Origin of the sequence: Micromonospora citrea (assembly GCF_049629545.1) — a bacterium.
Taxonomy (GTDB): domain Bacteria; phylum Actinomycetota; class Actinomycetes; order Mycobacteriales; family Micromonosporaceae; genus Micromonospora; species Micromonospora citrea_A.
Window position 1 is genome coordinate 110,070 of the sequence record NZ_JBNADX010000008.1, and the last position, 57,138, is coordinate 167,207.

The 57,138-nt window shown below is 73.7% G+C and carries 50 protein-coding genes and 2 pseudogenes (2 of these 52 running past the window's edge); 25 read left to right on the top strand and 27 right to left on the bottom strand.

All coding sequences use genetic code 11. The features are described 5' to 3' along the window. The 3 genes and pseudogenes from ACPFP2_RS11660 to ACPFP2_RS11670 all read right to left on the bottom strand — a co-directional run. A protein-coding gene (locus ACPFP2_RS11660) for a GNAT family N-acetyltransferase (RefSeq protein WP_424088834.1) crosses the window boundary here: on the bottom strand, positions 1-471 show its 5' portion. It extends 39 nt beyond the left edge of the window; 471 of the gene's 510 nt are visible here — the first part of the coding sequence; its start codon is at positions 469-471; its stop codon lies beyond the left edge, outside the window. 154 nt (positions 472-625) lie between these two features. Beyond that, complete coding sequence (locus ACPFP2_RS11665) at positions 626-1,318, bottom strand: S1 family peptidase (RefSeq protein WP_424088983.1); 693 nt, start codon at positions 1,316-1,318, stop codon at positions 626-628. A 69-nt stretch (positions 1,319-1,387) separates the two neighbouring features. Next, a pseudogene (locus tag ACPFP2_RS11670) lies at positions 1,388-1,855 on the bottom strand (snapalysin family zinc-dependent metalloprotease); the annotation flags it as partial. Positions 1,856-1,964: 109 nt separating this feature from the next. Between ACPFP2_RS11670 and ACPFP2_RS11675 the strand changes: the two are divergent. After that, the gene (locus ACPFP2_RS11675; protein ID WP_424088835.1) at positions 1,965-2,540 is read left to right on the top strand and encodes an MFS transporter; all 576 of its coding nucleotides are present in this window, start codon (positions 1,965-1,967) and stop codon (positions 2,538-2,540) included. Positions 2,541-2,553: 13 nt separating this feature from the next. Continuing rightward, entirely contained in the window at positions 2,554-3,087 is a 534-nt protein-coding gene (locus ACPFP2_RS11680; RefSeq protein ID WP_424088836.1) for a GNAT family N-acetyltransferase, read from the top strand. A 13-nt stretch (positions 3,088-3,100) separates the two neighbouring features. On the opposite strand, the gene ACPFP2_RS11685 is transcribed toward ACPFP2_RS11680, so the two are convergent. From ACPFP2_RS11685 to ACPFP2_RS11695, 3 genes are read right to left on the bottom strand one after another with little or no spacing between them, the layout of a single operon-like run. Beyond that, entirely contained in the window at positions 3,101-4,066 is a 966-nt protein-coding gene (locus ACPFP2_RS11685; protein WP_424088837.1) for a TIGR03885 family FMN-dependent LLM class oxidoreductase, read from the bottom strand. Between the two features lie 38 nt (positions 4,067-4,104). Then, complete coding sequence (locus tag ACPFP2_RS11690; protein WP_424088838.1) at positions 4,105-5,517, bottom strand: NADP-dependent succinic semialdehyde dehydrogenase; 1,413 nt, start codon at positions 5,515-5,517, stop codon at positions 4,105-4,107. A gap of 12 nt (positions 5,518-5,529) precedes the next feature. Beyond that, a complete protein-coding gene (locus ACPFP2_RS11695; RefSeq protein ID WP_424088839.1) occupies positions 5,530-5,793 on the bottom strand; it encodes a DUF6343 family protein in 264 nt (87 codons plus the stop codon). 179 nt (positions 5,794-5,972) lie between these two features. On the opposite strand from ACPFP2_RS11695, the gene ACPFP2_RS11700 reads away from it, so the two are divergent. Both ACPFP2_RS11700 and ACPFP2_RS11705 read left to right on the top strand, forming a co-directional pair. Continuing rightward, on the top strand, positions 5,973-6,593 hold the full coding sequence (locus tag ACPFP2_RS11700) for an antibiotic biosynthesis monooxygenase (RefSeq protein ID WP_424088840.1): 621 nt from the start codon (positions 5,973-5,975) through the stop codon (positions 6,591-6,593). A 119-nt stretch (positions 6,594-6,712) separates the two neighbouring features. Beyond that, entirely contained in the window at positions 6,713-7,564 is an 852-nt protein-coding gene (locus tag ACPFP2_RS11705; protein WP_424088841.1) for a GDSL-type esterase/lipase family protein, read from the top strand. A 194-nt stretch (positions 7,565-7,758) separates the two neighbouring features. On the opposite strand, the gene ACPFP2_RS11710 is transcribed toward ACPFP2_RS11705, so the two are convergent. The 3 genes from ACPFP2_RS11710 to ACPFP2_RS11720 all read right to left on the bottom strand — a co-directional run bounded on the left by ACPFP2_RS11710 (position 7,759) and on the right by ACPFP2_RS11720 (position 9,675). Continuing rightward, a complete protein-coding gene (locus tag ACPFP2_RS11710; RefSeq protein ID WP_424088842.1) occupies positions 7,759-8,538 on the bottom strand; it encodes an EcsC family protein in 780 nt (259 codons plus the stop codon). Positions 8,539-8,573: 35 nt separating this feature from the next. Further along, positions 8,574-8,723, bottom strand: coding sequence for a hypothetical protein (locus ACPFP2_RS11715; RefSeq protein WP_172892505.1), 150 nt, complete (start codon positions 8,721-8,723; stop codon positions 8,574-8,576). Between the two features lie 73 nt (positions 8,724-8,796). After that, positions 8,797-9,675 carry a peptidase M23 gene (locus ACPFP2_RS11720; protein ID WP_424088843.1) on the bottom strand — a complete coding sequence of 293 codons (879 nt, stop codon included), beginning with the start codon at positions 9,673-9,675 and terminating at the stop codon, positions 8,797-8,799. A gap of 422 nt (positions 9,676-10,097) precedes the next feature. Here ACPFP2_RS11720 and ACPFP2_RS11725 point away from each other — a divergent pair, with 422 nt between their 5' ends. From ACPFP2_RS11725 to ACPFP2_RS11740, 4 genes are all read left to right on the top strand, one after another. Beyond that, positions 10,098-11,018, top strand: a complete 921-nt coding sequence (locus tag ACPFP2_RS11725) for a proteasome assembly chaperone family protein (protein WP_424088844.1) — start codon at positions 10,098-10,100, stop codon at positions 11,016-11,018. Between the two features lie 185 nt (positions 11,019-11,203). Continuing rightward, positions 11,204-12,103, top strand: coding sequence for a hypothetical protein (locus ACPFP2_RS11730; RefSeq protein WP_424088845.1), 900 nt, complete (start codon positions 11,204-11,206; stop codon positions 12,101-12,103). A 37-nt stretch (positions 12,104-12,140) separates the two neighbouring features. Next, positions 12,141-12,938, top strand: coding sequence for an exodeoxyribonuclease III (locus ACPFP2_RS11735; protein WP_424088846.1), 798 nt, complete (start codon positions 12,141-12,143; stop codon positions 12,936-12,938). 38 nt (positions 12,939-12,976) lie between these two features. After that, the gene (locus tag ACPFP2_RS11740) at positions 12,977-13,297 is read left to right on the top strand and encodes an antibiotic biosynthesis monooxygenase family protein (RefSeq protein ID WP_424088847.1); all 321 of its coding nucleotides are present in this window, start codon (positions 12,977-12,979) and stop codon (positions 13,295-13,297) included. Positions 13,298-13,321: 24 nt separating this feature from the next. On the opposite strand, the gene ACPFP2_RS11745 is transcribed toward ACPFP2_RS11740, so the two are convergent. Both ACPFP2_RS11745 and ACPFP2_RS11750 read right to left on the bottom strand, forming a co-directional pair. Then, a complete protein-coding gene (locus ACPFP2_RS11745) occupies positions 13,322-14,008 on the bottom strand; it encodes a class F sortase (RefSeq protein WP_424088848.1) in 687 nt (228 codons plus the stop codon). 5 nt (positions 14,009-14,013) lie between these two features. Next, positions 14,014-14,619, bottom strand: coding sequence for a hypothetical protein (locus tag ACPFP2_RS11750; protein ID WP_424088849.1), 606 nt, complete (start codon positions 14,617-14,619; stop codon positions 14,014-14,016). 134 nt (positions 14,620-14,753) lie between these two features. On the opposite strand from ACPFP2_RS11750, the gene trmB reads away from it, so the two are divergent. The 3 genes from trmB to ACPFP2_RS11765 all read left to right on the top strand — a co-directional run bounded on the left by trmB (position 14,754) and on the right by ACPFP2_RS11765 (position 18,832). Further along, positions 14,754-15,464, top strand: a complete 711-nt coding sequence (gene trmB / locus ACPFP2_RS11755) for a tRNA (guanosine(46)-N7)-methyltransferase TrmB (RefSeq protein WP_424088851.1) — start codon at positions 14,754-14,756, stop codon at positions 15,462-15,464. Positions 15,465-15,560: 96 nt separating this feature from the next. Then, the gene (locus ACPFP2_RS11760) at positions 15,561-18,065 is read left to right on the top strand and encodes a DEAD/DEAH box helicase (RefSeq protein WP_424088853.1); all 2,505 of its coding nucleotides are present in this window, start codon (positions 15,561-15,563) and stop codon (positions 18,063-18,065) included. A gap of 119 nt (positions 18,066-18,184) precedes the next feature. After that, positions 18,185-18,832, top strand: coding sequence for a hypothetical protein (locus ACPFP2_RS11765; protein WP_424088855.1), 648 nt, complete (start codon positions 18,185-18,187; stop codon positions 18,830-18,832). Positions 18,833-18,999: 167 nt separating this feature from the next. Here the strand turns inward: ACPFP2_RS11765 and ACPFP2_RS11770 are convergent, their stop codons facing one another. The 7 genes from ACPFP2_RS11770 to ACPFP2_RS11800 form a co-directional block, all read right to left on the bottom strand. Beyond that, complete coding sequence (locus ACPFP2_RS11770; RefSeq protein ID WP_424088856.1) at positions 19,000-20,511, bottom strand: MFS transporter; 1,512 nt, start codon at positions 20,509-20,511, stop codon at positions 19,000-19,002. Beyond that, on the bottom strand, positions 20,508-22,292 hold the full coding sequence (locus ACPFP2_RS11775; protein ID WP_424088857.1) for an IucA/IucC family protein: 1,785 nt from the start codon (positions 22,290-22,292) through the stop codon (positions 20,508-20,510). Before ACPFP2_RS11775 ends, ACPFP2_RS11770 begins: the two co-directional genes overlap by 4 nt. Then, a complete protein-coding gene (locus ACPFP2_RS11780; RefSeq protein WP_424088858.1) occupies positions 22,289-22,864 on the bottom strand; it encodes a GNAT family N-acetyltransferase in 576 nt (191 codons plus the stop codon). The genes ACPFP2_RS11775 and ACPFP2_RS11780 overlap by 4 nt, the downstream gene beginning before the upstream one ends. Continuing rightward, positions 22,861-24,153: a lysine N(6)-hydroxylase/L-ornithine N(5)-oxygenase family protein gene (locus ACPFP2_RS11785; RefSeq protein WP_424088859.1), complete on the bottom strand. Its 1,293-nt coding sequence runs from the start codon at positions 24,151-24,153 to the stop codon at positions 22,861-22,863. The genes ACPFP2_RS11780 and ACPFP2_RS11785 overlap by 4 nt, the downstream gene beginning before the upstream one ends. An 18-nt stretch (positions 24,154-24,171) precedes the next feature. Beyond that, positions 24,172-25,731: a pyridoxal phosphate-dependent decarboxylase family protein gene (locus ACPFP2_RS11790; protein WP_424088860.1), complete on the bottom strand. Its 1,560-nt coding sequence runs from the start codon at positions 25,729-25,731 to the stop codon at positions 24,172-24,174. A 136-nt stretch (positions 25,732-25,867) separates the two neighbouring features. After that, positions 25,868-27,112 carry an MFS transporter gene (locus tag ACPFP2_RS11795; protein ID WP_424088861.1) on the bottom strand — a complete coding sequence of 415 codons (1,245 nt, stop codon included), beginning with the start codon at positions 27,110-27,112 and terminating at the stop codon, positions 25,868-25,870. Next, complete coding sequence (locus ACPFP2_RS11800; RefSeq protein ID WP_424088862.1) at positions 27,109-27,819, bottom strand: siderophore-interacting protein; 711 nt, start codon at positions 27,817-27,819, stop codon at positions 27,109-27,111. The genes ACPFP2_RS11795 and ACPFP2_RS11800 overlap by 4 nt, the downstream gene beginning before the upstream one ends. 78 nt (positions 27,820-27,897) lie before the next feature. On the opposite strand from ACPFP2_RS11800, the gene ACPFP2_RS11805 reads away from it, so the two are divergent. The 3 genes from ACPFP2_RS11805 (at position 27,898) to ACPFP2_RS11815 (ending at position 31,639) form a co-directional block, all read left to right on the top strand. Then, positions 27,898-29,985: a penicillin acylase family protein gene (locus tag ACPFP2_RS11805; RefSeq protein WP_424088863.1), complete on the top strand. Its 2,088-nt coding sequence runs from the start codon at positions 27,898-27,900 to the stop codon at positions 29,983-29,985. After that, a complete protein-coding gene (locus tag ACPFP2_RS11810) occupies positions 29,982-30,539 on the top strand; it encodes a GNAT family N-acetyltransferase (protein ID WP_424088864.1) in 558 nt (185 codons plus the stop codon). The genes ACPFP2_RS11805 and ACPFP2_RS11810 overlap by 4 nt, the downstream gene beginning before the upstream one ends. 197 nt (positions 30,540-30,736) lie before the next feature. Beyond that, positions 30,737-31,639, top strand: a complete 903-nt coding sequence (locus tag ACPFP2_RS11815; protein WP_424088865.1) for an endonuclease domain-containing protein — start codon at positions 30,737-30,739, stop codon at positions 31,637-31,639. A gap of 107 nt (positions 31,640-31,746) precedes the next feature. On the opposite strand, the gene ACPFP2_RS11820 is transcribed toward ACPFP2_RS11815, so the two are convergent. The 4 genes and pseudogenes from ACPFP2_RS11820 to ACPFP2_RS11835 form a co-directional block, all read right to left on the bottom strand. Further along, positions 31,747-32,691, bottom strand: coding sequence for an ABC transporter substrate-binding protein (locus ACPFP2_RS11820; RefSeq protein ID WP_424088866.1), 945 nt, complete (start codon positions 32,689-32,691; stop codon positions 31,747-31,749). A gap of 419 nt (positions 32,692-33,110) precedes the next feature. Then, positions 33,111-33,875 (bottom strand): annotated as a pseudogene (locus tag ACPFP2_RS11825) (ABC transporter ATP-binding protein); the annotation flags it as partial. Between the two features lie 26 nt (positions 33,876-33,901). After that, complete coding sequence (locus ACPFP2_RS11830) at positions 33,902-35,014, bottom strand: FecCD family ABC transporter permease (RefSeq protein WP_424088868.1); 1,113 nt, start codon at positions 35,012-35,014, stop codon at positions 33,902-33,904. Next, a complete protein-coding gene (locus ACPFP2_RS11835; protein ID WP_424088870.1) occupies positions 35,011-36,051 on the bottom strand; it encodes a FecCD family ABC transporter permease in 1,041 nt (346 codons plus the stop codon). The genes ACPFP2_RS11830 and ACPFP2_RS11835 overlap by 4 nt, the downstream gene beginning before the upstream one ends. Positions 36,052-36,254: 203 nt before the next feature. On the opposite strand from ACPFP2_RS11835, the gene ACPFP2_RS11840 reads away from it, so the two are divergent. Next, positions 36,255-36,614, top strand: coding sequence for a YciI family protein (locus ACPFP2_RS11840; RefSeq protein WP_424088872.1), 360 nt, complete (start codon positions 36,255-36,257; stop codon positions 36,612-36,614). Between the two features lie 5 nt (positions 36,615-36,619). On the opposite strand, the gene ACPFP2_RS11845 is transcribed toward ACPFP2_RS11840, so the two are convergent. Continuing rightward, positions 36,620-37,093 (bottom strand): cytidine deaminase family protein, encoded by a 474-nt coding sequence (locus tag ACPFP2_RS11845; RefSeq protein ID WP_424088874.1) that lies wholly within the window; start codon positions 37,091-37,093, stop codon positions 36,620-36,622. A gap of 151 nt (positions 37,094-37,244) precedes the next feature. Here ACPFP2_RS11845 and hrpA point away from each other — a divergent pair, with 151 nt between their 5' ends. Beyond that, complete coding sequence (gene hrpA / locus ACPFP2_RS11850) at positions 37,245-41,291, top strand: ATP-dependent RNA helicase HrpA (protein WP_424088876.1); 4,047 nt, start codon at positions 37,245-37,247, stop codon at positions 41,289-41,291. Positions 41,292-41,354: 63 nt separating this feature from the next. On the opposite strand, the gene ACPFP2_RS11855 is transcribed toward hrpA, so the two are convergent. Further along, complete coding sequence (locus tag ACPFP2_RS11855; protein WP_424088878.1) at positions 41,355-42,716, bottom strand: FAD-dependent oxidoreductase; 1,362 nt, start codon at positions 42,714-42,716, stop codon at positions 41,355-41,357. A gap of 61 nt (positions 42,717-42,777) precedes the next feature. Beyond that, the gene (locus tag ACPFP2_RS11860; protein WP_424088880.1) at positions 42,778-43,707 is read right to left on the bottom strand and encodes a LysR family transcriptional regulator; all 930 of its coding nucleotides are present in this window, start codon (positions 43,705-43,707) and stop codon (positions 42,778-42,780) included. 35 nt (positions 43,708-43,742) lie between these two features. On the opposite strand from ACPFP2_RS11860, the gene ACPFP2_RS11865 reads away from it, so the two are divergent. The 7 genes from ACPFP2_RS11865 (at position 43,743) to ACPFP2_RS11895 (ending at position 51,681) form a co-directional block, all read left to right on the top strand. Further along, positions 43,743-44,474, top strand: a complete 732-nt coding sequence (locus ACPFP2_RS11865; RefSeq protein ID WP_424088882.1) for a succinate dehydrogenase cytochrome b subunit — start codon at positions 43,743-43,745, stop codon at positions 44,472-44,474. Positions 44,475-44,476: 2 nt separating this feature from the next. Beyond that, on the top strand, positions 44,477-46,414 hold the full coding sequence (locus ACPFP2_RS11870; RefSeq protein WP_424088884.1) for a fumarate reductase/succinate dehydrogenase flavoprotein subunit: 1,938 nt from the start codon (positions 44,477-44,479) through the stop codon (positions 46,412-46,414). Next, positions 46,411-47,172 carry a succinate dehydrogenase/fumarate reductase iron-sulfur subunit gene (locus ACPFP2_RS11875; protein WP_424088886.1) on the top strand — a complete coding sequence of 254 codons (762 nt, stop codon included), beginning with the start codon at positions 46,411-46,413 and terminating at the stop codon, positions 47,170-47,172. The genes ACPFP2_RS11870 and ACPFP2_RS11875 overlap by 4 nt, the downstream gene beginning before the upstream one ends. 183 nt (positions 47,173-47,355) lie before the next feature. Next, on the top strand, positions 47,356-48,540 hold the full coding sequence (locus tag ACPFP2_RS11880) for a zinc-dependent alcohol dehydrogenase (protein ID WP_424088888.1): 1,185 nt from the start codon (positions 47,356-47,358) through the stop codon (positions 48,538-48,540). Next, complete coding sequence (locus tag ACPFP2_RS11885) at positions 48,537-49,481, top strand: SDR family NAD(P)-dependent oxidoreductase (protein ID WP_424088890.1); 945 nt, start codon at positions 48,537-48,539, stop codon at positions 49,479-49,481. Before ACPFP2_RS11880 ends, ACPFP2_RS11885 begins: the two co-directional genes overlap by 4 nt. Before the next feature lie 94 nt (positions 49,482-49,575). Then, positions 49,576-50,721 carry an MBL fold metallo-hydrolase gene (locus ACPFP2_RS11890; protein WP_424088891.1) on the top strand — a complete coding sequence of 382 codons (1,146 nt, stop codon included), beginning with the start codon at positions 49,576-49,578 and terminating at the stop codon, positions 50,719-50,721. Between the two features lie 150 nt (positions 50,722-50,871). Then, positions 50,872-51,681, top strand: a complete 810-nt coding sequence (locus ACPFP2_RS11895) for a hypothetical protein (RefSeq protein ID WP_424088893.1) — start codon at positions 50,872-50,874, stop codon at positions 51,679-51,681. 154 nt (positions 51,682-51,835) lie between these two features. On the opposite strand, the gene ACPFP2_RS11900 is transcribed toward ACPFP2_RS11895, so the two are convergent. Beyond that, positions 51,836-53,347 carry a deoxyguanosinetriphosphate triphosphohydrolase family protein gene (locus ACPFP2_RS11900; protein WP_424088895.1) on the bottom strand — a complete coding sequence of 504 codons (1,512 nt, stop codon included), beginning with the start codon at positions 53,345-53,347 and terminating at the stop codon, positions 51,836-51,838. A gap of 241 nt (positions 53,348-53,588) precedes the next feature. On the opposite strand from ACPFP2_RS11900, the gene ACPFP2_RS11905 reads away from it, so the two are divergent. Then, positions 53,589-56,090, top strand: a complete 2,502-nt coding sequence (locus ACPFP2_RS11905; RefSeq protein WP_424088897.1) for a Tex family protein — start codon at positions 53,589-53,591, stop codon at positions 56,088-56,090. A gap of 393 nt (positions 56,091-56,483) precedes the next feature. Continuing rightward, entirely contained in the window at positions 56,484-56,915 is a 432-nt protein-coding gene (locus tag ACPFP2_RS11910) for a hypothetical protein (protein ID WP_424088899.1), read from the top strand. A 29-nt stretch (positions 56,916-56,944) separates the two neighbouring features. Here ACPFP2_RS11910 and ACPFP2_RS11915 read toward each other — a convergent pair whose 3' ends face one another. Continuing rightward, positions 56,945-57,138, bottom strand: the 3' end of a protein-coding gene (locus tag ACPFP2_RS11915; RefSeq protein WP_424088985.1) for a sugar transferase. 562 nt of this gene lie beyond the right edge of the window; 194 of the gene's 756 nt are visible here — the last part of the coding sequence; its start codon lies beyond the right edge, outside the window; the stop codon is at positions 56,945-56,947.

The window sequence follows — 57,138 nt, forward strand, 5'->3', positions numbered from 1 at the left end:
CAGGCCCAGCGCCGCCTCGGCCGCCAGCACCTCCACCATGCCCGGCCCGATCCCTGCCGGCGACAACGCCTGGAAGCCGCAGCGCGCGTAGTAGGGCGCGTTCCACGGCACGCTGCGGAACGTGGTCAGCGTCAGCGCCGGCAGCCCCTCCCCTGCGGCCCAGCCGGCGACGTGGTCGAGCAGCCGCCGGCCGACTCCCCGGCGGGCGTGGTCGGGGTGGACGCTGAGCTGCCGTACGTGGGCGCAGCCGTCGACGAGGCATACCACGGCGAAGGCGATCGGCCGGTCGTCGGCGTCCACCGCCACCCAGGCCCGGCCGTCGCGCTGGCATCCGTCGAGCGTGTCGAGGTCGAGCGGCGGCGCGTCGGCGATGTCGGTCATGCCGATCTCGCGGAACGGCGCGCCGGAGGCCACCTCGATCCGTTGCAGCTCGCCGAGTTCGTCCGTCCGCGCCGTCCTGATCCGCTGCACGGTCCCGACCTCACCACGACGACGGTCGGACGCCCAGCGGATTTCGTCGCCGCGACACGCGGGCGGGGCGCCCGTGCCACGTTGCGGCTGGTACGGACGCCCCGGTGGTGCGTGCGTTCGCCTGGTCCCGGCCGAGGCCGGCACCGGCTGGTGCTCAGGCGACGGGCAGACCGCCGACCTGGGTGTTGATCCAGGTACGGATCGACGGCAGGTCCCCGTAGATGGACGGGCCGGTGGCGCAGGTGGAGTTGTTGTTGCCGGCCCGGCTGGTGGCGCCGATCAGGTTCCAGACTCCGTTGATCCTGCGCACCTGCGGGCCGCCCGAGTCGCCGTAGCAGGCGCCGGAGTTGCCGTTGGTGTTGTTGGTGCAGATCTCGTACGGACCGTTGATGCCGAGGCACCGGCTGTCCGAGACGATCGAGGTGTCCAGCTCGTGGGCCACCGTCGGCGCGGAGCCGCAACCCCGCTGCGGGCAGGTCTGACCCCAGCCGATGATCCGGGTCGCCGTGCCGACGGCGCCGGAGGTGGTCGGGATCGGGGCCGGGGCGTAGCTGACCGAGCTGGCCAGCTGGAGCAGCTTCACGTCGATGGTCGGGTGGTTGACCCCGCGGGTCACCCGGACCACCGTGCCACCGCTGGTGCGGTTGATGCTGCCCACCCGCACCGACGTGGGCGTCGGGCAGTGCCTCGCGGTGACCGCCCAGTTCGCCTTGATCAGGGTGCCGGTGCAGCCCGAGGTGTAGACCATCCACGGGTAGTTCTCGGTGGCCGGGCGGCCGCCGACCACCATCGGGCTGACGTCGCCGTCGTCGGACCAGCTGTAGCTGGCCGTGGCCGGCGCGGCCAGGGTGCCGCCGAAGAGCTGGTTGACCCGGGACGCCTCGGCCGCGCTCGGGTTCGCGTTCTTGCAGGAGACCGGGGCGCTGCTGCCCGACATCAGGTCGGAGCAGAGCCCGGTGCGCCGGTCGGGCAGGCCGAGGATGTGGCCGATCTCGTGGGTGGCGATCCGGGTGCGGTCGTACCCCATGTTGACGGCCTGCCAGCCCATCCACACCCGGCCGTTGCCCAGGCTCGTCGTCTGGGCGCGGGGCCAGCCGGTGTCGACGTAGATGGTGACGTTGCCCGGCGTGCGGGGGGCGAGCCGGACGGAGCTGACGGAGCTGTTCCAGATCGCGGCGGCCTGGTCGAAGTTGGTGCGGAACTCGCCGGCCCGGCTGGCGTCGTAGTAGACGGTGCGCACGGCGGCCGAGGCCGCCGTGGCCTCGACCGCCATGAGTCCGGTGGCGCCCAGCACCGCCGCGAGCAGGGCTCCGGCGGTACGCGCGAGGTGTCCTCGTCGGATCATCCGACCTCCCATCGATAGATGTTCGCTGATGTTAAACATATCGATGTTCGTCGGTCTAATAACGGATCCGTCATACGATCGGGCGCTGTGACTCAGATCGCCCACCTCCGGGCCACGCGGGCCCCGACGCCGGCCCTACCGTCGCTGAATGAGACCACCCACCGGCTGGTCCCCGCTGCCCCCACCCGGCCGGCTGCGCACCCTGGCACTGGCCACGCTGGTCAACACGGTCGGCTCAGGACTCTGGCTGACCGGCGCGGCGCTCTACCTGACCCGCGACGTCGGGCTCGACGCCACCTCGGTCGGGCTGGCGCTGACCGTGGCCGGGCTGGTCGGCCTGGTCGCCGCCGTACCGCTCGGCGCGCTGGCCGACCGGCGCGACCCGCGTACGCTGCGCGCGCTGCTGCAACTGCTCCAGACCGGCGTCGCCGCGGGGTACCTGCTGGTCGACTCCTTCGCCACGCTGCTCGCGGTGGCGGTGGCGGACGCGCTGCTGACCTCCGGCAACCTGGCCGTCCGTGCCGCCCTGGTGGCCGCCGTCGGCGGACCCGAGGGCCGGGTGCACGCCTTCGCCACCCTGCGCGCGGTGGCGAACCTGGGCATCGCCGTCGGCGCCGGGCTGGCCGGTGCCGCCCTCGCGGCGGACACCCACCTGGCGTACCAACTCCTGGTGGCCGGCAACGCGACCACCTATCTGGACGAGCGACCGCTTGCCGGGCCGTAGCAGAATGGCCGGCGTGACAGACGAGCGGACGATCGCGATCCGGCCCGGGGCCCTCGACGACGCGGCGACCGTGCTACGGCTGCTCGACGCCGCCACCGCGTGGCTGGTCGCTCAGGGCAGGACCGGCCAGTGGGGCACCGAGGCGGCCACGACCGACCCGCGCCGGATCGCCCAGGCGCACGAGTGGGCCGCCGGCGACGGCCTGTACCTGGCGATGCGCGGCGACACCGCCGTGGGCGCGCTCGTGGTGGGTGCGGCAACCGCTTACGTTCCCCCGGCGACCGAGCCCGAGCTGTACGTGAACCTGCTGGTCACCGACCGGGCGCACGCGGGCCACGGGATCGGGGCGCGGCTGCTGACGTACGCGGCGCAGCTGGCCCGTGAGCGCGGCCTGGGGCTGCTGCGGGTGGACTGCTACGGCGGTGACGACCGCGCCCTGGTCCGCTTCTACGAGGGCTGTGGTTTCACCGCCACCGACCCGTTCACCGTCGAGCGGCCCGGCCGCGCCCCGTGGCCCGGCCAGGTCCTCCAGCGCCGGCTGACCTGACGGCCGACAGGGATCAGCCGGCGGCGCGCAGTTTCGGCAGCACCTCGGCGCCGAAGGTGTCGATGAAGGCCCGCTGCTCCTGCCCCACGTGGTGCAGGGCGATCTGGTCGAAGCCCAGCTCGACGTACTCGGTCAGCCAACCGACGTGCCGGCCGGGGTCGGCCGAGACGTTGACCACCTCGGTGACCTTCTCCATCGGCACCTGCTCGCTGACCACGTCGAAGTGCTCGGCGGTGTCCAGGTCCCAGCAGACCGGCGGGGCGAAGACGTTGCTGCGCCACTGGTCGTACGCGATCGCCTCGGCCTCGGCCTGCTCGGGCGCCCAGCTCACGTGCACCTGCAGGTGCAGCGGCCCCCGCCCGCCCGCGTCCCGGTACGCGTCGATCATCTGGCGCAGGTGGTCGGTCGGGGCGTTGACGGTGATCAGGCCGTCGGCCCACTCGGCGCACCAGCGCGCGGTCTCGACGCTGACCGCCGCGCCGATCAGCGCGGGCGGCTGCTCCGGCCGGGTCCACAGCTTCGCCCGGTCCACCCGGACGAGCCCGTCGTGGCTGACCTCCTCACCGGCGAGCAGCGCCCGGATGACGTCGACGCACTCGCGCAGCCGCGCGTTGCGGACGTCCTTGCGCGGCCAGGCGTCGCCGGTGATGTGCTCGTTGCTCGCCTCGCCGGAGCCGAGGGCGGCCCAGAACCGGCCCGGGTACATGGCCCCGAGGGTGCCGATCGCCTGCGCGATGATCGCCGGGTGGTACCGCTGGCCGGGGGCGTTGACCACGCCGAACGGCAGGGTGGTGGCCTGGAGGGCGGCGCCGAGCCAGGACCAGGCGAAGGCGGACTGCCCCTGCCGGGCGCTCCACGGCGAGAAGTGGTCCGAGGACATGGCCGCCGCGAAGCCGGCCCGCTCGGCGTGGATCACCGATTCCAGCAGCTTGCTCGGGTGGATCTGCTCGTGGGAGGCGTGGAAGCCGAACACCGTCATGGGCAGCGTTCCTACCCATGACGGTGTCCGGTCAATCGCTACTCGGCGTGGGCGCCGACGCCGGCCGAGGCGGCGCCCTCCCCCACCCAGACGGTCTTGGTGTTGCAGAACTCCCGCATGCCGATCGCCGACAACTCGCGGCCGTACCCGGAGTTCTTCACCCCGCCGAAGGGCAGTTCCGGGTACGACGTGGTCATCCCGTTGATGAAGACGTTGCCGGCGTCCAGGTCGGTGGCGAAGCGCTCCTGCTCGGCCGGGTCGGTGGTCCACGCGTTGGCGCCGAGGCCGAAGGAGGTGCCGTTGGCGACCTCGATCGCCTCGTCGTACGACGACACCCGGTAGAGGCCGGCGACCGGCCCGAACACCTCCTCGGACCACATCCGCATCTGCGGGGTCAGGTCGGTGACCACGGTCGGCGGGTAGAACCAGCCCTCGCCGGCGGGCAGCTCGCCGCCGCAGAGCACGGTCGCGCCGTGGTCCACCGCGTCCTGCACCTGGGCGTGGATCTCGTCCCGGCCGCCGGCGCTGGCCAGCGGGCCGACGTCGGTGCGCTCGTCCATCGGGTCACCGACCCGCAGCGCGGCCATGTTCGCGGCGAACCGCTCGGCGAAGGCGTCGAAGACGTCGGTGTGCACGATGAACCGCTTCGCGGCGATGCAGGACTGGCCGTTGTTCTGGCACCGGGCGGTGGTCGCCACCTCGGCGGCCCGGTCCAGGTCGGCCGAGGGCATCACCACGAACGGGTCGCTGCCGCCGAGTTCCAGCACCGTCTTCTTCAGCTCCCGCCCGGCGATCTGCGCGATCGAGCGGCCCGCCCCCTCGCTGCCGGTGAGGGTGGCGGCGCGGACCCGGGGATCACTGAGGATCCGGTCCACCGCGTCCGAGCCGACCAGCAGGGTGCTGAACGCGCCCTCCGGGAAGCCGGCCCGACGGAACAGGTCCTCCAGGTAGAGGGCGGTCTGCGGCACGTTGGAGGCGTGCTTGAGCAGGCCGGTGTTGCCGGCCATCAGTGCCGGCGCGGCGAACCGCATCACCTGCCAGAGCGGGAAGTTCCACGGCATCACCGCGAGCACCGGCCCGATCGGCTGGTAGCGCACGAAGGCCCGCTTCGCCGAGACCGCGCCGGCGTCAGCGGGCTCGTCGGCGAGCATCTCCGGCGCGTGCGCCGCGTAGAACCGGCAGGCCGTGGCGCACTTGGTCACCTCGGCCTTCGCCGCGGCGTACGTCTTGCCCATCTCCGTGGTCATCAGCCGGGCGGTCTCGTCCCGCTCCGCCTCCAGCCGGTCGGCGGCAGCCACGAGCCACCGTCCCCGCTGCGCGATCGTCGTGCCCCGCAACTGGTGGAAGGCCAGGTCGGCCCGCTCGATCGCGGCGTCGACCTGCTCGTCCGACATTGCGTCGTACGACTTGAGCACCTGGCCGGTGGCGGGGTTGGTGGTGGCGATGGGCATCTCGTACTCCTGTCACTCGAAGAGTGAGTGCCGCGTGCCCGGCTCCTCGCGGCGGCGGGCGGCGCGGCGGCGCTGGATGACGACCAGGTCGACCGCGGCGACCACGGCGAGGACCGCGCACGCCACGCCCAGCCAGGCCACCTCGGCCCGGAAGGCGAGTACCGCGAAGACGGTCATGCTGACCAGGCCGAACAGGGCCAGCACCAGGCGGAGGTTCAGCGCGCTGTAGGCGTGTCCGACCGTGCCACGGGCACGCCGGGGCTGCGATCTCGTCATCCCTTCGGGCTACCCCGGCAGGCATCGCCCTAACCGGCGGGCCGCCGCCGCCGGTTCGACGCGGGCCGGTGATGCCGGCCACGGAACGGGTATCCGGCGGATGCGACGGCCCGGTGGGTTGCGTTACAACCGTGCGCCGCGACCGGACCGACACCGGGGGCGGCGGGAAGGATGAGGGCATGACCATGACCCACGCGGTGCCGGTGACCGTCGCGATCGCCCGGCGCGCCGACCCCGCGCGTGCCCACGAGATGGTCGCCTGGATGCGTGCCGGCACCGCGCTGGCCGAGAGCTTCCCGGGTTTCCTCGGCGCCGGCTGGGTACAGAGCGCCCCCGGCTCGGCCGAGTGGCACATGCTCTACCGCTTCGCCGACGGTGACACGCTGCGCCGCTGGGAGGAGTCCCCGCAGCGGCACTGGTGGCTCACCTCGGCGCAGGGCATCGTCGAGCACACCCGCACGGAGCGGCGCACCGGCATCGAGGGCTGGTTCGACCCACCGGTGGACCACGTGGTGGAGCTGGCGGCGCCGGCCGCCGGGGAGCCGGTCCCGCCGGCCACCCCGCCGCGCTGGAAGCAGGCCGTGACGATCTGGCTGGCGTTCTTCCCGTTGAGCCTGACCGCGACCCTGCTCACCGCCCGGTTCATCGGTGACACCCCGCTGGCCCTGCGTACGCTGATCATGACGCTCTGCCTGACCCCGTTGATGACGTACCTGGTGCTGCCCCGGATCACCCGGGCGCTGCACTGGTGGCTGCACGGGCAGCCCGCGCCGTGGCGGACGCCGCGCCACCCGTCCTAGCAGATCAATGTTTCTGAGTATCGCTCCTGCCTGAAAGTCGACAGGAGCGGACCGCGCCGGGCGGGCTCCCCCATACAGTCACCGTGCCGTCACCGCGTGCCGCCGGACCGAGGGAAGACATGCCACGCCGCTGGGTCGCCGCCGCCGCCTGCCTCCTGGCCCTGGTCGCCCTCGCCTGCGAGGAGGGCGGGTCCGGCTCGCCCCGCCCGACGCCGAAACCGGGGCAGCCCGGCCTTCCCGCCACGATGGCCGCGCTGGGCGACTCGATCAGCACCGGCTTCGGCTCCTGCCTGGTGCTCACCTCCTGCCAGCGCAACTCGTGGTCCACCGGCGACGGCATCCGGGTCCAGAGCCACTACCGCCGGCTGCTCGACGCCGACCCGGGCCTGCGCGGCCGGGCCCGCAACCACGCCGCGCCCGGAGCCCGCGCCGGCGCGCTCGCCGGTCAGGCCGAGGCCGCCGTCCGTGACAAGGCGGACTACGTGACCGTGCTGATCGGCGCCAACGACGCCTGCCGCAAGGACGTCGACCAGATGACGCCGGTGGCGACGTTCCGCAGCCAGGTCGACCGGGGCCTGCGGGTGCTGCGGGAGGGCCGACCCAAGGCCCGGGTGCTGGTGGTGAGCATCCCCGACCTGCACCGGCTCTGGGAGATCGGGCACACCGAGCCGCGCGCCACCCGGGCCTGGCGGGCCGGTGTCTGCCCGGCGCTGCTGGCGAACCCGACCTCCACCGCGCCGGCCGACCGGGCCCGCCGGGCCACCTTCCGGCAGCGGATCGACGCCTACAACGCCCAACTGAAGGCGGCCTGCCGGGCGTACGGGTCACGCTGCCGGCACGACGGCGGCGCGGCGCACCGGGCCCGGTTCACCCTCGACGACGTCAACGCGCTGGACTGGTTCCACCCCAACGTCTCCGGGCAGAACCGGCTCGCCGACGTCACCTTCCCGGCCGCCGGGTGGCGGCTCTGACCGCGCCACCGACCCACCGGCGGGTGCACCGGTCCGGGCCGTCGTCGAGAATCGGACCGACCAGTCGCCGGCGCCCCGATCGGGAGGCCGGGAAGCCGGTGGCGGGCAGACGACGGCGCGGGACGGCCGCCGGCGCGGGGAGACGACGACGCCGCCGTGCCCCGGTTCGGGGACGGCGGCGTCGGGACGTCGGGTCAGGGTCGGCGAGGCTGGGGCACGCCGGGCCGGCCGGCCCGGTAGAGCGCCCGGGCACGCTCGGCGAGATCCTTGGTGGCCGAGGAGTTGGCCCAGGTGCCGAGGATGATCGCGGCACCGGGGACGACCTTGGCGAACATCCGCTTGGCCGCCCGGACACCGGCCATCCGGGCCAGCCGGACGCCGAGTTGCAGCATCACCTTGCCCAGCGGGCTCTGCGCGGCGTGACCGAAGAGCGCGCCGGCCCGCTCCCGCCCCGCAGCCACCCCGAGGGCCAGCCGCGCGGCCTCGGCGGCCTTGTGCACCTTCTGCAGCACCAGCAGGTCGGTGGCCCGGTCCGGGTGCAGCGGGTCCGCCCCGTACGCGGCGGCGACGTGCAGCACCAGCCGGGCCTGGGTCCAGGCCAGCACGCCGACGTCGATGACCGCTCCGGGCAGGCCGGCCGCCCCGGAGACCGCCCCGGAGAGGCGAGCCCGGTTGACGAACCGGCGCACCGCCTGCTCGGCCAGCTCGTCGGCGGAGGCGTCGGGCCGCTCGGCACGGGCCCGGGCCGCCCACGCGGCGGCCTCCGGACCGAGCCGGCGGACCGCCTCCAGGGCGAGGTGCTCCGGGGCGTACTGCGGGTCCTCCCGCATCCGGTCCCAGAGCGTCGCCGGCGGCGCCTCGGGGGCGTCCGGCTCCCCGCTCGGCGTGGTGACCGGGGTGGTCGCGGCGGCGGGGGTGGCCGGCGGTGGCGTGGGGACGGTCGGTTCGTCGTCGACGGGCACGGCGTCGGTCACGGGGGCTCCCGGTGTCGAGGGCGTGGGAGGGGCGGTCAGCGACGGCGACCGGCGGAGAACCGGCTCGCCACCTGCTTGAGCTTGGCCTGGTTCTCCGGCTTGGCCAGCTCGCGCCGACCCCGGTCGACCAGCTGCTGCCCCTTCGGGGACCGCAGGAACGCGGTGATTCGCTGCACCAGTGACATGTCGTCCTCCGATCGGTGGTCCTGCATCATGTGTACCCCGAACCGGCAAACGGTGAACGACCACCGCGACGCCTCACCCCAGGACGGCCTCGACCACCTCGGCGGCCAGCCACTCGTGCTGGGCGTACGCGTCGGGGAACGCGGAGACCTGCACGGCCTGGGCGGCGACGGTCAGCGGGAGGTTCTGCCAGCCCGGGATCTCCAGCAGCACGGCGAGGAACGCCCGGGTGGCGTACGCGGGGTCCATCAGGTCGGCGACCGTGCCCCAGCCGCTGCTGGGCCGCTGCTGGAACAGCCCGACCGAGTCGTGGTCCCATCCGACGGCCTGGTGCGGGTAGTTCTGCGACTCGGGCAGCACGCCGCTGGCGTAGTTGTAGAGCTTGCTCTCCTGCATGGCGGTGGCGACGGCGACGACCAGCGCCTGCCGGGGCGCGCCCATCTCGCGGCCGGCCTTGACGATCTTCACCGCGTTGTCCATCTGCATGCGGTCCAGACCGGCCACCGGGGCGATCCGCTTCGGCTTGGGCTTGGGCTTGGGCTTCGGCTTGGCCTTCTTGGTGGCGGTGGGGGACGCGGAGGCGGTCGGGGAGGCGGTCGGGGAGGCGGGGGCGGGGGACGTGGGGGCCGGGGTGCGGTCGTGTCCGCGCGAGGCGGGGTCCGGCTGGGCCCGCTCGGCGAGGGCGGCCTCGGCGCCGACCGGCGTCACCGGGTCGGCGGGGAAGGCCTGGAAGCCGGCGAACGTGGCCAGGCCCAGGCAGGAGACCACGCCGGTGGCGAGGACCACCCGGGCCGGGCGGCGGGGGTTAACGAGGGCGCCGAGGCGGGTACGGAGGAGACGGGTCGCCGCGGTGCCACGGAGAACGCCGACCTGAACGGACGAGGGGGTATCGTCCGAACGGCCAGTCGTGCCCTCGGGGGCGTACTGGTCGTCGATGGTGTCGTCGTCACGCATTCGACGAGGCTAGGCAGGCCCACCGCCGGTCACCCACCGTCACGCAGTGGCGCTGGCCACACTCCGGCCGGTGGCAACCGGACACCCCCGCCCGCCCCGTGCGGGCAGGAGACGAAACCGCCAGACCCGGCAACCCGGGAAGGCGGCACGGCTCGCGCCGTCCCGGGACGGCGGGGCGGACACCTCCTGCCCCGAGCGCATGATCGGCATCCTCCACCGTTCGGACGAACCTGGCCCGGCCGCACGGGCAGGACGGGTACGGATGATCGCCGAAATGCGGGGCTTCGCCCAGCTTTGATCACCGAATCGGCGGCGACCCGCCCGCTGCTGGAATGGATACCTACGGCGGGTACGTTCCCCGAACCGGGTGCCGTGCGCGCACGGCCCCCGCGTACGCGCGCTTCCTCAGGAGGTCCGAACCGGTGCTCGACCCACACGAGCTGTACCAGCTCACCGACGACCTGCCCGACCTCGGCCAGCCGGTGCTGATCCAGGCGCTCACCGGCTTCGTCGACGCCGGCAGCGCCGGCCGCCTGGCCCGCGAGCAGTTGCTGACCTCGCTGGAGTCGCGTCGGATCGCCACCTTCGACGTCGACCAGCTCTTCGACTACCGCTCCCGGCGTCCGGTGATGACCTTCGTCGAGGACCACTGGGAGCACTACGACGCGCCGGAGCTGGCGCTGCACCTGCTGCACGACGACGACGAGACCCCGTTCCTGCTGCTCACCGGCCCCGAACCGGACCTGCAGTGGGAGCGGTTCGTGGCGGCGGTCGCCGCCCTGGCCGCCCGGCTCGACGTCCGGCTCACCGTCGGGCTCAACTCGATCCCGATGGCCGTGCCGCACACCCGCCCGACCGGGGTGACCGCCCACGCCACCCGGCGTGAGCTGATCGCCGGCTACGAGCCCTGGTTGCAGCGCGTGCAGGTCCCCGGCAGCGTCGGGCACCTGCTGGAGTACCGCCTCGGCGAGCAGGGCCGGGACGCGGCCGGCTTCGCCGCGCACGTGCCCCACTACGTGGCCCAGACCGAGTACCCGGCCGCCGCCGAGGTGCTGCTCTCCTCCGTCTCGCGCACCACCGGGCTGCTGCTGCCCAGCGACAGCCTGCGCAGCGCCGCCGAGGTGGTCCGGGTGGAGATCGACCGCCAGGTCGCGCAGACCGACGAGGCCGCCGCCCTGGTCCAGGCCCTGGAGGAGCAGTACGACGCCTTCGCCCGCGGACGCGGCGAAAAGAACCTGCTCGCCACCGAGGCCGGGCCGCTGCCGACCGCCGACGAGCTCGGCGCGGAGCTGGAGCGCTTCCTGGCCGAACAGAGCCGCCCCGGCGACACCCCGAACACCTGACCCCACCTCGCCGACCGTCGGGACGCCGCGGACCACCCCGGTCCGCGGCGCCGCCCGGCCCGAGCGCGACGGCCGGTTGAACCTCCGGGCCCGAACGGCGACAATGGGCGGCACCGGTGTCGCGACCCCGGCGGCGCAGGGCCGTACGGGATGAAACGTCGACTCTTCATCGAAGGGACGACGGCATGCATCCCATGCTCCGACGTCTGGACGAACTCGCCGCCCACCTCGCCACCCGGCCCGACACGGTGGCCCTGCTCGGCCTCGGCTCGGCCGGAGCCGCGCACGACCGGCTCGACGCCCACTCCGACCTGGACTTCTTCCTCGTCGTCGCGGACGGCGCGGTGGCCCGGTACGTCGACTCGGTGGACTGGCTCGCCGCCCCCTGCCCGGTGGCGTACAGCTTCGCCAACGAGCGCCGCGGCCGCAAGGCGCTCTACGCCGACGGGATCTTCGTCGAGTACGCGGTCTTCACCGTCGGCGAGCTGGCCGGCCTGTCGTTCACCGGCGCGCGGGTGGTGTGGCAACGGCCCGACGCGCCCACCGGGCTGGCGGCACAGGGCGCGTCCCCGCCACCGGCCACGCCGTACGACACGGTGGAGTTCCACCTGAACGAGGCGCTGACCAACCTGTACGTGGGCCTGCACCGCGAGGCGCGCGGCGAACGGCTCAACGCGTCACGGTTCATCCAGTCGTACGCGGTGGACCGGGTGCTGGCGCTGGCTCGGCTCACCTCCCCCGGTACGGCGCACCGGCGCGACCCGTTCGACCCCACCCGTCGCGTCGAGCAGGCGTACCCGCCGGAGGAGCTGCCGCTGGCGGAGATGGTCCCCGGCTACCGGGCCAACCGGGACGCCGCCCGGGCGACGTTCAGCTGGCTGTCGGCGCGGTTCCCGGTGCACCCGGTGCTCGGCGAGGCGATCCGGCGCCTGCTGGCGACCGCGCCGGACACCGCCGGGGCGCCGCCACCCCGCCCGGACTCCCGGCCGGTCACGTCGACCCGACCGACATCGCCGGACAGGACCGCCCCGGCGGACGGCCCCGCGCCGCCGACCGGACCGGGCGGCGCGTCGCGGGACGGCTGAGGCGGCGGGCCGGGGCCGGATGCGGCAGGCTGGAGACATGCGCCTGGCGACCTGGAACGTGAACTCGGTGAAGGCCCGACTCCCCCGGCTGCTGGACTGGCTGGCCGGCACCGGCCCCGACGTGGTCTGCCTGCAGGAGACCAAGTGCCCCGACGGCGCCTTCCCGGTCGCCGAGGTGGGCGAGCTGGGCTACGAGGTGGCCAGCCACAGCGACGGCCGGTGGAACGGGGTGGCGATCCTGTCCCGGGTCGGGCTGGCCGACGTGACGGTCGGGTTCCCCGGCGAGCCGGGGTTCCCCGAGCCGGAGGCGCGGGCCATCTCGGCCACCTGTGACGGGGTACGGGTCTGGTCGGTGTACGTGCCGAACGGCCGGGCCCCCGACGACCCGCACTACGCGTACAAGCTGTCCTGGTTCGCCGCCCTGCGCGACGCGCTGGAACCGGAGCTGGACTCCGGCGGCCCGGTGGCGGTCTGTGGGGACTTCAACGTCGCGCCGACCGACGACGACGTCTGGGACCCGGCGCTCTTCGTCACCTCCACCCACGTCACGCCGGCCGAGCGGGCCGCCCTCGCGGCGCTGCGCGACCTCGGGCTCAGCGACGTGGTGCCGACCCCGATGAAGGGCCCGCGCCCCTACACCTACTGGGACTACCGGGCCGGCATGTTCCACCAGAACAAAGGCATGCGCATCGACCTGGTGTACGCCTCCGCGGCGTTCGCCCGCGCGGTCCGCTCGGCGTACGTCGACCGGGAGGCGCGCAAGGGCAAGGGCCCCTCCGACCACGCCCCGATCGTGGTGGACGCCGACCTGGTGCCGGCCGTCGAGTCGTTCTGACCGGGCCACCGGCGCCGACGGGTGACTAGGGTGGAGCCATGGCAGTCGTGAAGATCAACGCGATCGACGTCCCGCCCGGCGCCGGCGAGGAGCTGGAGAAGCGGTTCGCCGCCCGGGCCGGCGCGGTGGAGAACTCCCCCGGCTTCCTCGGCTTCGAGCTGCTGCGGCCGGTGGCCGGGGAGCAGCGCTACTTCGTGTACACCCGTTGGGAGAGCGAGGAGGCGTACCAGGCGTGGGCGGCCGGGCCGTCGCGGGCCGCGCACGCCGGCGGCGAGGGCGGCGAGCAGCGTCGGCCGGTGGCCTCCGGCGCGACCCTGCTGGAGTTCGAGGTCGTCCAGCACGTCCCCGGCAAGGGCTGACCGCCCGGGCCGCAGCGGGCCGGCTCAGGGCTCCCGGGTGTCGGCCAGCGACGCGAAGGCGATGACGTTGTCCTCGTAGCCGGTGTTCCCGCCGACCCAGGCGCCGCCGCAGGTGATCAGCCGCAGCGCGGGCGGGCCGTCGTGGCCGTACACCCGGTCGGCCGGCAGGTTCGACTTGTCGAAGTGCTCCACCGAGTCGACGGTGAAGACGGCGACCCGCCGGTCGTCGCGGGTCACCTCGATCCGGTCGCCGGGCTTGAGCTTGCGCAGGTCGTAGAAGACGGCCGGGCCGCTCTTGGAGTCGACGTGCCCGACGATGATCGCCCGACCCTGCTCGCCCGGGGTGGGGCCGCGGTCGTACCAGCCGGTCTCGTGGTGCCGGTTCAGCGGCGGCACGTCGATCGACCCGTCCCGGGCCTGACCGACCGGCGCCACCGGGGCGTCCACCCGGATCGCCGGGACGGCGAGGCTGACCGGCCGGCTCGCCGGCAACCCGCCGGCACCGCCCCGGGCGGCCCGCGGCTCGGCGCTCGCCGTCGTACCGGGGCCGGCGGCCCAGTCGAACGGCCCGGCCGTCCGGCCCAGCCCGGCGCCGGTGGCGAAGACGCCGATCAGCACCAGCAGCACGGCCAGCGGCGTCGACCACGGACTGCGGGACTGCCGCCGGTCACGCCGAGCGGCCGGCGCGGCGGAGGGCTGCGGGGCCGGCACGTTGCTCAGCCCCTGGCCGCGCCGCGCGGCCGGCGGGCCGCGACGATGCCGACGATCGCCCCGGCGATGGTCAGCGCCAGGCCACCGGGGACCAGCAGCCCACCGAGGCCGAGACCGCCGGCCGCCCCGCCGAAGCCGGTGTGCGGGCCGGGGCTGGGCTTCACGTGCTTGACCACCTGGAGCATCGTCGACGCGGTGGCCCCGTCGCGGCACTCCAGCTTGACCCGGTAGTTGCCGGGCCGAGTGCGCTCCTTGACCATCGCCGAGGCGGTCAGCAGCCCGTACTGCGGATGCACCTGGACCCGGCCGAAGGCGTCCGAGACGACGGTCGCCGGGATCGAGTTGTCCTTGCAACTGGCCCGCAGGCCGACCAGATAGCCGGGGCTCACGACGCTCGGGCGCACCTCGACGAAGACGACGTTGCCGGGCGGTGGCTGCGGGTTGCCGCCCTGGTCCGGCCAGCCCCCCGACGGGTCACCCGGGGCCGGCGCGAGCACGGGCGGCGGGGCGGCGACGGGACGGGCGGCCTCGGCCGGCGCGGCGGCGAGCAGCGCCGGGGCGAGCGCACCGAAGGCGACCGCCACGGCGGTGCGCTGGAGCGTGACCGACACCCTGCCCCCTCTCGGCGCCCTCGGGCAGCGCCGGGGCGAGCGGAGCACCGGCCTGCCGTACGGGATGAATCGTCTCACCCCCGGGCGTACATCACATCCGATACGCCGGAACCGTCGCGTACGCTCGGGTCGCTGTGACCTCCACCGACCAGACCCCCGCCGTCCCGGCGGCGACGCACCCCGCCGGGATCCGTACCTTCCATCCCCGCCGTGGCCGGATGAGCGGCCGGCAGACCGACGCGCTGGAGCGGCTCTGGCCCGCGTACGGCCTCGACGTGGCCGGGCTGGACGGGCCGTTCGACCCGGGCGCGTTCTTCGGTCGCGGCGCTCCGGTGGTGCTGGAGATCGGCTCCGGCATGGGCGACGCCACGGCCTCGATGGCCGCCGCCGACCCGGACCGAGATTATCTGGCGGTCGAGGTGCACACGCCCGGAATCGGCAACCTGCTGGAGCTGGTGCAGCGGCACGGGCTGGGCAACGTCCGGGTGGCCCGGGGGGACGCGCTCGACCTGGTCCGGGCGATGCCGGAGGGCTGCCTGGACGCGGTGCACGTCTACTTCCCCGACCCGTGGCCGAAGGCCCGGCACCACAAGCGGCGGATCATCCAGCCCCGGCACGTGGCGCTGCTGCGCTCCCGGCTGCGCCCGGGCGGGACGCTGCACTGCGCCACCGACTGGGCCGAGTACGCCGAGTCGATGCGCGACACGCTCACCGCCGATCCGGAGCTGGTCGACGTGCACGGCGGGTACGCGCCCCGCCCGGCGCACCGCCCGGTGACGAAGTTCGAGCGCCGCGCCCTCACCGCGGGCCGCCCGATCTTCGACCTCCTGCACACCCGCCGCTGACCCCGCCCCTCGCCGGCGCCTTCCGGGGCGCGCGACCGGGGTGGACGACGACCCGGTTGGCGCGCGGGGCCGTGCGGCGGGCACGATGGGGGCGCCATGACTCTCACTGCCGCGCTGCCTCGAAGCGCCGACCCCGACACCCTCTTCGACGCGTTCGCCGGCTGGGCGAAGGAGCGCGGCCTCGATCTCTACCCGCACCAGGAGGAGGCGGTCATCGAGATCGTCTCCGGCGCGAACGTGATCATGAACACCCCGACCGGATCGGGCAAGAGCCTGGTCGCCATCGCGGCGCACTTCGCCGCCCTGGCCGACGACCGGACGACCTTCTACACCGCCCCGATCAAGGCCCTGGTGTCGGAGAAGTTCTTCGCCCTCTGCGAGGTCTTCGGCGCGGAGAACGTCGGCATGCTGACCGGCGACGCCAGCGTCAACGCCGACGCCCCGATCATCTGCTGCACGGCGGAGATCCTGGCCAACCTCGCCCTGCGCGAGGGCGCCCGGGCCGACGTCGGCCAGGTGGTCATGGACGAGTTCCACTTCTACGCCGAGCCGGACCGGGGCTGGGCCTGGCAGGTGCCGCTGATCGAGCTGCCGCAGGCGCAGTTCGTCCTGATGTCCGCCACGCTCGGCGACACCACCCGGTTCGTCGACGACCTGTCCCGGCGCACCGGGCGGCCGACCGCCGTCGTCCGCTCGGCCGAACGGCCGGTCCCGCTGCTCTTCTCGTACGCGATGACGCCGCTGCACGAGACCCTGGAGGAGCTGCTCCAGACCAAGCAGGCCCCGGTGTACGTCGTGCACTTCACCCAGGCGGCCGCGCTGGAACGCGCCCAGGCCCTGATGAGCGTCAACGTCTGCACCCGCGCCGAGAAGGACATGATCGCCGAGGCGATCGGGAACTTCCGGTTCACCTCCGGCTTCGGCAAGACCCTGTCCCGGCTGGTCCGGCACGGCATCGGCGTGCACCACGCCGGCATGCTGCCGAAGTACCGCCGGCTGGTGGAGACCCTGGCCCAGGCCGGGCTGCTCAAGGTCATCTGCGGCACCGACACCCTCGGTGTCGGCATCAACGTGCCGATCCGCACCGTGCTCTTCACCGGCCTGAGCAAGTACGACGGCGTCCGGACCCGGCTGCTCAAGGCCCGGGAGTTCCATCAGATCGCCGGGCGCGCCGGCCGGGCCGGCTTCGACACCCTCGGCCGGGTCGTCGTGCAGGCCCCCGAGCACGTCATCGAGAACGAGAAGGCCCTCGCCAAGGCCGGCGACGACCCGAAGAAGCGCCGCAAGGTGGTCAAGAAGAAGCCGCCGGAGGGCTCGATCGGCTGGGGCGAGCCGACCTTCCAGCGGCTGGTCGAGGCCGAGCCGGAGCCGCTGACCTCCAGCTTCCAGGTCAGCCACTCGATGCTGCTCAACGTCATCGGCCGGCCGGGCGACGCGTTCGCCGCGATGCGGCACCTGCTCACCGACAACCACGAGGAGCGCGCCGCCCAGCGCCGGCACATCCGCCGGGCCATCGCCATCTACCGGGCGCTGAAGGCAGGCGGCGTGGTCGAGCAGCTCGACGAGCCCGACGAGAACGGCCGGCGGGTCCGGCTCACCGTCGACCTCCAGCTCGACTTCGCGCTCAACCAGCCGCTCTCTCCCCTCGCGCTGGCCACGATCGAGCTGCTGGACACGGCGTCGCCGTCGTACGCCCTGGACGTGCTCTCGGTGATCGAGTCGATCCTGGACGACCCGCGCCAGGTGCTCTCCGCGCAGCAGTTCAAGGCCCGCGGCGAGGCGGTCGCCGCGATGAAGGCCGAGGGCATCGAGTACGAGGCCCGCCTCGAACTGCTCGACGAGGTGACCTGGCCCAAGCCCCTGGCGGAGCTGCTGGAGTCGGCGTACGAGATGTACCGGCAGGGGCACCCGTGGGTCGCCGACCACCAGCTCTCCCCCAAGGCCGTCGTCCGGGACATGTACGAGCGGGCGATGACCTTCGGCGAGTACGTGCAGTTCTACGGGCTGACCCGCTCGGAGGGGCTGGTGCTGCGCTACCTGGCCGACGCGTACAAGACGCTGCGGCAGACGGTCCCCGAGGACGCCAAGACCGAGGAGCTGGTCGACCTCATCGAGTGGCTGGGCGAACTGGTCCGCCAGGTCGACTCCAGCCTGATCGACGAGTGGGAGCGGCTGCGCAACCCGTCCGACGTGGCGGAGGTCGCCGCCAGCCTGGACGATCGTCCGCCGGCGGTGACCCGCAACGCGCGGGCCTTCCGGGTGCTGGTGCGCAACGCGCTGTTCCGCCGGGTCGAGCTGGCCGCGCTGCGCCGCTGGGATCTGCTCGGCGAGCTCGACGCCGCCGACGGCTGGGACGCCGACGCGTGGGCCGACGCGCTGGAGCCGTACTTCGAGTCGTACGACGCGATCGGGGTGGGGCCGGACGCGCGCGGGCCGGCGCTGCTGATGATCGAGCAGGGCCGGGAGCGGTGGACCGTACGGCAGATCCTCGACGACCCCGACGACGACCACGACTGGGGCATCAGCGCGGAGGTGGACCTGGCCGCCTCCGACGAGACGGGCGCGGCGGTCGTCCGGATCACGGACGTGGGACAGCTGTAGGAACTTCTCGAAAAGGGCCGTCCGGGATGCCCGGTCGGCCCTTTTCGTACCCTGGGCGATGTCAGGCCCGTCGATTAGAATGTATGTACTAATCGAGTTCCTGACCTGGGAGGATGCTCGTGACCGCGCCCACCTCCGCGACCCCGCTCACCCCCTACGCCACCCTCCTCGGTTTCACCCGGTACGTCGACCGCACCGGCCCCACCAAGGCCACCTTCGTCGGCGGGCTGCGCAAGCAGCGGGCCAGCCGCTCGGGCTTCAACCCGCACGGCCAGTTCGTCAAGGCGCTCAAGGCCGACGTCGCCTTCCACACCGGCGGCACCCACCTGGCGCAGGTGGCCGATCTGGTCAAGCCCCGCTGGCGCCCGCTCTACCAGGCGCTGGTCCCCGGGGCGACCGCCTGGCTGGAGTCCCTCGGCGACCCGAGGTCGGTGGAGCTGGCCCAGACCCGCGACGCGCTCGCGATGCTGGGCGACCTACCCGTCAAGATCAACCCACACTTCGGCGTCCGGTACGCCGACGGCCACGCCGAGGCGGTCCGCCTGCACTTCGACGAGACGCCGCCGAGCGAGGAGGCGACGCTGGCGACCCTGCACCTGATGGCCCGCCACATGGACGCGGTGCTGCCGCACGCCGAGCCGGTCCTGGTCGACGTGCGGCGCGGCACGGCCCACCGGATGCCCGCCGACGCCAAGCCCGATCAGGTGGAGCGCTGGCTGGCCGGGGAGGCCGCCGCCTTCCGCGCCATCTGGTCCACCGCCGCCTGACGACCCGCACCCCCGCCCGGGCCAGCCGGGCATCCTCATCTCCGTTTGCGGCATGTCGCGGTGTCCTTCGCTCGGGACACCGCGACATGCCGCAAACCGCGGACCGGCCCAGCGGGCACGCACGGCCGTTCGGCGGGCCGGCTCGGCGCGCAGGCGCGGTCGGCGGGTCAGCGGGCGCGCTCGGCCCGGCGGATCAGCCCGGCCGCGACGAGCCCGCCGACGAGGACGGCCACCGCGCCGACCGTCTGACCGGTCTCCAGCGCCACCCGGAAGGCGTCGGAGACGAGCCCGCGTTCGTCCTCCGTGCGGGCGGCGGCCAGCGCCGCCGGGAACGACCCGGCGCCGGCCAGGGCGGCCGGCAGCAGCGCGCCGAACCGGGCGTTGAGCACCGCGCCCAGCACGGCGATGCCGAGACTGCCGCCGAGTTCGGTCATGGTGCCGTCCACCCCGGCCCCGGCGCCGGCCTTCTCCGCCGGGATCGCGCTCATCACCGCCTCGACGATGGCCGGGTTGGCCAGCGCGCAGCCGGTGCCCATCACCAGCAGCCCGGCGAGCAGCACCGGATATCCGTCCCCCGGGGCGTGGGTGACCAGCGCGAGCCCGGCGGCCAGCAGCACCATGCCGACCGCGATCGCCGCCGGCACCCCCAGCCGGCGGATCAGCGCGGCGGCGACGCCCGCGACGTTGAGCACCACGATGGAGAGCGCGAAGGGCACCATCCGCAGGCCGGCCTCCCAGGCGGTGTAGCCGCGGATGAACTGCAGGTGCTGGGTGAGCAGGAACAGCGCCCCGGTGGCCCCGAAGGTGATCAGTACGACCCCGCAGACCGCGCCGACGAACCGCCGGTGCCGGAACAGGTCCATGTCCAGCATGGGATCTGGGATCCGCCGTTCCCACAGCACGAAGCCCGCCAGCAGCACGATCCCGCCACCGGCCGCGCCGAGCACCGCCGGAGCGCGCCACCCCACGTCCGGCCCGGCGATGATCGCCCAGACGATGCCGGTCAGCCCGGCCGTGGAGAGCAGCACGCCACCGAGGTCGGGACGGCCACCGCGCTCCTCGCGCGACTCCGGGACCAACGCCCGGACCGCCAGCAGACAGACCAGCACCACCGGCAGGTTGGCCAGGAAGACGGCCTGCCACGGCAGGTGGGCCAGGATGGCCCCGCCGACCGGTGGGCCGGCGGCGAAGCCCAGCGCGCTGGTCGCCGCCCAGAGACCGATCGCCCGCTGCCGCTGCGCCCCGTGGAAGACCTGCATGGCCACCGCGAGGGTGGCGGTGACCAACAGGGCCCCGCCGACGCCCATGCCGGCCCGGGCCGCGATCAACTGCCCGCCCGAGCGGGCCAGCCCGGCGGCGAGCGAGCCGGCCCCGAACAGGACCAGGCCGGCCAGCAGCATCCGGCGGCGGCCGTACCGGTCGGCGGCGCTGCCGGCGCTGAGCAGCAGGCCGCAGAGCACCAGGGCGTACGCGTTGATCATCCACTGGACGTCACCGGTGGTGGCGTCGAGTTCGGTGGTGAGCACCGGGATCGCCACGGTCAGCACGGTGTTGTCCAGCACCACGATCACCTGGGCGAGGCAGAGCACCGCCAGGATCAGCCATCGGTGGCGGACCGGCACGTCGCCGCGCGCCGCCACCGTGGACGGCGCGGCGGCGGTCGGGGCGGCGGCGCTCACCGCTGCGGGGCGAAGCGGGCGAGCGGGTTGGCCAGGGTGCCGACGAACTGGAGCGCGGCCGACGGGTCGGCGAGGTCGACCATCTGCCGGTTGTTGCGCAGTTGCAGCCGGTTGAGACACGACCGCGGGAACTCCGCGGCGAACAGGTCGTACCGGCGCAACCGGTCGGCCAGGTGCGGGACGCTGTCGGCGTAGTCCGCGGCGGTCGCGGCGACCGTGCGCCAGAAGGTGTCCTCGTCGAGGACGCCCTCGGTGACCAGGATGGCGTTGAGGTGGCGCAGGAAGCAGTCGACGACGTCCGTGAAGATCGACAGGATCTTCTCGTCCTCCGGCACGGCGACCCGGATCCGGCGTACCGGCTCCGGCAGGTCGGCCTCCGGGTCCATCACCGCGATCTCCTCGGCGATGTCCTTGAAGATCACCCGCTCGACCACCCCGTCGTGCAGGACGAGGATGACGTTCTCCCCGTGCGGCATGAACGCGAGGTCGTGGGCGTAGAGGCTGTGCAGCAACGGGACCAGGTAGGCGTCGAGGTAGCGGCGCAGCCACACCTGCGGGGCCAGCCCCGACCGGGCGACCAGCGCCCCGGCGAACGAACGCCCCGCCCGGTCGACGTGCAGCAGCGACGCCATGGTGGCCAGCCGCCGCCCCGGTTCCAGGCCGGGGACCGGGCTCTCCCGCCACAACGCCGCCAGCATCTTGCGGTACGGGGAGTACCGGTCGGTCGCCGCCTCGTACTGGCGGTGGCGGTACCCGACGGCGGCCCGCTCCCGGATGATCGACAGCCGGGTGCGCCGGAACACGGGGTCGGCGGCGACGAGGTCGGCGAGCCAGTCGTTGATGGCCGGGGTGTTCTCCATGTACGCGGCGGACAGGCCCCGCATGAAGCCCATGTTCAGCACCGACAGGGCGGTCTTGACGTAGTGCCGGGTCGGGTCGGTGACGTTGAAGAAGGTGCGGATCGACTGCTGGGCGAGGTATTCGTCCGGCCCTTCGCCGAGGCACACCAGCCGGCGCCGGGCGACCTCGCCGGCGAAGCTGACGGAGAGCTTGTTCCACCACTGCCAGGGGTGCACCGGGATGTACAGGTAGTCGGCCGGGTCCAGGCCGAGGTCGGTGAGGGTACGCGCGAAGCCGGCGAGGGTGTCCGCGCCCAGTTCGGCCCGGAGCAGCGTGTCGTGGTCGAGGTCGGCGGCGCTGCTGAAGGTGGCGTGATCGCGGTGCGCGGCCAGCCAGAGCAGCCGCACCGGCCGGGCGGCCTCCGGGGCGTACCGGTGGTACTCGTGCACCCCGAAGCCGATCCGGCCGTTGTTGGCCACGAAGCAGGAATGCCCCTCGGTCATCTCCGTCTCGATCTCCTGGAACTCCGCCTTGACCAGGTCGGCGGCGCTCACCTCCGGCTTGCCGAGCTTGTACGCCGTCCCGGCCAGGGTCGAGCTGATCTCCTCCAGGTAGACGGGCAGGACCTCGTCGGAGAGGCCGAGCGCGCCGCGCAGTTCCAGGCAGAGGTCGACGGCGTCGAGGGGCAGTTCCCGTCCCCCGGCGTGCCGGGTGATCCCGGCGGCGTCGACCTGCCAGTGGTCGAGGGCGAAGCGGCGGGCCGTGAACCGGTACTCGACCGCCCCGTCGTCGCTGCGGACCAGGTAGCGGTCCGCGCCCGTCGGTTCGGGGACGATCAGGCGCTCGTGGGCGAACTCCGCCAGGGCCTTGCGGACCAGCAGCCGGTTGGCCGCGTCCCAGCGCGGCGGGGTCAGGTGGTCCACGGATGCGGTCGCGTTCACGCGGGCACGGCTCCTCGGGTGGCGGTCCGGAACTGGTCGCGGGTGCAGACGCTGAGCAGGGCGTCCTTCTCCGGCTTACGGATCGGGCCGACGACGGTGAAACCGACGGCGGCGTTGAGCGCGTGCACGGCGGTGTTGCGCACGTCCGGCTCCACGACGACCCGGCGGGTGGCGGGGTCGGCGAAGAGCCAGGCCAGCACGGTGGTGATGACCACGCGGGTGAAGCCGGGCACGGGGGTGTCGGTGGGCGCGCACAGGAAGTGCATGCCGACGTCGCCGTCGACGTGGTCGTACCGGCCGGCGAGTTCGACGTGGGCGGGGTCGTACCGTTCGGCGAGGAACGCCGGCCGGCCGCGCCAGGATCCGAGGAAGGCGTCGTGGTGCGGGTGCGCGGCGATCCGCCGGTACGCCTCGGCCACCCGGGCCACATCGGCGTCCTGCATCATCCAGAACGCGGCCTTGGGGTGGGTGACCCAGCGGTGCAGCAGCGCCGCGTCGCCGTCCGGGTCGAGGGGGCGCAGCGTGAACTCCCCCAGCCGCTCGTCGACCCGACGGAAGCTCGGCGCGGTCACGATGCCGCTCCGGCCGGCACGCCGAACTCCTGGAAGGCGATGCGCGCCTCGATCGGGTAGTGCTCCCGCCCGGTCAGCTCCCGGATGATCCACGAGTTGCGGTACGGGCCCATGCCCAGGTCGGGCGAGGTGACGCTGTGCGCGTGGGTGGCGGCGTTCTGGAGGAAGACGCCCCGGCCGGTGTGGTCGACGCTGTAGTTGCGGGCGACGTCGAAGCGGCCGTGGGAGTCCCAGCGGAGTCGGTCGCGGATCGGGTCCAGGAACTCGGGCACCCGGTAGTGGTAGCCGGTGGCCAGCACCAGCCCCTCGGTGGTGAGGGTGAGGTCGCGGCCCTGCTCGACGTTGCGCAGCCCCAGCGTGTACGTGCCGGACGGCTCGTCGTACGCGGCGGTGCGCAGCGTGGTGTTGGTCATCAGCCGGGTCGGCACCGGACCGTGCACGTTCTTGGCGTACAGCAGGTCGTAGATGTCGTTGATCAGGTCGGCGTTGATCCCCTTGAACAGGCCCTTCTGCTCCGCCTCCAACCGGTAGCGGGTCGGCTCGGGCAGGGCGTGGAAGTAGTCCACGTAGTCCGGCGAGGTCATCTCCAGGGTGAGCTTGGTGTACTCCAGCGGGAAGAACCGCGGCGAGCGGGTCACCCAGGTGAGCCGGTAGCCGTACGTGTCGATGTCGGCGAGCAGGTCGTGGTAGATCTCGGCCGCGCTCTGCCCACTGCCGACCACGGTGATGCTGCGTCTGGCCCGCAACGCCGCCCGGTGCTCCCGGTACCGCGAGTTGTGGATCAGGTCGCCGCCCAGCCCCCGGCACGCCTCGGGCAGGTGCGGCGGGGTGCCGGTGCCGAGCACCAGGTGCCGGGCGCGGTGGGTCACCCGGTCGCCGGCCACCGTGGCGTGCACGACGTACCGCTCGTCGGTGGGGTCGTACTCGATGGCGGTGACCTCGTGGCCGAAGCGGACGCCGGGCAGTTTCGCGGCGGCCCAGCGGCAGTAGTCGTTGTACTCGGCGCGCAGCGGGAAGAAGTTCTCCCGGATGTAGAACGGGTAGAGCCGGCCGGACTCCTTGAGGTAGTTCAGGAAGGAGTACGGCGAGGTCGGGTCGGCCAGGGTGACCAGGTCGGCGATGAACGGCGTCTGCAGGTGGGTCGACTCCAGCAGCATGCCGGGGTGCCAGTCGAAGGCGTCGCGCGCCTCCAGGAACAGGCCGTCGAGGTCACCGATCGGCTCGGCGAGGCAGGCCAGGCCGAGGTTGTACGGGCCCAGTCCGACGGCGATGAAGTCGTGGGTCGACACGGGTGTCTCCAGGTGCGGTCAGCCGACGGGACAGGACAGTTCGCCGGCCGTGCGGGTACGCACGTACCAGCCGGCGTGCTCGGCGATGAGATCGAGCACGTGGGCGACGTCGTCCACGGTGGTCGCGGGGTTGAGCAGGGTGAACTTCAGGTAGTGCGCGCCGTCCACCTTGGTGCCGGCGACGAGGGCGGCCCCGGACGCCGCGAGGGCCTCGCGGGCGTACAGGTTGGCCTCGTCGACGAGCCGCCGGCCGGCGCCGGTCGGCAGGTAGCGGAAGACCACGGTGCTCAGCTGCGAGCGGGTCACCACCTCGAAGCGGGGGTCCTCGGTGAGCAGCCGCCAGGCGGTGTCGGCGCGGTCGACGACCTCGTCGAAGAGCGCGCCGATCGACTCGGGGCCCATGATGCGCAGGGTCAGCCAGAGCTTCAGGGCGTCGAACCGGCGGGTGGTCTGGATGCTCTTGTCGACCTGGTTGGGGATGCGCTGCTCGACGGCCCGGGCCGGGTTGAGGTAGTCGGCGTGCCAGGTGGCGTGCCGCAGCACCCGGGCCTCGCGTACCAGCAGGGCGCTGGAGCTGACCGGTTGGAAGAACGACTTGTGGTAGTCGACGGTCACCGAGTCGGCCCGCTCGACGCCGTCGAGCAGGTGCCGCCGGGTCGGCGAGACCAGCAGACCGCAGCCGTACGCGGCGTCGACGTGCAGCCACACGCCGGCCGCCGCGCAGACGTCGGCGATCGCGGGCAGCGGGTCGATGCTGCCGAAGTCGGTGGTGCCGGCGGTCGCCACCACGGCCATCACGATGAGCCCGTCGCGCCGGCACCGGTCGATCGTCCGGGCCAGTTCGTCGGTACGCATCCGGCGGTCGGCGTCGGTGGCGACGGTGACCACCGCGTCCGCGCCGAGGCCGAGCAGCTTCGCCGCCTTCTGCACGCTGAAGTGCCCGGCCACCGAGGTGATGACGCGCAGCCGGGACAGCAGCTCGGGACGGGACGGGCGCGGGCCCGGGAAGCTGACGGCCCGGGCGCAGGCCTCCTCGCGGGCCAGCAGCATCGCCTGCAGGTTGGACTGGGTTCCGCCGCTGGTGAACACGCCGTCGGCGGCGGGCCCGAGCCCGATCCGCTCCGCCGTCCAGTCGATGAGCCGGCGCTCGATCAGGGTGCCGCCGGCGCTCTGGTCCCAGGTGTCCATGGAGGAGTTGACGGCGCTGAGCACCGCTTCGCCGAGCAGGGCCGGGATCACCACCGGGCAGTTCAGGTGGGCCAGGTAGCGCGGGTGGTGGAAGTAGACCGCGTCGCGCAGGTAGACGTCCTGGAGCTCGTCCAGGGCCGCCCCGGTGTCGCCGAGCGGCCGGTCCAGGTCGATGCCGTTGATCCGGGGCGCGAGCTGCTCGGGGCTCACCCCGGTGAACGGCGTGTCGGCGGTGGCCACCCGGCCGGCGACCCGGTCGATCCCGTCGGCCAGCGCCCGCCGGTAGTGCTCCACCGAGTCGGCGTGGAACAGGTGGGCCCGGCCGGTGGCCGCCGGGGCGCGGACCGCCGCGGGCGCGAGGGCCGCGGCAGGTGGTCCGGACAGACTCATGTTGGTCCTCAGAGGTCGAGAGTGGAGACGAAGGGACGACGGAGCACGCCGCCCACCGGCGCTCCGGCGGTGATCGCAAAGTTAGGTTACCCTAACCTAACTTTTGATCGTCGTCACCGGGCCCGGCGTGTCGTGGTCAATGCGACACCGCCACCGGCTCGGCCGGGCGGACCTGGCCGACCCGAGGGGCTCGCCGGAACCGCCGTTGGTGCGCGACGCCCGCCGCGACACCGGCCACGACCAGCACGACCGCGCCCACCGCGACGGAGGGATAGCCCACCCGGTCGGCGGCGGTCAGCCCGACCGAGGCCGCCACGAAGGAGCAGACCAGTCCGAACGAGGACAGCACCGTGAAGTCGGTGCCGCCGGTGCCGGGCCGGGAGTAGTCCATGTTGACCGTGTAGAGCACCACGTTGGCGACCGTGTAGGCGGCCATGAAACAGCACAGCGCGGTGACCGTCCCGCCCAGCGGGGCCCGTCCGTTCATCAACGGCAGCAGCATCACGGTGGAGACCGCGAGGGCGACGCCCGCCGCGACGAGCACGGCGCCGCGTCCGAACCGCCCGACCGCCACCCCGGCGAGCAGACCGGCCACGATCGCCGGGGTGCTGGTCACCACCCCGGTCACCACGCCGACCCGGGCCAGGGACCAGCCCGCGTCCACCAGCGCCGGGGTCACCAACGCGTACGCCGCGCCCGCGCCGACGTAGACCAGCGGCACCACGCCGAACGTCCACCACCGGCACCCGGGCTGGCCGAACACCGACAGCAGCGCCCGGTACGCCGCCCGCGTGGACGGCACCCGGTCGGTGCGGACCGGTTCGCGGAACCGCCAGACCACCAGCAGCCCGAGCGAGGTCAACGCGGCCAGCAGCAGGATCGCCGCCCGCCAGCCGTACCGGTCGTAGACCACCACGCACGCGCCGCCGCCGAGCAGGTTGCCGAGGTAGCCGGCGGCGACCTGGATGCCGTTGCCGGTGCCCCGGGCGCGCTCGGAGAGCAGCCGCACGGCGACGGCGTCGACGGCGATGTCCTGGGTGGCGGAGAGGAACACGTACCCGGCGCAGATCGCGACGAGCGGACCGAGCCGGCCGCCCGGGTCGTCGAACGGGACGAGGGCCAGCAGGGCCAGCACGAGACCGCCCTGCAGCACCAGCAGCCAGGAACGGTAGTGGCCGCGGTGACGGGAGCCGTACCGGTCGAGGATCGGCGCCCAGAGGAACTTGACCGGCCAGATCAGTCCGACGACCTGCAACAGGGCCAGGGTGTCCAACGAGGTGCCGCCGTCGCGCAGGATGGCGGTCAGGCCGACGGTGATGAAGCCGATGCCGAGGTACTGGGTGACGTAGAGCGCGCCGAGCGTGCCGAGACGACCCCTCACCGGGCGCTCCAGTAACCGAGCGAGGTCACCTGGTGCTTGCCGACGCCCAGCGTACGGCGGGCGTGCCGGGTGACGGCGCGGGTGCTGGCCGCCTCGCAGGCGAACCAGTAGTGCGCGTCGTCGGCGGCGGGCAGGGCCGCGCACACGGTCTCGACCAGGTAGCGCCCCTCGTCCTTGCGCGGCACCCAGGTGACCTCGTGGTGCGCCCGGGCGCGCGCCGGCAACGCCTTCTCGCCCTCGTCGGCGTACTCCAGCCAGACCGTCGCCGGGATGTCGGCGGCCGCGTCGAGCAGGCTGTTGACCGCCGGCAGCGAGGCGGCGTCGCCGACCAGGTAGAGGTGCCGTGGCGCGGGGTCCGGCAGATGGAACGTGCTGCCCTGCACGGTGGCGTCGATGCTGTCACCGGCCCGGGCGGCGACGGCCCACCGGGCGGCACACCCGTCGTGCAGGGCGAACTCCAGGTGGAACCGCCCGGTCGCGGGGTCCGGGTCGACCAGGGTGTACGCGCGCTGGTGCGCCCGGCCGCCGTCGTCGAACCACAACCGGATCCACATGGTGGGGTGCACCCCGCAGGCTTCCAGCAGCCCACCGCCGTCCACCAGCAGCCGCCGGTACGCCCCGCCCACCGACTCGGCGTCGAGCACGGTGAGCCGGAAGTCCCGGCCACCCATCGCCTTGAGCACCAGGGCTTCCCAGTTGCGCTTCACGCGACCCCCTCCAGTAAGGTTTACCTTAGTTAGGGGAGGGTAGCCTAAGTTGATATTCGTACCGTGCCCGGCTCGGGCGTGTCCCCGCAGGACCGCACCGTGACCGGCATCCACCGCGATGCCTGGGGCGTGCCCCACCTGCGCGCCGACGACGTCGACGAACTGGCCCGGCTGCAGGGACGGGTGACCGCCCTCGACCGGGCCTGGCAGATCGAGACCGAACGCCGGCGCTCCGAGGGCCGGCTCGCCGAACACGTCGGCCCCGACGCCCTCGACTGGGACCGGTTCGCCCGCCGCGCCCGCCTCGACGACACCGCCCGGCGGTGCTTCCACCGGCTCTCCCCCACCACCCGGCGATGGGTCACCGCGTACACCCACGGCGTCAACGACGCGCTCGCCGAGGGCGCGGCCGGCGCGCCCGAGTTCGCGGCCACCGGCTGCGCGCCCGGCCGGTGGCGACCGTGGTCGCCGCTGGGCGTGTTCCTCGTGCAGCACATCCTCTTCGCCACCTTCCCGAACAAGCTGTGGCGCGCCCACGTCACGGCCACCCTCGGCCCCGACGCGGTCGACCTGTTCGCCGTCGAGGGACCGGGCGGCTCCGGCAGCAACGCCTGGGCGGTGCCCAGCGACCCCGCCACCGGGCGCGCGCCGGTCATCGCCGGCGACCCGCACCGCGTGCTCGAACTGCCCGGCATCTACCAGCAGGTCCGCCTCGCCTGTCCGGAGTTCGACGTGTTCGGCCTCGCCTTCCCCGGCGTACCGGGGCTGCCCCACTTCGGTCACGCCGGCGACGTCGCCTGGGCGGTCACCAACGCCATGGCCGACTATCAGGACCTCTACCGGGAGCAGCTGCGCCGCGACGGCGAGGGGGTGCTGGTCCGCGACGCCGACGGCTGGGTGCCGGCCCGCAGCCACGCCGAGCGGATCACGGTACGCGGCGGCGACACCGAGACCGTGGAGGTCATCGAGACCCCCCGGGGACCCGTCGTCGACCACGACCGGCACACCGGAGAGGCGATCAGCCTGCGCACCCCGGCCCGGGTCGAGGAGAGCCTGGGCTTCGACGCGCTGCTGCCGCTGCTGCGCGCCCGCACCGTCGACGACGTCGCCGACGCGCTGCGGGCCTGGGTGGAGCCGGTGAACAGCGTCCTGGTGGCCGACCGCAGCGGCGCCGTACACCAGCTGGTCGCCGGGCTCGTCCCCACCCGCGACGAGCGGTGCCGGCGCGAACCGGTGCCCGGCTGGGACCCCCGGTACCGGTGGCGGGGCGGCTACGCCGACGCGAAACCCGTCGAGGTCGACGGGTTCGCCGTCTGCGCCAACGACCGCCGCGACGACGTGGCCGACCTCGGCGACGACTTCGCCCCGCCGCACCGCGCCGAACGGATCCGCGCCCTGCTGGTCGAGGGCGCCGCGCCGGAGACCGTCCACATGGACACCCGGCTCGCCGCGACACCGCTGCGCGACGCCCTGCACCGGCTCGACCCCGACACCCTCACCCCGCCAGCCCGGGTGCTGCGGGATCGGCTCACCGCCTGGGACGGGCGGATGCGGGCCGACAGCCTCGACGCCGGGGCCTTCGCCGCGTGGCGTACCGCGCTCGCCCGCCGGCTGCACGAGCACCCCCGGCTGCGCCCGCTGCGCGCCCCGAGCGCGTACGACGGGTTGTTCCGGCCGTGGACGGACCCGCTGGCCCGCATCGGCCACGCCCTCGACGGCGTCGTCGCCGGGCTGCACCGGCTCGGCGCGGACGTGGCGCCGGTCGTGGCGGCGGCGCTGGAGGACGCCGCTGCCGCACCGCCGCGGACGTGGGGGCAGCGGCACGTGCTGCATCCGGTGCACCTCGGCGTGGCGCCGGCCGTCGACGACGCGGTCGCCGCCATGCGCAGCCGGACCGCCCTCGCGGGGGACACCGACTGCGTGCTCGCCACCACCAGCGTCCCCGGGACCTCCGACGCCTGCTGGCGCGGGCCGGTCGCCCGCTACGTCTTCGACCTCGGTGACGCCGACCGCAGCCGCTGGATCGTCCCGTTCGGCGCCTCCGGACGCCCCGGCGACCCGCACTTCGACGACCAACTGCCCCGGTGGGCCACCGGCGAGCTGATCCCGGTGACCACCGACTGGCGTCACCTCACCCCCGACCCGTACGAGACGAGGCACCCGTGACCTACCAGGAGAAGATCCCCGGCTTCGGTGAGCTGCGGCTCGTCGTGGTCGACCCGGCCGTCCACGCCGAACTGCTGCACGGCTGGGTCACCCAGCCCCGGGCCACGTTCTGGGGCATGGGGTCGTACACCGTGGACGAGGTGCGCGACGTCTACGCGTACCTCGACGGCCTCACCACCCACCACGCGTACCTGATCACGCTCGACGGCACGCCGATCGGGCTGTTCCAGACGTACCGGCCCGAGGCCGACCCGGTCGGCGAGCGCTACCGGGTACGCCCCGGCGACATCGGCATGCACCTGCTGCTCGCCCCGGGGCGGCGTCCCCCGCGCGGACTCACCACCGCCGTCGGCCCCGCCCTGGCCCGCTTCCTGTTCACCGACCCGAGCCGGCAGCGGATCGTGGTGGAGCCCGACGTCCGCAACCAGATCGCCCTGCGTCGGCTGCAACGGGAGGGCTTCACCTTCGACGAGGAGATCGACATGCCCGACAAGCGCGCCCAACTCGCCTTCCTCACCCGCCCCCACTTCGAGTCCCGCCAACCTCCCGCCTGACCCCTCCTCCCCCTCCCCCTCCGACCCCCGACCCCCGACCCCGGGGGCGCACTTTCAGAGAATGAGTGGCTATTTCTCGTCGGATAGCCACTCATTCCCTGAAAGTGCGGCGAGGTTCGCACTCGTCGGTGCGGAGGGGGGCGGGGTGTTGTCCACAGGGGGTTATGGGCGCGGGATGGGAGTGCCAGGGTAGAGGGGTGGCTCGGACACCTCGACGGCCGGCGGAACTTGTCGGGCAGATATTCTTCGCACGCGAAGTCATTCATCGCGGGCTGCTGACGAAGAATGACCTCCGCACCAGCGCTTGGCGGCGGGTGTTCCACAACGTGTACGCCGACGCCCGACTGAAGTTGACACATAGGACTCGATGCCGCGCCGCCGCGTCGTGGCTGTTCCCACCCGGCTGTGCGATCGCCGGCAGGTCGGCGGTCGCTCTGCACGGCGGCGTGACTCCTCGTCCTGACGATCCGGTCGAGGTGGTCGTCCAGCCGGTGTCACGGTTCGGTCCGCTGGCCGGATTCCTCATCCATGTCGCCGGGTGGCGCGAGGGTGAGGTACAACGTCTTGACGGGTGCGCCGTCACCACACCTGTCCGTACCTGCTGGGACGTCGCGAATTGGCTCGACCTCACCGAGGCCGTGGCCCTGATCGACTCGCTCCGCCACGTCCATGCGGTCACCCTGCCCGAACTGGAGAAGTACCTCTCGCAGCACCGCGGCGAACGAGGCTGGCGCAAGTTCGCCGAGGCGGTCAGCCTGAGCGACGGCGGCGCCGAGTCGGTGCCCGAGTCACGGCTTCGCGTGCGCCTCGTCAGGGCGGGCCTTCCCCGCCCGGTCACCCAGCATGTGATAGAGCGGGCTGGGCGCTTCATCGCCCGGGTGGATCTGGCCTGGCCCGAACTCAAGATCGCCATCGAGTACGACGGCCTCTGGCACCACGACCCCGCCCAACTTCACCGCGATCGCCAACGCCTCAACAAGCTCCTCGGCGAAGAGTGGATCGTCCTCCACGTGACGAGCAAACGCATGCGAGAAGACTTCGACGCCTTCCTCGCCGAGGTCGAGGCAGCCCTCCGCTCCCGAGCCCCTCACCCTTCCTGACCCCTGCACCCGCGCACTTACAGAGAAAGAGTGGCCATTCCTCGTCAAATGGCCACTCTTTCTCTGTAAGTGCGCGGGGCGGTGGTGCGGGAGCGCGGCGCAGGGGGTCAGGCGGAGAGGTGCTTCTCCAGGTCGTCGAGGATCTTGTTGGCGGCGCCGACACCGATGCCGGTCATCCAGACCTCGTCGGAGACCACGTGCGACTTACCGGCCTTGACGGCGGACAGGCCCTGCCAGAGGCTGCCCGCGGTGACCCTGGTCTGCTCGGCGGCGGCCTTCTCGCCGTACGCGGTCACGAAGATCACGTCGCCGTCGACCTCGTTGATCCGCTCGGCGCTGACCAGGTCGAAGCGCTTGTCCTCCTTGCCCGCCAGGCGCTGCCGCTCGGGGCGGCCCAGCCCGGTGTCGCCGATGACGATGCCGGAGAAGGAGTCCGGGCCGTACACCCGGATGTTGCCCGGGATGAAGCGGACGATGGAAATCTCGCGCGACGCGGCGTCGCCCAGCTTCGCGCCGAAGTCCCTCGCCCGCTTCTCGTAGCCGGCGAGCAGGTCCTTGGCCTGCTGCTCCTTGCCCAGCGCCGCGCCGTCGAGCAGGAGGTTCTCCTTCCAGGTGATGCCGACCTTTTCGGTGAAGACGGTCGGGGCGATAGCGCTGAGCTCGTCGTAGAACTTCTCCTGGCGGAACTTGCTGCCGAGGATCAGGTCCGGCTTCAGCGCGGTGATCGCCTCCAGGTCGGGCTCGGTGAGCACGCCGACCTCGGTGATGCCGGCGAGCTTCTCCGCACCGAAGTAGGTCGGCCAGCTCCGCGCCTCACCGGCGGTGGCGGCGCCGACCGGCGTGACGCCGAGCGAGAGCGCGGTGTCGATCTTGTCGGTGTCGAGCACCACGACCCGCTTCGGGTCGGCCGGCACCTTGGTGGCGCCCATGGCGTGGGTGATCTCCCGGGTCTCACCGGCGGGGGTGCCGGCGACCGGGTCGCTCTCCCCGCAGGCGGTCAGGCCCACGCCGAGGGCGAGGGCCGCGGTGAGGGTTGCGGCGAGACGACGCATCAGTGTCCTTTCGAGGGGTACGTGCCGACGCGCGGGTCACCCGCGTCGTCTGCGGAGGGGCGGGCCGCCGGAGCGGTCGGGCCCACCGGGTCGGAGTCGGCCGGGCGGGAGCCGGCAGGGCCGCTGTCGGACGGACCGGAGCCGGCCGGGCGGGAGTCAGCAGGGCCGGACAGCGGCAGGGAGCCGGCCGGGCCGGAGTCGGCCGGGCCGGAGTCGGCCGGGCCGGAGTCGGCCGGGCCGGAGTCGGCCGGGCCGGAGTCGGCCGGGCCGGAGTCGGCCGGGCCGGAGTCGGCCGGGCCGGAGTCGGCCGGGCCGGAGTCGGCCGGGCCGGAGTCGGCCGGGCCGGAAGCCGCCTGATCGGCGACGGCCGGGGCGGAGCCGGTGGGAGGCGCCGGCGGGGTCAGGGACGGGCAGGTGAGGGCGGGCACCACCAGCGGCGCGCCGGTCACCGGGCAGGGCACCACCACACAGTCCAGGCCGAAGACGTCCCGCACCAGGTCGGCGGTGAGGATGTCGCGGGGCGCCCCGGTGGCGACCACCCGCCCGGCCCGCATGGCGACGAGGTGGTCGGCGTAGCGGGCGGCCTGGTTGAGGTCGTGCAGCACGGCGACCACGGTGCGCCCCCGCTCGGCGCGCAGCCGGTGCAGCAGGTCCAGCACCTCCACCTGGTGAGCCAGGTCGAGGAACGTGGTCGGCTCGTCCAGCAGCAGCGCCTCGGTGTCCTGGGCGAGGGTCATCGCGATCCAGACCCGCTGCCGCTGCCCGCCGGAGAGGGTGTCCACCGGCCGGTCGGCCAGCCCCGCGACGTCGGCGAGCGCCATCGCCCGGTCCACCGCCTCGGCGTCCTGCTCGGACCACTGCCGCCACCACCGCTGGTACGGCTGCCGTCCGCGACCGACCAGGTCGGCGACGGTGACCCCCTCGGGCACCAGCGGGCTCTGCGGCAGCACGCCGAGCCGGCGGGCCACCTCGCGGGTGGGCAGGTCCCGGATCGCGGTGCCGTCGAGCAGCACCGCGCCGCGCCGGGGGGTGAGCAGCCGGGCCATGGTGCGCAGCAGGGTGGACTTGCCGCAGGCGTTCGGCCCGACGATGACGGTGAACGCGTCGGCGGGCAGCGCCAGGTCGAGCCCGTCGAGCACGGTCCGGTCGTCGTAGCCGACGACCAGGTCGCGGGTGGCGAGCATGGCGTCTCCTCGGGCGGGGATGGTCGTCACGCGGACCGCCTGCGGCCACGGACGAGCAGGAACATCAGGTACGGCCCACCGATGGCGGCGGTCAGCACGCCCGCCGGCAGTTGGGTGGGGGCGAGCAGCCGCCGGCCGGCGAGGTCGGCCAGCACCAGCAGCAGCGCGCCGAGCAGCGCGGCGCAGACCAGCGGTGGCCGCTCGGCCCGGACCAGCCGGCGGGCCAGTTGCGGGGCGACCAGGGCGACGAAGTCCACCGCGCCGACCTGGGCGGTGACCGTCGCGGCGAGCACCACGCCGGTGGCGGCCAGGCCGATCCGGCGGGCCACCGGGCGCAGCCCGACCCCCCGGGCGGTGTCGTCGTCGAGCGCGGCGCTGTTGAGCGCCCAGCCGGCCCAGGCCAGCACCGGCAGGAGCGTGGCCAGGGTGACCACGATCCACAGGGTCTCGGTCCAGCCCCTGCCGGCCAGGGTGCCGATCAGCCAGACCTGCGCCCGCAGCCCGTCGATCGGGTCGGCGGTGAGCATGACCACCTCGGTCAGCGCCCGCAGGGCGAAGGCGACGGCGACCCCGGCCAGCACGAACCGCTGGGCGGCCAGCCCGTGCCGGGCGCCGAGGGCGAGCAGCAGCAGCGCGGCGGCCAGCCCGCCGAGCAGCGCCGCCGGGGCGACCAGCACGGCGGCGGCCCCGGTGGTGATGGCCACGGTGGCGGCCAGTCCCGCACCCTGGGTGATGCCGACGACGTCGGGGCTGGCGATCGGGTTGCGGGCGACGCTCTGGATCAGCGTGCCGGCGATGCCGAAGGTCGCGCCGGCCGCCGCGGCCAGCACCAGGCGGGGCAGTCGCAGGTCGAGCACGACCAGGTCGTACGGGGTGCCGGCGCCGGAGAGCGCACGCAGCACGTCGACCGGGGCGACGTACGGGGTGCCGAGCGAGAGGCTGAGCACCGCGGCGGCGGCGAGCAGCCCGGTGCAGGCGAGCGCCACCAGCACGGCGCGGCGGCGGATCTGGAGGCTGACCGGCCCGACCCGCAGCAGCGACCGCCCGGGCAGCCCGGTGGTACGGCCGGTCGTGCGCATCGGCGCTGCCTCGGTCCGCGAGCGCGCGTCCCGCAGCCCCGGCGCACGTCCCGCGCTCACGCCGTCACGACCTTCGCGCGACGCACCAGGTACGCCAGCAGCGGCGCGCCGATCAGCGCGGTGATGATCCCGGCGGGCACCTCGCCGGGCGGGGCGATCAGCCGTCCGACGATGTCCGCGCCGAGCAGCAGGGCCGGGCCGAGCAGGGCGGAGACGGCCAGCGTCCAGCGGTGGTCGGCGCCGACCAGGGCCCGGGCCAGGTGCGGCACGGCGAGCCCGACGAAGGCGACCGGCCCGGCGGCGGCGACCGCGGCGCCGGTGAGCAGCACGGCCGCCGCGCCGCCGCCGAGGCGGACCAGACCGATGCGGTGTCCGAGACCCCGGGCGACGTCGTCGCCGAGGGCGAGCGCGTCGAGGCCCCGGGCGACCAGCACGGCCAGCACCAGGCCGGCGAGGACGAAGGGCAGCACCTGCCCGGTGACCGACAGGTCCCGGCCGGTGAGCCCGCCGACGACCCAGAACCGGTACTCCTCGAAGGTGCGGGCGTCGATGCTGAGCAGCGCGTACACGGCGGAGGCGAGGCTGGCGTCGAGCGCCGCACCGATCAGGGCGAGGGTGACCGGGCTGGCGCCCTCGCGGGTGCGGTTGGCCACGGCGAAGACGAGCAGCCCGGCGCCGAGGGCGCCGGCGACGCCGAACCAGACGTATCCGGCGAGGCTGCTGATCCCGAGGACGGCGATGGCCAGTACGACGCCGAACGACGCGCCGGCGCTGATGCCGAGGATGCGGGGCTCGGCGAGCGGGTTGCGGGTGAGCGCCTGGAACAGCACGCCGGCGACGGCCAGCGCCAGGCCGACGACCAGGCCGAGGGCGGTACGCGGCAGCCGCAGCTCACGCACGATGGTGCTGGCGGTTCCTCCGTCCGGGGCGACCAGCGCGGCCCACACCTGGCCGGGGGCGAGCGGGCGGCTGCCGAGGGCGAGGCTGGCCAGCACGGCGAGCGCCAGCGCGAGTCCGGCAGCGACGGCGATCGCCGTGCGGCGACCCCGGTGCCCGCCGCGCGGGGCGGCCACGGGGCGTACGGCGAGGGTGGTCACGATGCTCCTGAGCAGGACTAAGGTTCGCCTTACCTTAGCCGAGGAGCTTAGGGTGTCCTAACCGACCCTCCTCGATCGATGGCCGCACACCGGCTGGCCACCCGTCCGGACCCGCCCACCGGGTAGCCGGCCGTGAGCGGGATGAATGCCGGCATCCGGCAAGAGTGGGACGAAGCACGCGCCGGTGTGCCTAGGCTCCGGGTATGCGATTCGACCAGCACACCCTCGTCCTCCTGGTCCGCCCGGCGGACGCGCCGGAGCTGCCGCGCGACGCCGCCGACCTGCTGCGCGACGCCCACCTGGCGCACCAGAAGGGGCTGGTGGAGCAGGGGCTCGTGCTCGCCGCCGGGCCGTTCCTGGACCCGGACGACGAGACGCTGCGCGGCCTCGCCGTGCTGCCGATCAGCCCGGTGGAGGCCCGGGAGCTGTACGCGAACGACCCGGCGGTGCGCTCCGGGCAACTGGTCGCCCACGTGACGAGCTGGCTGGTGCCCGAGGGCAACGTGCGCTACGGCGAGGTCGCCGTGCCCCGCTCGATGCTGGAGGCGGCGGCCGGCGACTGAGCGGCTCAGTCCTCCGAGGCCGGGCGGCTGCTCGGCACGGTCGGCATCGGCCACTGCCCGGTCCGCACGATCGCCGACGGGTCGAGCTGCTGGTCGGCCCAGACGTACGTCTCGGGCAGCAGCTCCCGCACCGGCACCGGCCGCAGGGCGTCCATCGGCCCGAGGATCACCTTGATCGACGGGAAGTAGTCGAGCAGCACCTGACGGCACCGCCCGCAGGGCGGGAGCACCCCCCGGCCCCGGTCCCCCACCGCGACGATGGCCTCCAGCTCACCGACGCCCTGGGTCGCGGCGGCGCCGATCGCCACCACCTCGGCGCACGGGCCGCCGGTGAAGTGGTAGACGTTCACGCCGGTGAAGACCCGGCCGTCGGCCGTACGGGCGGCGGCGGCGACGGTGTGGTTGTCGCTGCGGCAGCGCAGCTTGGCGACCGCGGTGGCGGCCTGCACCAGCGCGCGGTCGGTGTCCAGCATCGTCATGTCGGCCCCCCGGTCGTGTCGGTGGGCGAAACTCTAGCCCGACCGGCGCGCCTGCCCCGGCAGCCAGGGGGTGTGGCGTGACCGGCAGGCGGGCGGCGGCCCGGTAACCCGGCGGCGGTCCGTCGTCGGGCTGCCTATCCTTGGCGACGACATGCAGAATCCAGCCGCACCCGCCGAGGCCGTGACCGTCCGCGAGCTGCACCGCCGCCTCACCCCCCTGATGTTCCGCGACCAGCGCCGCCTGCAGCGACGGCTGGACGGCATCCGCAAGCTCAGGGACCCGCAGCGCCGCGACGGCGCGCTGGCCGAGATCGCCACCGAGCTGGCGCGGGCCGAGGCGCGGCTGGAGAGCCGGCGGGCCGCCGTGCCGACGATCACCTACCCGGCACAGCTGCCGGTCAGCGAGCGCCGCGACGACATCGCCGCCGCCATCCGCGACCACCAGGTGGTGATCGTGGCCGGCGAGACCGGCTCCGGCAAGACCACCCAGCTGCCGAAGATCTGCCTGGAGCTGGGGCGCGGGGTCACCGGTCTGATCGGGCACACCCAGCCCCGCCGGCTGGCCGCCCGGACGGTCGCCGACCGGATCGCCGAGGAGCTCGGCACCGAGCTGGGCGACGTGGTCGGCTACAAGGTGCGGTTCACCGATCAGGTGGGCGAGAACAGCCTGGTCAAGCTGATGACCGACGGCATCCTGCTGGCGGAGTTGCAGACCGACCGGATGCTGCGCCAGTACGACACGTTGATCATCGACGAGGCGCACGAGCGCAGCCTCAACATCGACTTCATCCTCGGCTACCTCAAGCAGCTCCTGCCCCGCCGCCCGGACCTGAAGGTGATCATCACCTCGGCGACCATCGAGACCGACCGGTTCGCCCGGCACTTCGCCGGGCCACCGACCGAGGACGCGCCCGACGGCGAGCCGGCGCCGATCGTCGAGGTGTCCGGGCGGACGTACCCCGTGGAGGTGCGGTACCGGCCGCTGGTCGAGGTCAGCGAGGCCGACGAGGAGGACGAAGCCGACGAGGAGAACGTCCGGGACCAGATCCAGGCCATCGGCGACGCGGTCGAGGAGTTGGCCGCCGAGGGGCCCGGGGACGTCCTGGTCTTCCTCAGCGGCGAACGGGAGATCCGGGACACCGCCGAGGCACTGGGCAAACTGGTGCAGAAGCGACGGTCCCTGCTCGGCACCGAGATCCTGCCGCTGTACGCCCGGCTCTCCACCGCCGAGCAGCACCGGGTCTTCGCCCCGCACTCCGGCCGCCGGGTGGTGCTGGCCACCAACGTCGCGGAGACCTCGCTGACCGTGCCCGGCATCAAGTACGTGGTGGACCCGGGCACCGCCAGGATCTCCCGCTACTCCAGCCGGCTCAAGGTGCAGCGGCTGCCCATCGAGCCGGTCTCGCAGGCGTCGGCCAACCAGCGCAAGGGGCGCTGCGGCCGTACCTCGGACGGCATCTGCGTCCGCCTCTACGACGAGCAGGACTTCGCCTCGCGTCCCGAGTTCACCGACCCGGAGATCCTGCGCACCAACCTGGCCTCGGTCATCCTCCAGATGACCTCGATCGGGCTCGGTGACATCGCCGCGTTCCCGTTCATCGACCCGCCGGACCGGCGCAACGTCACCGACGGCGTCAACCTGCTGCACGAGCTGGGGGCGCTGGACCCGACGCAGACCGACCCGGCGAAGCGGCTCACCCCGCTCGGTCGGCGGCTGGCCCAGCTCCCGGTCGACCCCCGGCTGGCCCGGATGGTCCTCGAGGGCGAACGCAACGGCTGCGCCACCGAGGTGATCGTGATCGCCGCCGCGCTCTCCATCCAGGACCCGCGGGAGCGGCCGGCGGAGAAGCAGGCCCAGGCCGACCAGGCGCACGCCCGGTTCGCGGACAAGGAATCCGACTTCGTCGGGTACCTCAACCTGTGGCGTTACCTGCGCGAGCAGCAGCGGACGCTGTCGTCCAGCGCGTTCCGCCGGATGTGCAAGGCGGAGTACCTGAACTACCTGCGGGTCCGCGAGTGGCAGGACATCGTCAGCCAGGTGCGCCAGGTGCTGCGTACCCCGGAGGGAGGCCGCGGTGGCCGACCGGCGCGCGACGCCGACGGCGGCGGCCGGCGCTCAGCCGGCGCGGACCTGCCGGAGGAGATCGACACCCCGAAGGTGCACCAGTCGCTCCTGCCCGGCCTGCTGTCGCACATCGGGCTCAAGGACGCACAGAAGCACGAGTACCTGGGGGCGCGCGGCGCGAAGTTCGCGATCTTCCCCGGGTCCGCGCTGTTCAAGAAACCGCCGCGCTGGGTGATGGCCGCCGAGCTGGTGGAGACCTCCCGGCTGTGGGGCCGGGTGGCCGGCCGGGTCGAGCCGGAGTGGGTCGAACCGCTCGCCCAGCACCTGGTCAAACGCAGCTACAGCGAGCCGCACTGGGAGAAGAAGCAGGCCGCGGTGCTGGCCTACGAGAAGGTCACCCTGTACGGCATCCCGATCGTCACCTCCCGTAAGGTCAACTTCGGCCGGATCGACGCGGGCCTGAGCCGGGAGCTGTTCATCCGGCACGCCCTGGTCGAGGGCGACTGGTCCACCCACCACCGGTTCTGGACGGACAACCAGCGCCTGCTCGCCGAGATCGAGGAGCTGGAGAACCGGGCCCGGCGGCGGGACATCCTGGTCGACGACGAGACGATCTTCCAGTTCTACGACGAGCGGATCCCCGCCGACGTGGTCTCCGGACGGCACTTCGACGCCTGGTGGAAGACGGCCCGCCGGGAGCGGCCCGACCTGCTCACCTTCACCCGCGAGCTGCTGGTCAACGCGGGCCGGGGCGGCGTCGACGAGGCCGACTACCCGGACCAGTGGCGGGCCGGCGAGGTCGCCCTGCCGCTGACGTACACCTTCGACCCGACCGCACCCACCGACGGCGTCACCGTGGACATCCCGCTGCCGCTGCTCAACCAGGTGCCGGCGGAGAGCTTCGACTGGCAGGTGCCGGGGCTGCGCGAGGAACTGGTCGTCGCGCTGATCCGGTCGCTGCCCAAGGCGGTCCGGCGCAACTTCGTCCCGGTCCCGGACTACGCCCGCGCGGCGCTCGCCGCGATCACCCCGGGCGAGGAGCCGCTGCTCGACGCGCTGACCCGGCAGCTGCGCCGGATGACCGGGGTCACCGTGCCGCGCGAGGCGTGGGACCCGGCCAAGCTCCCGGCGCACCTGCGGGTCGGCTTCCGGGTGCTCGACGAGGAGAACAAGCCGGTCGCCGAGGGCAAGGACCTCACCGCCCTGCAACGCCGGCTCCGCCAGGAGGTACGCCAGGTCGTCGCCGCCGCCGCGCCGGACGTCGCCCGGACGGGCCTGACCCAGTGGAGCATCGACTCTCTCCCCCGCACCATCGAGCAGGTCCGGGCCGGGTACGCGGTGACCGCGTACCCGGGGCTGGTGGACGAGGGTACGACCGTCGGGGTGAAGGTCTTCGACTCCGAGGCCGAGCAGGCCGCCGCGCACTGGGCGGGCACCCGGCGGCTGCTGCGGCTGACCGTGCCGTCCCCGGCGAAGTTCCTTCAGGGCCGGCTGAGCAACGAGGCGAAGCTGGCGCTCAGCCGCAACCCGCACGGCGGGGTGCAGCAGCTGATCGAGGACGCGGCCGGCGCGGCGATCGACAAGCTGATCGGCGACGCGGGTGGCCCCGCCTGGGACGCCGAGGGCTTCACCGCGCTGCGCGACCGGGTCCGCGCCGACCTGGTCGACACCGTCGTCGAGGTGATGGACCGGGCCCGCAAGGTGCTCGCCGCCGCGTACGCCGTCGAGCAGCGCCTCGGCGCGACCAGGAACCTGGCCGTGGTGGCCGCCCTGGCCGACATCCGGGCCCAACTCACCGGTCTGGTGCACGCCGGCTTCCTCACCGAGACCGGGTACGCGCGCCTGCCCGACCTGCTGCGCTACCTCACCGCGATCGACCGGCGGCTGGACCGGCTCCCCGGCAACCCGCAGCGCGACAAGCAGCAGCAGGACCGCATCGCGGTGGTGCAGAAGGAGTACGCCGACCTGCTCGCCGCCCTGCCACCGTCGAAGCGGCAGTCGGCGGCGGTACGGCAGATCCGCTGGATGATCGAGGAGCTGCGGGTGAACGTCTTCGCCCAGGCGCTGGGTACCCCGTACCCGGTGTCGGAGCAGCGGATCTACCGGGCCATGGACGACGCCGAGGGGCGCTGACCCGCCCGCCGGTCAGCGCGCGGCCTGCCGGTGGCGGCCGCCCGGTGCCGGCGACCGGATGGCTCAGGCCGGGTGGCGTTGCACCTGCCGGACCGGCGCGGGGCCCGGACGCGGGCCACGCAGCACGCGCAGCATCCGGCCGGGCGTGAGCAGCCGGGTCGGCGGGTCGACCAGGTTGATCACCCGCAGGAAGGCCGCGCCGAGACCCGCGTCGGTGGTGGCCGCCGCGTGCAGCCGGGCGATGTAGGCGTTGACCAGCCGTACCTTGAGGGTGCGCCGGCCGGCGACCTCGGGGAAGCGCAGGTCGGTGCCGACCGAGATCTGCCACGGCGCGTCGATCAGCCGGGCCGCGCCCCGGTAGAAGCGCCGGGCCAGCCCGGCGTCGCCCTCGGCGAGCAGCCTGCGCAGCAGCAGCGCCTCCAGCGAGGCCACCGTGATGCCCTGCCCGTAGATCGGGTTGAAGCTGCACAGCGCGTCGGCGAAGACCAGGTGTCCCTCGGGCAGCCGGCGCAGCCGCTCGTAGCGGCGGCGGACGCTGGCCGGGTAGCGCATCCGGACCGGCTCGCTCGCCGGCAGCGCGGTACGCAGCAGCTCACCGATCTGCGGGGCGAACAGCGAGCCGGCGAACGCGGCCATGCCCTCGTCGTCGGTGGGCGGCTGCTCCCCCAGCACGCCGCTGAGCACCACGGCGAACCGGCCGTCCTCGTACGGGGCGACGATGCCGGCGCGCGGCCGGCCCGGCATCGCGTTGGCCAGCGCGCCGAGCAGCCCTTCCAGCTGGCCCGGCTCCCGGCGGTAGGTGCGGGTGACGTAGGTGACGTCGATCTCGACCCGCTCCTCGGGGGCGGTCGGGTAGTCCAGCTCGGCGAGCCAGACCGGGCTGCGGCTGCCCCGGCCACCGGCGTCGACCACCAGGTCGGCGTCGATGGCGATCTCGGTGCGGTCGTCCCCGCCGGGGACCACCCGCACCCCGGTGACGCGGGCCCCGTCGTCGGTGGTGAGCAGGCCGGTGACCTCGTGCCCGGCCAGCACCCGTACGCCGGGCAGGGCGGCGACCCGCTCCCGTACCACCTGTTCCAGCAGTGGCCGGCTCATGCCGTACGCGATCAGGTCGGAGGGGGCCCGGCGCATCCGGTGTCCGTCGTTGTACCAGTGCACCTCGCCGTGCAGGTCGACCGGGCAGGCGCCCCGGGCGGTCAGCTCCTCGCCGATGCCGGGGAACAGTTCGGCGAGCACCTGCCGTCCCCGGTCCAGCAGCACGTGCAGCTGGCGTCCCTGGGGCACGCCGCGGCGGCTGGTCGGGGTCGCCGGCAGGGCGTCCCGGTCGAGCAGCAGCACCTCGTCGTACGCGTCGCTCAGGGCGCGGGCGGCGAGCAGGCCGCCCATACTGGCGCCGACCACGACGGCGCGTCCGCTAGCTGCCATGCGGGCAGCGTAGGCAGGGCGCGGGCGGCGGCGCGTCTTCCAGAGTGCGCGACCGGCGGGCTCAGAGCGGCTCCACGCCCGGGGGCAGGTCGTCGCCGGCGGTGGCGTCGCCGACGTAGTCGAGCAGTATCCGGCGCAGCTCCCGACCGGCGTGGGTGGGCACCACGTCGCGTCGCCGGGCCACCGCGATGGTCCGCCGCACGCCGGGCGGGGCGAGCCGGGTGACCCGCACCCCGGCCCGGCGGGCGACCACGATGCCGGGCACCAGGGCGATACCCAGTCCCGCCTCGACGAAGCTGAGCACGGCGTCCATCTCGCCGCCGTCGACGGAGACGGTCGGCTCGAAGCCGGCGTCCCGGCATGCCTGGAGGGTGGCGTCGCGCAGGTCGTAGCCCTCGCGGAACATGACCAACGGCTGCCCGCGCAGGTCGGTGATGCGCAGTTGGCCGTCCGGGGTGGCGGCGGGCAGCGGGTCGACGGAGGCGACCACCAGGCTCTCCCGCAGGATCGGGTCGAGGCGCAGCCCCGGGTCGGCGCCCTGCGCCGGCATGATGATCAACGCGAGGTCGAGGTCGCCGCGCAGCAGGTCGCGGACCAGGTCCTGGGAGCCGCCCTCCTCCACCCGCAGGTCGACGGTGGGGTGGGCGTCGCGGAACCGGCGCAGCACCGGCGGGGCCAGCGAGGTGGCCAGGCTGGGGGTGGCCCCGAGGCGTACCCGTCCCCGGCGCAGGCCGACCAGCTCCTGCACCTCCCGGGTGGCGGTGTCCACGTCGGCGAGGATCCGCTTGGCCAGCGGCAGCAGCACCTCACCCGCCGCGGTGAGGGTGATGTTGCCCCTTACCCGCTCGAAGAGCGGGGCCCCGAGGTCGGTCTCCAGGGCGTGAATTTGCTTACTCAACGACGGCTGGGTTATGCCGACGATGTCGGCGGCTTGGGTGAAATGTCGTACTTCGGCGACCGCGACGAAGTACTTCAGCTGATGGAGCTGCATCTACATAGCTTACGGCTATCAAGACTGCGAGGTCGATGCATTGGACGACTGATCGAAGTCCTCCTAGCGTCGGTCGGGTGGTAATCACGAAAACTCGGTCGCCCATCCGCTCGAACGTCGGCCTCAAGGCCGTCATGGCGGTGACGGGCATTCTCCTGGTGCTCTTCCTCATCGCGCACATGCTCGGCAACCTGAAGATCTTCACGGGCGCCGAGGCCTTCAACCACTACGCGCACTGGCTGCGCGACCTGGGCACGCCGCTGCTGGCCCCGGGCTGGTACCTGTGGCTGCAGCGCGGAGTGCTCCTGGTCGCCCTGCTCGGCCACATCGCGGCCGCGACGGTGCTGGCGATGCGCGCCCGGGCCGCCCGCCCGGTCAGGTACGCCCACCGCAAGAAGGTCCAGGGCAGCTACGCCGCCCGCACCATGCGCTGGGGTGGTGTGATCATCGGGCTCTTCGTGATCTACCACATCCTCGACCTGACCACGGGTCACCTGAACCCGGTCGGCGACCCGACCCGGCCGCAGGCCAACGTGGTGGCGGACTTCGCGCCGGAACGCTGGTACGTGACCCTCTTCTACACCCTCGCGGTGGTCGCGCTCGGTTTCCACCTGCGGCACGGCGCCTTCAGCGCGTTCCGCAGCCTGGGCCAGCAGACGCCGAAGGGTGAACGCCGGGCGCGCAGCCTCGCGCTGATCTTCGCCGTCGCGCTGACCGTCGGCTACCTGGTGGTCCCGTTCGCCGTACTCATCGGATTGGTGCGCTGACCATGGATCTCTTCACCGAGGGCGACCCGATCGCCGACGCCAAGGCTCCCGAGGGCCCGATCGAGACCCGCTGGGAACGCCGCCGCTTCGAGGCCAAGCTGGTCAACCCGGCGAACCGCCGCAAGATGACCGTGATCGTGGTCGGCACCGGCCTGGCCGGCGGCTCCGCCGCGGCGACCCTGGCCGAGCAGGGCTATCGGGTCAGGTCCTACTGCTACCAGGACAGCCCGCGCCGGGCCCACTCGATCGCCGCGCAGGGCGGCATCAACGCGGCCAAGAACTACCGCAACGACGGCGACTCGATCCACCGGCTCTTCTACGACACCGTCAAGGGCGGCGACTTCCGCTCCCGCGAGTCGAACGTGCACCGGCTGGCCGAGGTGTCGGTCAACATCATCGACCAGTGCGTGGCGCAGGGCGTGCCGTTCGCCCGCGAGTACGGCGGACTGCTGGACACCCGCTCCTTCGGCGGCGCGCAGGTGCAGCGCACCTTCTACGCCCGCGGCCAGACGGGCCAGCAGCTGCTGCTCGGGGCGTACCAGGCGCTGGAGCGGCAGATCGGCCTGGGCAACGTGGAGATGAACGCCCGGCACGAGATGCTGGAGCTGGTCGTCGTCGACGGCCGGGCCCGGGGCATCGTCGTACGGGACCTGGTCACCGGCGAGATCAGCACCGAGATGGCGGACGCCGTCGTGCTCGCCTCCGGCGGGTACGGCAACGTCTTCTACCTCTCCACCAACGCCAAGGGCTGCAACGTCACGGCGACCTGGCGGGCGCACCGCAAGGGCGCGTACTTCGCCAACCCCTGCTACACGCAGATCCACCCGACCTGCATCCCGGTCTCCGGCGACCACCAGTCGAAGCTGACCCTGATGAGCGAGTCGCTGCGCAACGACGGCCGGGTGTGGGTGCCGAAGGCCAAGGGCGACGACCGCAGCCCCCGGGACATCCCCGAGGACGAGCGGGACTACTACCTGGAGCGGATCTACCCGTCCTTCGGCAACCTGGTCCCCCGGGACATCGCCTCCCGGGCCGCGAAGAACGTGTGCGACGAGGGGCGGGGCGTCGGGCCGACCAAGCTCGGCGTCTACCTCGACTTCGCCGACGCGATCGACCGGCTCGGCCGCAAGGCCATCGAGGCCAAGTACGGCAACCTCTTCGAGATGTACGAGCGGATCACCGGCGAGGACCCGTACGAGGTCCCGATGCGCATCTACCCCGCCGTGCACTACACGATGGGTGGCCTCTGGGTCGACTACGACCTCCAGTCGACCATCCCGGGCCTGTTCGTGATCGGTGAGGCGAACTTCTCCGACCACGGCGCGAACCGGCTCGGCGCCTCCGCGCTGATGCAGGGCCTGGCCGACGGCTACTTCGTGCTGCCCAGCACCATCGCCAACTACCTGGCGTCCGGCCCGCTGGAGAAGGTCGACGCCGGCCACCCGGAGGCGGTCGCGGCCCGCCGCGACGTCGAGGACCGGATCACCCGGCTGCTCGCGGTCGACGGCGACCGGACGGTGGACTCGTTCCACCGCGAGCTGGGCCAGATCATGTGGGAGCACTGCGGCATGGAGCGCAGTGAGGCCGGCCTGCGCAAGGCGATCGACGAGATCCGGACCCTGCGCGAGGAGTTCTGGCAGCGGGTCCGCGTCCCGGGCGACGGCGAGGGGCTCAACCAGTCGCTGGAGAAGGCCGGCCGGGTGGCCGACTTCTTCGAGCTGGCCGAGCTGATGTGCATCGACGCCCTGCACCGCGAGGAGTCCTGCGGCGGCCACTTCCGGGCCGAGCACCAGACCCCCGACGGCGAGGCGCAGCGCGACGACGACCGGTTCGCCTACGTGGCCGCCTGGGAGTACACCGGCACCGATGAGCCGGCCGTGCTGCACAAGGAAGACCTGAAGTTCGAATACGTCCACCCCACGCAGCGGAGCTACAAGTGAATCTGACCCTGCGCATCTGGCGCCAGAAGGGCCCTGAGGACAAGGGTCGGATGGTGACCTACCAGGTCGACGACGTCTCCCCCGACATGTCGTTCCTGGAGATGCTCGACGTGCTCAACGAGCGGCTCATCCTTACCGGTGACGAGCCGATCGCGTTCGACCACGACTGCCGCGAGGGCATCTGCGGCATGTGCGGCCTCATGATCAACGGCGACGCGCACGGGCCGCAGCGCGGCACCACCGCCTGCCAGCTGCACATGCGGCAGTTCTCCGACGGCGAGACGATCGACATCGAGCCGTGGCGGGCCCGGGCCTTCCCGGTCATCAAGGACCTGGTGGTCAACCGCAACGCCTTCGACCGGATCATCGCCGCCGGCGGCTACGTCACCGCCCCGACCGGCAGCGCCCCCGAGGCGCACTCCACCCCGGTGCCCAAGGCCGACGCCGACGCCGCCTTCGAGTCGGCCGCCTGCATCGGCTGCGGCGCCTGCGTGGCGGCCTGCCCGAACGGTTCCGGCATGCTCTTCACCGCCGCCAAGATCACCCAGCTCTCGCTGCTGCCGCAGGGCCAGCCCGAGCGCTACACCCGGGTGATCGGCATGGTGGACGCGCACGACGAGGCCGGCTTCGGCGGCTGCACCAACGCCGGTGAGTGCACGGCAGTCTGCCCGAAGGGCATCCCGCTGGACACCATCGGCCGGCTCAACCGCGACTACCTGCTGGCGACGACGAAGCGGGGCAACACCCCGGGCTCCTGACGCCGCCGTCCGCGTACCGACCGCCGCATCCCTTCCGGGGTGCGGCGGTCGGCGTTTCGGCCGGGGTACGCCGGGAACGCAACGGCCCACCCGGGCCGACCCGGGGCGTGCCGGCCTCGCCGGTTCAACCTGCCCGCTGCGGGTAGCAGTCCCCCTGGACGGCACCGAGAGGGGAAGACAGGCATGAAGGCACTGACCTGGCACGGCAAGCGTGACGTCCGGGTGGACGACGTACCGGACCCCCGCATCGAGCAGCCGACGGACGCGATCGTCCGGATCACCTCGACCGCGATCTGCGGCTCCGACCTGCACCTGTACGAGGTGCTCGGCCCGTACCTGCGGCCCGGCGACATCCTCGGGCACGAGCCGATGGGCGTCGTCGAGGAGGTCGGCTCCGGGGTGACCCGGCTCAAGCCCGGCGACCGGGTGGTCGTCCCGTTCAACATCTCCTGCGGCGACTGCTGGATGTGCCGGCGACAGCTCTACGCCCAGTGCGAGACCACCCAGGTCACTGCCCAGGGCAAGGGCGCGGCCCTGTTCGGCTACACCTCGCTCTACGGCTCCGTGCCCGGCGGCCAGGCCGAGTACCTGCGGGTCCCGCAGGCGCAGTTCGGCCCGATCAAGGTCCCGGAGACCGGGCCGGACGAGCGGTACCTCTACCTCAGCGACATCCTGCCCACCGCCTGGCAGGCGGTGAAGTACGCCGACACCCCACCCGGCGGCACCTTGGCCGTCTTCGGTCTCGGCCCGGTCGGGCAGTTCTGCGCCCGCATCGGCCGCCACCTCGGCGCCGACCGGGTGATCGGGCTGGACCTGGTGCCGGAGCGGCTGGAGATGGCCCGCCGGCACGGCATCGAGACGCTCGACGTCAGCCAGCTCGACGACGTGCCGGGCACGCTGATCGACCTGGTCGACGGGCGCGGTCCGGACGCGGTGATCGACGCGGTGGGCATGGAGGCGCACGGCGCCCCGCTGGGCAAGGTCGCACAGACCGCCGCCGGGCTGCTGCCCGACAAGCTGGCCCAGGCGATGACCGACCGGGTCGGCGTGGACCGCCTCGTCGTGCTCAAGGCCGCGCTCAAGGCGGTCCGCCGGGGCGGCACCGTCTCCATCTCCGGCGTGTACGGCGGCGAGGTGGACCCGATGCCGCTGATGGAGATGTTCGACCGGGGCATCCAGCTGCGGATGGGCCAGTGCCACGTACGCCGCTGGACCGACGAGATCATGCCGCTGCTCTCCGGCGACGACGACCCGCTCGGCGTGCAGGACCTGCGCACGCACCGGGTGCCGTTGGGCGACGCGCCGAAGGCGTACGAGATGTTCCAGAAGAAGGAGGACGGCTGCGTGAAGGTCGTGCTCGCCCCGTGAGTCGGGTGGTGGTGGTCACCGGGGCGACCAGCGGCATCGGCCGCGCGGCCGCCCGGGAGTTCGCCGGCCGCGGGGACCGGCTGGTCCTCGCGGCCCGCTCCCCCGAGATCCTGGCGCAGGTGCGCCGGGAGTGCGAGGAGGCGGGGGCCGAGGTGCGCGACGTGCCCACCGACGTCACCGCGCCCGGCGCGCTCGACGCGCTGGCCGCCGCGACGGTCGAGCAGTTCGGCCGGATCGACGTCTGGGTGCACACCGCGGCGGTGATGGCGTACGGGCGCTTCGAGGAGATCCCGGCGGAGGTCTTCGAGCAGGTGGTCCGCACCGACCTGCTGGCCGCCGCCGGCGCCGCCCGGGTCGCGCTGCGGCACTTCCGGGCGGCCGGGGGCGGCACGCTGATCCTCACCGGGTCGGTGCTCGGGCACATCACCGCGCCCTACATGAGCGGCTACGTCACCAGCAAGTGGGGGCTGCACGGACTGGCCCGGGCGTTGCAGCAGGAGGCCCGGGACCTGCCCGGCGTACACGTCTGCCTGGTCACCCCGGGCAGCGTGGACACCCCGGCCTACCAGCAGGCGGCGAACTACGTCGGCCGGGTGGGCCGGCCGCCGCTGCCGATCACCACCCCCGAGCGGGTGGCCCGGGCCATCGTGGGATGCGCCGACCGGCCCCGCCGGGAGATCTCGGTGGGGCGGCTCAACGTCGTCATGCGGGTCGGCTTCACCGCGCTGCCGGCGGTCTACGACGTGCTGGTCGGGCCGCTGATGCGCCTCGGCGGTCTGACGAACCGGGCGGTCCCGCCGACCGAGGGGGTGGTCTTCCGACCGAACCCGGCCGGCGAGGCGGTCCGGGGTGGCTGGCTGCCCGACCTGCCGGGGCTGGTCCGCGCGGTCGGCGGCACCGCCGCGTCGGCCGGCGCGGCGGCGCTCCGCCGCCTCCGCTGACCGCCCAGCGCGCCCGCCGCCACCGCATCGCCGGCACGGGGGTGCCGCGGTGGATACCGTGTACTGCGGAGGACGGCGGGAGGGGACGAAGGCGATGGGGGCACCAGCGGACCGGGCACTGGACCGGGCGATCGGCGGGCGGCTGTGGCGGATGGCGGGGCTGGCCGCGGTGGCCGGGCTGGCGTGGGCGGCGCGGGACGTGCCGGCGGCGCTGGGCGGTCGGCTCACCGGCGCCCGGGCGGAACGGGCCGCCCGCTCCCCGCAGTTCCGGGACGGCACCTTCCACAACCGGGAGCCGATCCGGACGATGACCACCGGCGATCCGGGCCGCAACCTGGTCCGGGAGCTGATCTTCGGCAAGCAGCGCCGCCGCCCGACGGCCCCGGTGCCGCTGCTGCGCCCCACCCCCGCGGCGGCGACCACCACCGAACGCCACCTCGACATCGTCTGGTACGGCCACGCCTCCACCCTGATCGAGATCGAGGGGCACCGGGTGCTCCTCGACCCGGTGTGGAGCGACCGCTGCTCACCGTCGGCGAGCGTCGGGCCGAAGCGGCTGCACGAACCCCCGCTCCGCCTCGACGAACTGCCCCCGCTCGACGCCGTCCTGATCTCGCACGACCACTACGACCACCTCGACATGGCCACCGTGCAGGAGCTGACGCGCCGGCAGTCCGCGCCGTTCGTGGTGCCGCTCGGCGTGGGCACCCACCTCGACCGCTGGGGCGTACCGGCGGAGCGGGTCGTCGAGCTGGACTGGTCCGAGAGCCACCGGGTCGGCGGGCTGGAGATCTTCGCCACCGCCGCCCAGCACTTCTCCGGCCGAGGGCTGCGCCGCGACGGCACGCTCTGGAGCTCCTGGGTGGTCGCCGGGGCGCACCGGAAGGTCTTCTACACCGGTGACTCCGGCTACTTCGACGGGTACGCCGAGATCGGCGCCGAGCACGGGCCGTTCGACGTGACGCTGATGCAGATCGGCGCGTACGACCGGGCCTGGCCGGCGATCCACATGTTCCCGGAGGAGGCGGTCGCCGCCCACCTCGACCTGCGCGGCGGGCTGCTCCTGCCGGTGCACTGGGCGACGTTCAACCTGGCCCTGCACGACTGGGCCGAACCGGTGGACCGGCTCTGGGCCGAGGCGAAGGCCCGCGACGTGCGCATCGCGGTGCCCCGTCCCGGCGAGCGGGTCGTGGTCGACGACCCGCCGCCGGTGGACGGCTGGTGGCAGGCGGTCGCCTGACGTACCCCGGCGGGAGACCGCCCCCGGCGCGGCGCGACCGACGCGGATCCGGCTGTCCACTTCGGGACTGAGCGGGCGTCGCCGTCGATCCCCTCGGCCACTCTGATCCGTGACGACGGGCGTCCGCCCGTCGTGGAGATCGGAGAGCCGATGAGGACCCACCCCCGCCGGCGGTCGACCGGCGCGCTGCTGGCCGCGGCCATGGTCACCGCACTGGTCACCGTCCTGTTGCCCGCTTCGCCCGCGCTCGCGCTGCCCTCCGGCACCGGCTGGTCGGGCTCGTGGAGCTACTACCACCCCACCGCCTACCAGTACGCCGGCACCGTGCCCGGCGTACGGCTGACCGGCTACGCCACCGACAACGCGGGCACCAGCACCACGGTCGGCACCATCGAGGACACCGCCGACGACGGCCGCTGCGCCCGGGTCCTGCTCTACGCCTACGGCGTCGGCTACGTCGCCGACCGGACCACCTGCGTCAACGGCAGCTACCTGACGTACTCGACCGGCAGTTTCAGCCAGGGCCTGCTGGTGATCGTCTACCGGACGGTCCCCGGCACGAACACCCAGGACAAGGGCTTCGCCATGTACATCCCCGGCTCGTCGGCCGATCCGGAGATGCGGACCGTCGGCACCGGCGGCAGTTGGTCGTACTACACCTCCACGGCGTTCCAGTACACGGTGACCCGCCCCGGCGTCCGGCTCACCGGGTACGGCGCGCACAACGGGACGGACGAGCGCTCCTCGTTGAACACGGTGCAGAAGACGGCGACCACGGTCGGCTGCGCCACGGCCAGCGTCACCGGCGGGGTGACCACCAGCGGCGGCACCTGCGCCAACGGCGGCAGCACGTCCTTCCACCGGTTCGACCTGACCAACAACCTGGAGGCGTCCGCCTGCTACCAGCCGGTCCCCGGCACCCGACGCTGCCTGGCGATCAACATTCCCGAGCCCTGGTGACTCCGCCACCGGCCCGCCGGTGGCGAGCGGGCGCCTGACGTACCCGCTGGTGGCGACCTCGACGGGAGGCCGCCACCAGCGGAGCGCTCGACGGCCGACGCCGGCGGGCCCGCGGGGCGGCCGGCGCGGCGGACGACCGGGACGGGCGCGGCGGTCAGAGCACGAAGGCGTCCGTCCAGAGGGCGCCGGACCGGCCGGAGAGCGAGTCCAGCATCGCCACCGCCTGCCCGTCGGTGAGCTGGGCGACGAAGTCGATGATGGCCCGGCCCCGGGCCCGGCCGATCCGGTCCGGGGTACGCGGGTGCAGCTCCGCCTCGGCCAGCTCGACCAGGTCGTGCAGCCGGCGGGGCAGCCGGGACTCCTCCTCCGGGTCGAGCAGCCACTCCCAGAGCGCCTCGACCAGGGTGCCCAGCAGCCGGGCCTGGCCGCGCTGGTGCAGGGCCAGGTCGGGGCGGGCCAGCACGAAGCGGTGGTGGACGAACTTGAGCACCTGCACCTCGTGCCACTGCGCCTTCGCCAACAGCACGTGGCCGGAGCGGACGTCCGGCTCGGCGGTCACCCCGATCGCGTCGACGAAGCGGGTGGTCCAACGGGCGGAGAACCGGGCCACGTACTGCTCGGCCTCGATCGAGCCGTCGAAGGGCAGCGCGAGCAGCCCTTCGACCAGTTCCTGGCGGACGTGTTCGACGGCGGCGGCGAACGCCTCGTCATCGGCGATCCACGAGTCCTTGCGGTGCAGCTGGCGGCGCAGCCGCTCGATCGCCGAGCCGGGACGGCGGGCCGCGCCGGTCAGCGCCGCGTCGGTGACCGCCCGCAGGTGCCCGCCCTCACGCTGCCAGGCCATCAGCTCGGCGGCCACCGCCCCCTGCTGGAGCACCCCGACCCGGTAGAAGTCCTCCACGTCGTGGATGGCGTACGCGATGTCGTCGGCGGTGTCCATCACCGACGCCTCGACGGTCTGCTGCCAGTCCGGGATGCGCCCGACGAACGGCTCCCGGGCCTGCCGCAGGTCGGCCAACTCGGTGCGGTACGCCCCGAACTTCGCCGAGCCGCTCTCCGGGTCGTCCGGCGGGGCGGCGGCACCCCGGGGCGCGGGGTCGAGGTGCCGGGGGTGCGGGTCGGGGTGGTCCAGCCGGGTCCACGGGTACTTCAGCATCGCGGCGCGGACCGCCGCGGTCAGGTCGAGGCCGGTGGTGGCCGCCCCCCGGATCTCGGTGCTGGTGACGATCCGGTACGACTGGGCGTTGCCCTCGAAGCCGTCGGCCAGCCCGAGCCGCTGCCGGGCCAGCCGGTCCAGCACCCGCTCCCCCAGGTGCCCGAAGGGCGGGTGGCCCAGGTCGTGGGCGAGCGCGGCGGCCTCCACCACGTCCGGGTCGCAGCCGCCGAGCTTCTCCAGCAGGTCGCGATGGCGCTCGTCGGCGGTGAGCCGCTCGGCGACGGCCCGGGCCACCTGGGCGACCTTGAGGCTGTGGGTGAGCCGGTTGTGCACCAGCAGGCCGGACCCGCCCGGGCTGATCACCTGGGTGACGCCGTTCAGCCGGGAGAAGAAGGGCGAGGCGACGATCCGGTCCCGGTCGGCCCGGAACGGGCTGGCGGCCAGGTCCCCGAGCGCACGGGCGCTGCCACCGAAGAGCCGACGGGCCCGCGGATCCGCAGGTTGGTCCATGATCGCCACGCTAGCGCAGCGGACGCCCGACCAGCGACGGGTCCGTCCCGCCCGCCGCCTTCGCGGCACGGACCTGCCGCGCCCGGCCCGGCGCGGCGCGCAGCCCCGCCCAGCGCGGCGCGCAGCCCGGCCCGGCACGCCGGCGGCCCGGACGCCGCGCGAAGCGACGGGGGTGGTGGGCGGCGTCGGGGGCGGGCGGCAGAATGCAGCACGGAACCCACAGCGAAGGCGGATCAAGATCGTGACCCAGTCTGTTCATCAGCGGATCGCCGACGAGCTCGGCGTCGCCGAACGTCAGGTGCGGGCGGCCGTGGAACTGCTCGACGGCGGCGCCACCGTGCCGTTCATCGCGCGTTACCGCAAGGAGGCCACCGGCCTGCTCGACGACGCGCAGCTGCGCACCCTGGAGGAGCGGCTGCGCTACCTGCGGGAACTGGACGAGCGGCGGGCCGCGGTGCTGGAGTCCATCCGCGGCCAGGGCAAGCTCGACGAGGCCCTGCAAGCGCAGATCATGGCCGCCGACTCGAAGTCCCGGCTGGAGGACATCTACCTGCCGTACAAGCCGAAGCGGCGGACCCGGGCGCAGATCGCCCGCGAGGCCGGGCTGGAGCCGCTGGCCGACACGCTGCTGGCCGACCCGACGCAGGACCCTCGTCAGACGGCGACCGGTTTCGTGGACGCCGACAAGGGCGTCGCGGACGCCGCCGCCGCGCTGGAGGGGGCGCGGGCCATCCTCATCGAGCGCTTCGCCGAGGACGCCGACCTGATCGGCACCCTGCGCGAGCAGATGTGGTCGCGGGGCCGGCTGGTCTCCCGGGTACGCGACGGCCAGGAGAGCGCCGGCGCGAAGTTCGCCGACTACTTCGACTTCGCCGAGCCGTACACCCGGCTGCCCTCGCACCGGATCCTCGCGATGTTCCGGGGCGAGAAGGAGGGCGTGCTCGACCTGACCATGGACCCGGAGTCCGACGGTGACGCCGACGCCCCGGTCACCGGCCCGACCCGGTACGAGGCGGCGATCGCCGGCCGATTCGGCGTCGGCGACGCCGGCCGCCCGGCGGACCGGTGGCTGACCGACACGGTGCGCTGGGCCTGGCGTACCCGGATCCTCATCCACCTCGGCGCGGACCTGCGGATGCGGCTGTGGCAGGCGGCCGAGGAGGAGGCGGTGCGGGTCTTCGCCACCAACCTGCGCGACCTGCTGCTCGCCGCGCCCGCCGGGGCCCGGCCGACGATGGGGCTGGACCCGGGGCTGCGCACCGGCGTCAAGGTGGCCGTGGTCGACGCCACCGGCAAGGTGGTCGCCACCGACACGATCTACCCGCACGAGCCGCGCCGGCAGTGGGACGCCTCCGTCGACACGCTGGCCAAGCTGGCCGGGGCACACGGCGTCGAACTGGTCGCGATCGGCAACGGCACCGCCAGCCGGGAGACCGACAAGCTGGCCGGTGACCTGATCAAGCGGCACCCGGAGCTGACGCTGACCAAGGTGGTGGTCTCCGAGGCCGGCGCGTCGGTCTACTCCGCCTCCGCGTACGCCTCGCAGGAGCTGCCCGGGCTGGACGTGTCGCTGCGCGGGGCGGTCTCGATCGCCCGCCGCCTGCAGGACCCGCTCGCCGAACTGGTCAAGATCGACCCCCGCTCGATCGGCGTCGGGCAGTACCAGCACGACCTGTCCGAGGTGAAGCTCTCCCGCTCGCTCGACGCGGTCGTCGAGGACTGCGTCAACGCCGTCGGCGTGGACGTCAACACCGCCTCCGCGCCGCTGCTCACCCGGGTCTCCGGCATCGGCGCGGGGCTCGCGGAGAACATCGTCCTGCACCGCGACGCCAACGGGCCGTTCCGCACCCGGTCGGAGCTGAAGAAGGTGGCGCGGCTCGGCCCGAAGGCGTTCGAGCAGTGCGCCGGCTTCCTGCGCATCCCCGGCGGCGACGACCCGCTCGACTCCTCCAGCGTGCACCCGGAGGCGTACCCGGTGGTGCGGCGGATCCTCACCACCACCGGGCAGGACCTGCGCTCCCTGATCGGGAAGTCGGCGATCCTGCGCGGGCTACGGGCCACCGACTTCGTCGACGACACGTTCGGCCTGCCCACCGTCACCGACATCATCGCCGAGCTGGAGAAGCCGGGCCGTGACCCCCGGCCGGAGTTCCGGACCGCCACCTTCGTCGAGGGGGTGGAGAAGATCAGCGACCTGACCCCGGGCATGGTGCTGGAGGGCGTGGTCACCAACGTGGCCGCCTTCGGCGCGTTCGTCGACGTGGGTGTGCACCAGGACGGCCTGGTGCACGTGTCGGCGATGTCGCACACCTTCGTCAAGGACCCGCGCGACGTGGTCAAGTCCGGGGACGTGGTGAAGGTCCGGGTGCTCGACGTGGACGTGCCCCGCAAGCGGATCTCGCTGACCCTGCGGCTGGACGACGAGGCCCCGGCCGGGGCCGGTCGTCCGGCGGGCGGTGACGGGCGTCGCGAGCGCGGCGGCCAGCGCGGCGAGCAGGGCGGCGGCCAGCGGGGCGGCTCCGGCCCGCGCGGCGGCTCCGGCGGTCAGGGCGGGGACCAGAGTGGACGCGGCGCGGCCCGGGGCGGCGCCGGTGGGCAGCGCGGGGATCAGGGCGGACGCGGTGGCGGCCGGGGTGACCGGGGCGGACAGCGCGGCGGGCCGCAGCAGCGGCAGGGCCGGGGCGCGCCCGCGCCGCTGAACGACGCGATGGCCGAGGCGCTGCGCCGGGCCGGACTGGCCTGATCCCGCAGCGGCCATGACGGTGACCCCGGCGCAGTGAGCGCCCGGGCCACCACCTCGCCGCCCCGGCTCCCGCGGCACGTCCACCACCGTCGGCTCCTCCTGCGCCGCGCTTTCGTGTGCGCGGGTGGCGGTGGTGCCGGCGAGCTCCCCGGCCGCTACCTCGCCGCTGCGGCGCAGCGAGCGCCGGGGCCGTCAACACGCCGGCTCGCCGTGGTCCTGCCCGTGCGCGCCTGTCGAGTCCCGCACCCGGCGGACCGGCGCAGGGACCCGACCGGGGGCGAGGCGGACGCCGGGGCCAGCACCGCGCACCGTGGTCCTGCCCGTGCACGTCCGGTACGCCGGATGCGGGACCCGACCGGGGGCGAGGCGGGCGCACGGGCGTACCGTCTCGGTGTGGACGACCCGGACGGGACCTGGCGGGAACAGCGGCAGCGGGCGGTGCGGGCGCACGCGGCGGCGGCCGACGCGCGCCGCGCCGCCGAGCACGCCGAGGCCGCCGAACTGGTCGCGGCGTTCGTCGCCGAGGCGACCCGGCGCGGCCTGCGCCCGGCCCGGCTGACCGCCCTCGGGTACGACGGTCGCAGCCGCTACCGCACCCGGCTGCGCGGCTGGTACCTCGACCGGGCGCGCACCCGCGCGGTCGGCGTCGACGGCCGCTTCTACCTGCTGACCGTGCCGTCCAGCCTGCGGGCACGGCTGCTCGGCGCGGAGCCGTCGCCGTCGGCGGCGCCGCTGGTGGTCGGCGAGGGCGGCCGGGACGGCGAGTCGATCCCGCTACGGGCTCTGCTCAACCGACGGTTGGCGGACGGCGACGACGGGCGCTGACGCCTGGGCGGGCCGGTCGTCGCGCCGTTTCAGACCGGCAGGACCGGAATTCCGTCCGGCCCGGTATCGCTGCCGGACGACATCCCCGCATCCGATCGGTGGGCGGCCGTGCCCAGGAACTCGCAGCCGGTGGCGACCCCGGGCGCGGAGACGCCCTCGCGGGAGAGCACCACCCGTACGGTCGCCGCGAGGATCCTCAGATCCAACCGGAACGAGCGGTTGT

Excerpts from the sequence above, each read along its gene's own strand:
- ACPFP2_RS11730 (WP_424088845.1), top strand. The coding sequence starts at position 11,204 with ATGCATCCCATGCTCCGACGTCTGGACGAACTCGCCGCCCACCTCGCC.
- ACPFP2_RS11870 (WP_424088884.1), top strand. The coding sequence starts at position 44,477 with ATGGATCTCTTCACCGAGGGCGACCCGATCGCCGACGCCAAGGCTCCC.
- ACPFP2_RS11740 (WP_424088847.1), top strand. The coding sequence starts at position 12,977 with ATGGCAGTCGTGAAGATCAACGCGATCGACGTCCCGCCCGGCGCCGGC.
- ACPFP2_RS11900 (WP_424088895.1), bottom strand. The coding sequence starts at position 53,347 with ATGGACCAACCTGCGGATCCGCGGGCCCGTCGGCTCTTCGGTGGCAGC.
- ACPFP2_RS11705 (WP_424088841.1), top strand. The coding sequence starts at position 6,713 with ATGCCACGCCGCTGGGTCGCCGCCGCCGCCTGCCTCCTGGCCCTGGTC.
- ACPFP2_RS11715 (WP_172892505.1), bottom strand. The coding sequence starts at position 8,723 with ATGTCACTGGTGCAGCGAATCACCGCGTTCCTGCGGTCCCCGAAGGGG.
- ACPFP2_RS11890 (WP_424088891.1), top strand. The coding sequence starts at position 49,576 with ATGGGGGCACCAGCGGACCGGGCACTGGACCGGGCGATCGGCGGGCGG.
- ACPFP2_RS11880 (WP_424088888.1), top strand. The coding sequence starts at position 47,356 with ATGAAGGCACTGACCTGGCACGGCAAGCGTGACGTCCGGGTGGACGAC.
- ACPFP2_RS11695 (WP_424088839.1), bottom strand. The coding sequence starts at position 5,793 with ATGACGAGATCGCAGCCCCGGCGTGCCCGTGGCACGGTCGGACACGCC.
- ACPFP2_RS11700 (WP_424088840.1), top strand. The coding sequence starts at position 5,973 with ATGACCATGACCCACGCGGTGCCGGTGACCGTCGCGATCGCCCGGCGC.
- ACPFP2_RS11760 (WP_424088853.1), top strand. The coding sequence starts at position 15,561 with ATGACTCTCACTGCCGCGCTGCCTCGAAGCGCCGACCCCGACACCCTC.
- ACPFP2_RS11790 (WP_424088860.1), bottom strand. The coding sequence starts at position 25,731 with ATGAGTCTGTCCGGACCACCTGCCGCGGCCCTCGCGCCCGCGGCGGTC.
- ACPFP2_RS11840 (WP_424088872.1), top strand. The coding sequence starts at position 36,255 with ATGCGATTCGACCAGCACACCCTCGTCCTCCTGGTCCGCCCGGCGGAC.
- hrpA (WP_424088876.1), top strand. The coding sequence starts at position 37,245 with ATGCAGAATCCAGCCGCACCCGCCGAGGCCGTGACCGTCCGCGAGCTG.
- ACPFP2_RS11860 (WP_424088880.1), bottom strand. The coding sequence starts at position 43,707 with ATGCAGCTCCATCAGCTGAAGTACTTCGTCGCGGTCGCCGAAGTACGA.
- ACPFP2_RS11685 (WP_424088837.1), bottom strand. The coding sequence starts at position 4,066 with ATGACGGTGTTCGGCTTCCACGCCTCCCACGAGCAGATCCACCCGAGC.
- ACPFP2_RS11895 (WP_424088893.1), top strand. The coding sequence starts at position 50,872 with ATGAGGACCCACCCCCGCCGGCGGTCGACCGGCGCGCTGCTGGCCGCG.
- ACPFP2_RS11855 (WP_424088878.1), bottom strand. The coding sequence starts at position 42,716 with ATGGCAGCTAGCGGACGCGCCGTCGTGGTCGGCGCCAGTATGGGCGGC.
- ACPFP2_RS11865 (WP_424088882.1), top strand. The coding sequence starts at position 43,743 with ATGCATTGGACGACTGATCGAAGTCCTCCTAGCGTCGGTCGGGTGGTA.
- ACPFP2_RS11820 (WP_424088866.1), bottom strand. The coding sequence starts at position 32,691 with ATGCGTCGTCTCGCCGCAACCCTCACCGCGGCCCTCGCCCTCGGCGTG.
- ACPFP2_RS11735 (WP_424088846.1), top strand. The coding sequence starts at position 12,141 with ATGCGCCTGGCGACCTGGAACGTGAACTCGGTGAAGGCCCGACTCCCC.
- ACPFP2_RS11690 (WP_424088838.1), bottom strand. The coding sequence starts at position 5,517 with ATGCCCATCGCCACCACCAACCCCGCCACCGGCCAGGTGCTCAAGTCG.
- ACPFP2_RS11720 (WP_424088843.1), bottom strand. The coding sequence starts at position 9,675 with ATGCGTGACGACGACACCATCGACGACCAGTACGCCCCCGAGGGCACG.
- ACPFP2_RS11675 (WP_424088835.1), top strand. The coding sequence starts at position 1,965 with ATGAGACCACCCACCGGCTGGTCCCCGCTGCCCCCACCCGGCCGGCTG.
- ACPFP2_RS11845 (WP_424088874.1), bottom strand. The coding sequence starts at position 37,093 with ATGACGATGCTGGACACCGACCGCGCGCTGGTGCAGGCCGCCACCGCG.